The following is a 54,733-nucleotide window of genomic DNA, read 5'->3' on the forward strand; positions in this document are numbered from 1 at the left end:
GGTTCGGCACGTTGTCGTAGACGGCATCCGCCCTCGCCTGATCACCCGCAAACCGTACGAGACTGAACTCGTCGGTCTTCACCATGCCCGGGGCGATCTCGATCACGCGAATGGGTTCACCCGCGAGTTCAAGGCGCAGCACGCCCATGAGCGCGTGCGCGGCGAACTTCGACGCGTTGTACCCGCCGCCGCCCTCATAGGGAACGTGACCGGCGATCGAGGTGATGGTCAGGATGTCAGCTACCCCGGCATCCGCTGCCCCCTCGCGCAACAACGGAAGCAGCGCGCTGGTGACCCGCTTCACCGCGACGACGTTGACGTCGAGCATCCGCAGCCAGTCGTCCGCGTCGCTGTCTTCGACCGACGCCATCCCGAACGCGCCGCCGGCATTGTTGACCAGGGCATGCACAGGCCCGCCCGCGGCCAGATGCGCGCGCAACGCCTCCACGTCGTCTGCCCGCGTCACGTCGCCGACGAATATCTCCGCGCCGGTCTCGGCCGCGACCTGCTCGAGCCGATCGGCCCGCCGGGCGACACCCACGACAGCCCAGCCGTGCGCGCGGAACAGCCGCACCGTCGCCGCACCGATCCCGGAGCTCGCCCCGGTCACCACCACTCGCCGTGTAGCCACGAATCCTCCTCTGCCGATGCCTCCACCGTACTGTGCCCAAAGCACGTGACTTAGGCTGTCAGCGATATGACGAAGACGGAAACGGCCCACCACAGCGACCCGTCCGGGCTCTCGCGCCCGAAGGCACCGCGGCGGCGGGTGCCGGTCTGGGACAACGCACGCTTCGCCTGCGTCACGCTCGTCGTGATCGGGCACGGGATCCAGCGACTCACCACCGACTCCGACAACGCGCTCGCCCTCTACCTGTTCATCTACGCGTTCCACATGCCCGCGTTCGCCATCATCAGCGGGTACTTTTCCAAGACCGGCCCGCCGACGATGGGCGGCCTGAAGAAGGTCATCACCGACATCCTGCTGCCGTACTTCATCATGGAGTCGATCTGGACTCTCGTGAAGTTCCTCGTCGAGGGCTACGCGGAGTTCAACCCGTCCCAACCGTCGTGGACGCTCTGGTTCCTTCTTGCGCTGGGCATCTTCCGGGTGATCCTTCCCTACCTGTCGCTGGTGCGCTGGCCGCTGTTCTGGGCCCTGCTGTTCTCGTTCGGGGTCGGCTACCTGGCCAACGTCGACAGCACATTCTCGCTGTCGCGGGCGATCGGCATCCTGCCCTTCTTCGTTCTCGGCTGGAAACTGCGGGAGTGGGGCCTCATCGACCGCTGGAACGTCGTCACGACGACGACGTGGTGGATCCGCGGCGTCGCAATCGCCGTGTTCGCCGCCTGGCTCGCCGTCATCGTCGCGTTCATCGACGTCTGGCGCAGCATGGACCTGAGATTCTGGTTCTTCTACGACGACTCCTACACGGGGCTCGGCGAGGACCAGTGGTGGGCCGGGCTGTTCCGGCTCGCGCTCATCGTGCTCGCGGTCATCTTGAGCGGCGCGTTCTTCGTGCTGATTCCCCGCTCGGAGACCTGGTTCACGGGCTTCGGCCAGTCGACGATGTACATCTACCTGCTGCACAGCTTCGTTCTCTACCCGATTCGCGAGACCGGGGTGCTGCGCGGCGACCACTCCTCGGCCATGTGGCTCCTTGGCATGGTCTTCGCCGGCATCGCGATCTCGATCGTGCTCGCAAGCCCCTTCATCCGCTGGCTCTTCCGCCCGATCATCGAGCCCAAGCCGCGCTGGCTGTTCCTGGACCGGGATCCCGGGGTGCAACCGCGGCCACGGCGGAAGCCGCGCCGCCCATCCCGGGTGGACCCGACCGGCTCCCGCCGCGACCGCTGAGCCGCCAACATTACGGTGCATGTCACCGACGATTGACGCGAGCCCGGCGGCCTTCCTAGGCTGATCCGATCACCCGACGAAGGAGACACCCGTGAGCGACACCAGCGCCTGGAAATTCGAAACGAAGCAGATCCACGCGGGCGCGGCGCCCGACCCGGTGACGAACGCGCGGGCCACCCCGATCTACCAGACGACGTCCTATGTCTTCAACGACGCCGAGCACGCGAAGAACCTGTTCGCCCTTGCCGAATTCGGCAACATCTACACGCGCATCCAGAACCCCACCCAGGCAGTCGTCGAGGAGCGCGTCGCCGCGCTCGAGGGTGGCACCGCCGCGCTGCTGCTCGCCTCCGGCCAGTCCGCGACGACATTCGCCGTACTCAACATCGCCCAGGCGGGCGATCACATCGTCTCGTCGTCGTCGATCTACGGCGGCACCTACAACCTCTTCAAGTACACCCTCGCGAAGCTCGGCATCGAGACGACCTTCGTCGAGAACCAGGACGACCCCGCCGAGTGGGAGCGCGCGGTGCGACCGAACACGAAGCTCTTCTTCGCCGAGACCATCGGCAACCCGCGCATCAACATCCTCGACATCGCCACGGTCGCCGCCGTCGCGCACGGGGCCGGTGTCCCTCTCATCGTCGACAACACGATCGCGACGCCGTACCTCATCCGCCCCTTCGAGCACGGGGCCGACATCGTCGTGCACTCCGCCACGAAGTTCCTCGGCGGCCACGGCACCGTGATCGGCGGCATCATCGTCGACGGCGGCAAGTTCGAGTGGAGCAAGAATGTCGAGAAGTTCCCCGGGCTCACCGAGCCCGACCCGAGCTACCACGGCGCCAGCTACACGACCGTGCTCGGCGACGGCATCGCGTACATCATCAAGGCTCGCGTGCAGCTGCTGCGCGACCTCGGCGCCTCCATCGCGCCCGCGAGCGCCTGGCAGCTCATCCAGGGCATCGAGACCCTGAGCCTGCGCATCGAGCGCCACGTGCAGAACGCCCAAGCGGTCGCCGAGTGGCTCGACAGCCACGACGACGTCGCCACCGTCTACTACGCCGGGCTCCCGTCCAGCCCCTGGTACGCCGCCGCGAACACCTACGCGCCGCTCGGCGTCGGTGCTGTGCTGTCGTTCGAGCTCAAGGGCGGGGTGGATGCCGGGCGTGCGCTCGTCAACAACGCCGGCCTGTTCAGCCACCTCGCCAACATCGGCGACGTGCGCAGCCTCATCATCCACCCGGCGTCCACGACCCACTCCCAGCTCACGCCCGAACAGCAGCTCACCTCGGGGGTCACCCCCGGCCTGGTGCGGCTCTCGATCGGGCTGGAGAACATCGACGACATCCTCGCCGACCTCTCCGCCGGCCTCGAGGCCGCTCGCTCCGCCGCCGCGTCCAACGCGGCCTGATCGCCCGAACGCGGGCGGAAGCGTAACAAACAGCTTCCGCCCCGCGCGGTCGGTGATACTGGAGTGGACATGGACTGGCAGACACCCGAAGACACCGTGCCCTCGTTCTTCGTCACCGAGGCGAACACCCGATCCATGATCGGCGGACCGCCCGCGACCGGCGCCTGGCGCGAGGGCGACAATCCCGGCGACCGCCTGTTCGTAGGAATCGGCGCGATGGTGCTCGAGGCGGGCGGGCACCTTCCCTCCGTGCGCGTCGCCTATGAGACGTGGGGCACACTCAACGCGGACCGTTCCAATGCGGTGCTCGTGCCGCACGCCCTGACGGGCGACAGCCACGTGATCGGGGCACCGGGACGCGGCCACCCCACTGCGGGCTGGTGGGGCGACCTGGTCGGACCGGGCAAGGCGGTCGACACCGACCGGTGGTTCGTGGTCGCGCCGAACATGCTGGGAGGATGCCAGGGCACTACCGGGCCCGCCTCGCTCGCCCCTGACGGACGGGAATGGGGGGCACGGTTCCCGTTCCTCACGATCCGTGACCAGGTACAGGCGCAGGCGGCGTTCTCGGATGCGATCGGCATCGATGTGTGGGCCGCGATCATCGGCGGCTCGATGGGTGGAATGCACGCCCTCGAGTGGGCCATCGAGTATCCCGCCCGCGTCGCCCGGGTGGCCGTGCTCGCCGCTCCCGCCCTCAGTAGCGCCGACCAGATCGCGCTCAACTCCGTGCAGCTCGAGGCGATCCGCATGGATCCGGCATTCGCGGCGGGCGACTACTACGACGCCGCCGACGGTGACGGGCCGTATCGTGGCCTCGCCCTCGCCCGACGGATGGCGCTGCTCAACTACCGCTCCCCGGGCGAGCTCAACGACCGGTTCGAGCGAAGCTGGCAGAGCAGCCTCAATCCGCTGGGCGGTGACGGCAAGTTCGCCGTCGAGAGCTACCTCGACTTCCACGGCAACAAGTTCACCCGCCGGTTCGACGCCAACAGCTACCTGACTCTCGTGAGCGCAATGAGCGCGCACGACGTCGGTCGCGACCGGGGCGGGGTGGACGCCGCCCTCGACCGGGTGACCGCGACGAGTCTCGTGCTCGGGATCGACAGCGACCGGCTGTTCCCCGTCGCCGACCAGCACGCCATCGCCCGTCGGCTTCAATCCGGGATCTCCGGCCGCGACCCGGTGGTCATCGACTCGCCCTTCGGACACGACGGATTCCTCATCGAGAGCGCCCTCGTTGCGCCGTGGGTCGAGCGGCTCCTCGCGACCTGATCGGGCCCGGTAAGCGAGTTCCTTTCACTGTCGTTATGCTGGGTTTCTCTCGGCACCGTAGTTGGGGTCACGCCGGGACGATAGCCCGGAGGTGACACCGCGTGGTCGAACGCACACCGCGCTCACGCCAGCCGTTCACCCGCGTCGCCATCGTCGACGACCACCGGATGGTCCTCGACGGGGTGATGGCGCACGTGAAGGCCCGCCGGGTCGACATCGAGATCGTCATCCACGAGACGACCTGGCTCGGCCTGCTCGCCCACGCGGACTTCCCGGTCGACGTCGTCGTGCTCGACCTCAACCTCAGCGACGGCATCCCGATCGGCGCGAAGATCCGCACCCTCACGGCCGCCGGCGTTTCCACCGTCGTGATCAGCCGGCATGCGGATGCGGGCTCAATCAGTAGTTCGCTCACAGCCGGCGCGCTCGCGTTCGTACCCAAGACCGATTCCGCCGACGAGCTCATCACCGCCGTGCGCGCCGTCGCGGCCGGGCGCCGCTACCTGAGCCCGCTCACGTCGGCGGCTCTCGACGGCCAGCGACTCAACCGCGATCCCGGGCTCGGCCAGCAGGAGAAACGGGCGATCGTGCTCTACGCGACCGGCCGATCGATCAAGGAGGTCGCAGAGCACATGGGGACGACCGAAGAGACCGTGAAGTCGTACATCAAGAGGGCTCGCCGCAAGTACCTGCAGATCGGTGTCGACGTGGGCACCAAAATTCTCCTCCGACGGCGTGGCATTCACGAAGGTTGGCTCACTCCCGAGTAGCTCTGCCCTAGGATTGGCCCCGTCGGAGTGAGGTGCTCTGTCGGGCGCCGCCTCCCGGAATCCGAAAGCAAACAGGATCACTGTGGAACAATTCGCACACGAACGGGACCGCCTGCTGAGGAGCACCGCGCGCGGACTGGGCCTTGCCAGTCTCGTCGTCTCCCTCCTCTGCCTCGCGGTCCCCGGGGTCGTGCCGCTCGGCACGCTCCTGACGGCGATTCCCCTCTTCGCGGTATTCGCCTTCTGTCTGGTCCGGCTCGGTTCGAGCGGCTCCGTGATCTGGCCGATCCTGAGCATGGTTGCGGGTCTGTCGATCCTCGTCCTCGTGCAGGTGCCGTTCGACGGCGACACGACCGTCGCGGCGGGGACCTCGCTCGTCACACTCGCCGGCGGCGGCATAGCGGCCCTGGCAATCGTGCTGACAGGCAGTCTCCCGCGCATCCTCATCCTCGCAACGGGCCTCGTCGCGAGCACCGTGCTCGTCGAGCTCGCGGTTCCCGGTGCCCGCCTGATCTCCTCCCAGAGTGCGACGGTGCTGCTCGGCTGGGCGCTCTGCGCGACCTTCGCCTACTGGTTGAGCGCGACGGTGCCCCGCGCGGCCCGGCAGATCTACAGCATCGGTCGCGCCCACAGGGCGGAGCGGCAGGCGAGCGAGACCGAGGCTCAGCGCCGACAGGGCGCCCGACTGCTGCACGACACCGTGCTGGCCACCCTGACCCTCCTCGCCCACTCCGGCGTGGGGGTCGCGCCCGCGGCGCTGCAGCAGCAGGCCGGCGACGACGCGAGGCTGTTACGCCAGCTCCGCCTCGGCGGCACTCCTGTTCCGCAGCCGTCCGAGCACTTCAACGTCGAGCCCGTCGAGGAGTCTGCTCTCGGGCACACCCTCGAATCGGTCAAGCAGCGATTCGGGCGGATGGGCCTCGAGGTGAGCTGGCACGGCACCGGCCAGGTGCTGCTGCCGAGCGACGTGCTCGACGCCTTCCTCCTCGCCCTCGCCGAGTGCCTCGAGAACGTGCGCCGGCACGCCGGGGTGACGGATGCCCACGTGACGATCACCGACGACGAGACGACCGTGCGTGCGATGGTGACGGATGCGGGCATCGGCTTCAGCCTCGATGACATCGACTCCGCTCGCCTCGGGTTCAAGGACTCGGTCGTCGGTCGACTCAAGGAGGTCGGCGGGAACGCACGCCTGTTCTCCTCCCCCGGCGCCGGAACGACCGTCGTGCTCGAGGTGCCCCGGTGAGCGGCATGCCCCGTTCCGCGGAGAACACCCTCGGCGTCGCACGCGGACGGCGTCGTCTCGCGGGGGTCCCTGCCTCGTCGACTGCCGCGCGCGCCGTCGTGCATGCCAACGCCCAGGGTTCCTCGCTCGGCAGCGCGCACCTCGCGCTGGGGGCCGGAGTGCTCTGCGCCATCCAGGCCATCTACGGCCTCGTCGCCTTCGCGACGAACATCGGTTCCTACCCGAGTGCACTGCCTGCCGTTCTCGCCTGGCTCCTGTTCATCGCGGCATTCGCGACCATGAGCCTGTCGATCGCCACCCGCGGCGAACGGCTCCCCACCTGGCTCTTCGCCTCCTACCTCGCGGCACTCGCGGCCGTCGTCGCACTCGATTTCGTCGCGATCGCGCCGTTGGGCGACGTCGGTGCCTACGCCACGGCATCCGTCACGGCCGGCTTCGGCCTCATGACGGCGGTCGTGCACCGCCCGGCGCGCGAACTCATTGTGGCTGTCGCGGCGCTCTTCATCGCCTTCGTCACCGCGATTGTGCTCACCACGCCGCTCACCGCCGAAACGATCCCCGGGCAGATCACCACGGTCGCGATCGCTGTGTTCCCCCCGCTCGTGGCGGTGTTCGCTGTGCGGCAGTTCCGGCGCATGGTGCAGCTCGAACTGGACCGCGTGCTCGTGCAGAGCACCGTCTCGGCGCCGCGGTTCGCCGTCGGGATGCTTGCCTCCGAGGAGCTTGCCCGGCTTGACCTTGCTGCCGAGGAACTGCTCGACTCGGTCGCGAGCGGGCGCACCGCGCTCCCCCTCCGCCCCAAGCTCGCGTCCACCGCGGCATCCCTCGCCACCGAGCTGCGCCTGCACCTCATCGAGGGCCGACGGGAGACCTGGCTCTACCACGCGATCACCGAATCCAACCAGCTCGGAAAGTCGGCGACGCTCAAGGACGCCGGAAGCCTCGCCGGGCTACTCGACCCACAGCAGCGCGACGGGCTGCTCTCGGCCGTGTGGCTGCTCGTCGCGGAGAAGAAGAAGAGCTCCCCCGCCACCGCGCAGCTGGTCATCGGACCGGTGCTTCCACGCATCGACCCCGGTTCCAAGCGCACCATCACCATTCCGATCGTCATCACCACCACCGGCGTTCACCGCAACCGCGTCGACCCGTCGGCGTGGGCGGCGATCGCGAAGGTCGGCCGGTTCGTCGACTCCACGGAGCATTCGAGCCTGCGTGTCGACATTGAGTGCATCGTCCCGAACCCCGCCGACCAATAGCATTCGACAAAGAGAACAGGAACACCACGCGATGACTGAAAACCGGATCCGCCTTGCCTTGGTCGATGACCACCGGATGCTGCTCGGCGCACTGACCGAATGGATCCGAGGCGCTGCGAGCGACATCGACATGGTTGCCGCGTGCGCGTCCTGGCCAGAGCTTTTGACACACCCGCAGTTTCCCGTCGACGTTGTGCTGCTCGACCTCGACCTCAAGGACAACCTCCCGATTTCACTGAAGATCTCGACCCTGAAGACGGCCGGAGTGAAGACGGTGCTCATGAGCACCTACTCGGAGCCCAACGTCGTGCGCGAGGCTCTCGCGGCGGGCGCCCTCGGCTACCTCGTCAAGAGCGAGGACGCCGAGATGATCGTCGAGGCGATTCGCTCGGCGGCCAAGGGCGAGTCGTACATCTCAGCGGAGCTCGACCTCGCACTCAATGCGGGCGACGTGGGCGGGGCGCCGAAGCTCAGCGCCCAGGAGCGCCGCGTCATGGCGCTCTACGGTGGCGGTGAGCCCGTGAAGACGGTCGCGTACCAGCTCGATATCTCTGAGGAGACGGCGAAGTCCTATCTCAAGCGGATCCGGGAGAAGTACCGTGTCGCGGGCATCGACGTCGGCACGAAGGTGGCGCTGCGGAAGCGAGCGATCCAGGACGGCATCCTGCTTCAGACTGATATGCCCGGCGCCTACTAACTGCTTTCATCATTCAGGAGTCTGGGGCTGAACTGACTTTCATCATTCAGGAGTCTGGGCTGCCAGCATCCGCCTGATGGACGAATTCTGGGTCTGGCGCGCGGTGCGCGGGGCGGCAACGGACCCCGCGGCCACCGCGGCGACGGCCCGATCCTGAATAATGAAACACCCACCGACCGCCTGCTCCTGAATAATGAAACACCCACCGACCGCCTGCTCCTGAATAGTGAAAGCAGGCGGATGCGCCCGGCTACACCGGCGCCAGCACCGGCTCTGTCACGCGGCGGCGCTGCAGCAGCAGCGCGGTCACAGCCAGCGCGATGCCAGGGGCGCAGAGGATGAGGCCGACCCAGGTGGGCGAGACGTAGCCGAACCCGGCAGCGATGGTCACCCCGCCGAGCAGGGCGCCCAGCGCGTTGCCGAGGTTCAGCGAGGCGTGGTTCGCGGCCGCAGCGAGCGTCTGGCTGTCGCCGGCGACGTCCATGAGCCGGGTCTGGATGGCGGGCGAGAGGGCGGATGCGGCGAAGCCGATCAGGAACACGAACACCAGCAGTCCCGCCGTGGTCTGCGAGGTGAGGGCGAGCCCGGTGAGCGCGATGACGAATAGCCCGAAGTAGGTGAAGATCGACCCCATCACGTTGCGATCGGCGGTCCAGCCGCCGAGGAAGTTGCCGAGGGTCATGCCGACCCCGACGACGACCAGCACGACGGGCACGAATCCCGTGCCGAGCCGGGTGACCTCGGTGACGAGCGGGGAGATGTACGTGTACACGGCGAAGAACCCGCCGAAGCCAACCGCGCCGATGAGCAGGGCGAGCCAAACCTGAATGCGCCCGAAGGCGCGCAGCTCACGCCCCATGGTCGCGTCGGGATCCCCGGGCTGGAATGGAACGAGGTACGCGATCGCCACGAACGTCGCCGCGAAAATGGCCGCGACAGCGAGGTAGGCGATTCGCCAGCTCGTCATCTGCCCGAGGTAGGTGATCGTCGGCACACCGATCACGTTCGCGATCGTGAGACCGGAGAGCACGAGGGCGACGCCCTGCCCCCGCTTGCCAGGCCCCATGATCGAGGCCGCGACGAGCGCGGCCACACCGAAGTAGGCGCCGTGCGGCAGCCCAGCGGCGAACCGCGCGGCGAGCACGAGGCCGAAGCTCGGCAGGAGCGCGGAGGCCACCGTACCGATCGTGAAGGCGGCGACGAGCACGAGAAGGAGCTGCTTGCGCGGGAAGCGGGCGGCGAGCGCCGCGATCGTCGGCGCACCGACGACGACGCCGAGGGCGTAAGCGGAGACGAGCGATCCCGCTCGCGCGTTTGCGACCGCGGGCGAGTCGGCGTACAGGCCCGGGAGGAGATCCTGGGCGAGGTTCGGCAGCAGCCCCATCGCGACGAATTCGGTCGCGCCGATGCCGAAACCGCCCAGAGCGAGCGCGAGCAGCGCGAGTCGGGCGCGGGCGGGTGTGAGTGTGGTCACGAAGGTGCGAACCATTCTGGTCACGAAAACGGGGAACGGCTCGCCGTCGAGCATCCAGCAGAGCTCGCCGCGGCGAACTTCCCCCTACTGTACGGCAGTGGCTCGCCGCGCCTGGATCCGACCTCCTCGGGTGGGATAATCGGCGGATGCTCGTATCCTTTTCAGTCGCCCCATCCGGAACCGGCAACGACGACGGATCGGTGCACGACGCCGTCGCCGCGGCCGTGCGCATCGTGCGCGAATCGGGCCTACCCAACCACACCGACGCGATGTTCACGACCATCGAGGGCGACTGGGACAGCGTCTTCGATGTGATCAAGCGCGCGACGGAAGCGGTCGGCGCTTACGGCTCTCGCGTGTCCCTCGTGCTCAAGGCAGATATCCGACCGGGCTGGTCGGGAGAGCTCACCGGAAAGCTCGAGCGCCTCGAGGCCGCTCTCGAGGGCCAGGATCCGCCGGCACCCCAGATCTAGGCGCGCTCGACACGATGGCGAGGACAGCCCAGCCCAGCACCACGAACACCAGCAGGTTGCGCAGGGTGAGCACGACCAGCATCGCCGGGAACACCCCGAGCAGGTACCCGTACAAGTAGGGATAGATCACGTGGGTGAGGCCCGCGATCACCAGCACGAGCGCGGGGGGGACCACGAAGCTCGCTCCCCGCCGCTCGGCACGCGTCACCAGCCCGAGAATCACGGGCACGGCGAGCCACGAGATGAACTGCGGCGAGCCGACCTTCTGGAACGCGATCATCCCCGCAAGCAGTGCGAGCACGAGCGGCGGCAGCAGCGCCGCCGCATCCGCCCCCCGGCGCAGCGCGACCAGCGCGACGGCGGTGATGGCCGCGACGGCGAGCAGCAGAACCGGAGTCATGAGTGAGCCGACCAGATCGGTGCCCTCGCCGCGCACCTGCCAGGTGAGGATCCTGTCGTCGTAGTAGACGCTCGCGCCGGCCACGCCCGCCCAGGCGAGCCACATCCAGGCCGTCGTGACCGGCGCCTCGACCTGCAGCCCGCGCCCGGTCTGCTCGGTCACAAAGCTGAAGACGTTGGCGCCACTTCCGAACGAGAGCGTCACGGCCACCACCGCGATGCTCACGCCGACAGCCGTCGCGAGCACACGCCAGCGGTCGCGGCTCACGGCGACGATCGCGATGACGATCGCGCCCGGCCACACCTTGATCCACGCGGCAATCGTGAGCAGCAGCGCCGCGACGCGCGGCCTGGACGCGATCAGGCTCACAGCAATCACGGACAGCGACACGGTAACCGAGTCGATGCGGCCGAGTGCGATCGGCCCGAGCGCGAGCAGGAACAGGAGCCACCACCAGCCGGCGGCGGTGCGACCCGGGCGCGTGCCTCGGCCGGTGAGCACGCCGAACGCCAGCGCGTTGAGCAGTGTCACCGTCACGAGCCAACCGGCCACGTAGGCGCCCGGGCCGACCGTGGCGAGCGACAAAGCCGGGATTGCGTCGGCGATCTCTGTGCCCAGCTGCGCGGCGAGCATCGGCACCAGGGCGAGGATCGGATAGACCCACGGCGCGTCGATGCCGACCCAGTAGTCGGCACCGGTGGCCTGATCCGTCCAGAAGCGGTAGACGGTGACGTCGCCGAGCGGCCAGCCGTAGCCGAAGACGTTGAGGGCGATGAGCACGGCGTGCACGAGCAGGAAGCCCGCCCACAGCACGCGCGGGTCTCGGGCGGCGCGGCGCCAGGGGATATCCGCGGTCGCACCCGCCGGCGGCGCCTGCTCCCCGCCAGAACCGACGGACACCGGCAGCACCCGGCTCACGCGAGCGGGGCAGCGAGCAGACGGGCGACGACCCCGGACAGCTCGGCGGCGAGGTCGAGAACGGTCAACGGGCCGCCCGCGCTCGCCCGCTCGGCGGCGAGGGAGTGCAGCACGCACGCCGTCGCCGCGAGCGGCGCGAGCGCACCGCGGGTCGCCGCGATCTCGGCGGAGTGGGTGGCGAGGAGTGAGCCGAGGATGCCGCCGAGGGCGTCGCCGGTGCCGGCGGTCGCCGTCCACGACGTCGCGGAGGTCACGAGCAGCCGGGTCCCGTAGGGGTCGGCGACGTGCGTACGGAACCCCTTGAGGAGCACCGTGACGCCGAGGTCGTCGGCGGCACGCGCCGCCCAGGCGGCGGGATCCCGCGTGATCTCCGACCGGTCGATGCCCAGCATCCGCGAAAGTTCGCCGTGGTGCGGGGTAATGACCGTCGGTCCTGCGGCGGAGCCGAGGAGTTCGAGGGCACCGGCGTCGAGGACGGTTGGCAGCTCCTGCGTGATGGCGGTTGTGAGGCGGCTTACGGTGGCGGCGTCGCGGGCTCCGGCCGCGATTCCCGACCCGAGCAGCCAGGCCTGCACCCGCCCCTGCCGGGTGACGATCTCAGGTCGGCGCGCGAGCGCGAGTCTCCTCGGCACCTCAGGCCCGAGGTAGCGCACCATGCCGACCCCGGTACGAAGCGCGGCCTCGACTCCGATGACGGCGGCTCCCGGATAGTCCGTCGACCCGGTGACGATTCCCAGCACACCGCGCGAGTACTTGTCGTCGCTCGCCGTGGGAACCTTGATCTGCCGGGCGGCGTCCGCCAGCGTCCACTCGGAGTAGGTCACTGTTCGACCCTAGTTCGCTTGCGGGCGGATCGGATGCCGGAAGCGGGCATAGATTCGCGCGGTGCTCGGTTGTAGGTCGAGATGTCTGAACCCACGCTCTTCTCCTCGCACACCATCCGCTCCGTCACCGTGCGCAACCGCATCTGGGTCGCGCCGCTCTGCCAGTACTCGGTGGACAGGGAGGACGGCGTGCCCACCGACTGGCACCTCGTGCACCTCGGTTCGTTCGCGCGCGGCGGCGCCGGCCTCGTGATGACCGAGGCGACCGCCGTGAATGCGGTCGGCCGCATCTCGGCAGAGGACACCGGCATCTACACTGACGAGCAGCGCGACGCATGGTCACGCATCGTCGACTTCGTCCACGGCCAGGGCGCCTCCGCCGGCATCCAGCTCGCCCACGCGGGCCGCAAGGCGTCGGTCTTCCGGGAGTGGGGGCCCGACTCGGGCACCCGCCCGGTCGGTGCCGGCGGCTGGTCCACCGTTGCGCCCTCCGCCGTCGCCTTCGATGGCTACGACGAGCCGGGCGCGCTCGACCGTGCCGGCATCGACGACATCGTGGCCGACTTCGCGCGGGGCGCGCGCCGATCCGTGGAGGCCGGGTTCGACATCCTCGAGATCCACGCCGCCCACGGCTATCTGGTGCACCAGTTCCTGTCGCCGCTGTCGAACCGGCGCACTGACGAGTACGGCGGCAGCCTGAAGAACCGTGCCCGGCTGCTGCTCGAGATCGTTGCCGCGGTGCGCGCCGAGGTCGGCGAGCTCGTGCCGATCTTCGTGCGCTTCTCGGCGACCGACTACACCGACGGCGGCTGGGATGTCGCCCAGACGACCGCCGTCGCGGAGTGGGCGCGGGATGCCGGCGCCGACCTGTTCGACATCTCGTCCGGCGGCCTCGTGGCCGGTGCGAAGATCCCGATCGGCCCCGGCTATCAGGTGCCGTTCGCCGCGGAGGTACGCCGCGACGCCGGGGTTGCGGTGAGCGCCGTCGGCCTGATCACCGAGGCCGCGCAGGCCGACGAGATCATCCGCTCCGGTCGGGCCGACGTGGTCATGATGGGGCGCGAGATCATGCGGGACCCGCACTTCCCTCTGCGCGCCGCCCACGAGCTCGGGGTGCCGATCGACTACTGGCCGGCCCAGTACCACCGCGCGCGTCCTCGCTAGCGGCATACTGGCGGCATGAGCCCGAGCATCCGCCCCCTCTCCCCCGCCGACCAGCCCGAGTGGAGCGCGCTCTACGCCGGCTACCGCGAGTTCTATCGCGAGCCTGCCGACCCGGCCAAGGTGCAGGCGGCGTGGCGGATGCTGTTCGACCCGGCCACCCGCCTCGAGGGTCTCGTGGCGGTGGACGACGGCGTGGTCGTCGGGCTCGCGAACTGGCGGGAGTTCCCCGACCAGCTGTCGGCGTCGACCGGGATCTTCCTCGATGACCTGTTCGTTTCGCCCGAGGCCAGGGGCAAGGGTGTCGGCGAGCAGCTTCTCGAGGCGCTCGCACAGGTCGCGCGGGATCGCGGGATCGGCGTCGTGCGCTGGATCACCGCACCGGACAATGCCACCGCGAGGCGACTCTACGATCGTGTCGCCGAGCTCGCCCCGTGGGTGACCTACGACCTGAGCCCGTGACCCTATCCGACCTCCGTGCTCACGCACGACCGCTCACCGCACCGCACGTCACCCCACCCCACCCCACCCCACCCCACCTCACGTCACCTTCGTCGAGCGTGCCTCTCCCGGCCGAGTGTGCCCATTTCAGCAGACACGCTCGGTGCGATCAGGCACACTCGGCGGAATCAGTGACCTCCGCGGCGGCGCATCCCCTCCGCGAGGAGGTGAGGCGGTGAGGAGGGGGCTAGCTAGATCCGCCGCGTCGCGTCCTGGACCTCGCCGACGAGCTCCTCGATGATGTCCTCAAGGAAGAGCACCCCCTGCGTGGTGCCCGTCCCGTCGAACACGCTCGCGAGGTGGGTGCCGGACCGGCGCATCGACGCCAGGGCGTCCTCGAGGTCCATCTCGCGGTCGATCGCGATGAGCTGGCGGATGCGCTTGGGCGGGACGGGCTCCTCGAACTCCTCGGCGTCCTCGAGGTCGATGACGTCCTTGAGGTGAAGGTACCCGGTGGGGAGGCCTGCGTCGTCGACGAGCACGTAGCGGGAGAACCCGTGCCGCGCGACCGCGCGCTCGACCTGCTTGGGCGTCGCCGCCTCCGAGAGCGACACGAGGTCGGGCATGGCGACGAAGATGTCCTTGACCTTCTTCTCGGTGAACTCGAACGCCGCCGAGAGGGCGCCGATGCTGTCGTTGAGCACACCCTCCTTGGTAGAGGTCGCCACGATCGTCGCGACCTCGTCGAAGGTGAACGCGCTCGTCGCCTCGTTCTTGGGCTCCACCTTGAACAGGCGCAGCACGCCGTTCGCGATCGCATTGAGCGACACGATCACCGGCCGGAAGATCGTCGACACGAACACGAGCGGCGGCGCGAGGATGAGCACCGCACGGTCGGGAACGGAGAACGACAGGTTCTTCGGCACCATCTCGCCCAGGACGACGTGCAGGAACGTCACGATGGCCAGCGCCGAGACGAATCCGATGGTACCGATCACCTCTGCCGACAGACCCGTGAGCTCGAGCGGGATCTCGAGAAGGTGAGCTATCGCCGGTTCCGACACGTTCAAGATGAGCAGCGACGCGACCGTGATGCCGAGCTGGCTTGTCGCGAGCATCAGCGTCGCGTGCTCCATCGCGTACAGGGCGGCCTTGGCGGCCGGATTGCCTGCCTCGGCCTTGTGCTCGATCTGGGATCGCTTGGCCGAGATGACGGCGAACTCGGCGCCGACGAAGAAGGCGTTCGCGGCGAGCAGGATCACGAGCCACGCGAGTCCCCACCAGTCTGTGTCGGTCATTTCTCGCTCTTCACTGGGATCGTCTCGCTGGGCACGGGGGTGGGGGTGAATCTCATGCGGTCGATCCTGCGCCCGTCGAGCCGCTCGACCCGGAAGATGCCTGCCTCGACGCTCACTATGTCGCCGACGACCGGCAGTCGGCCCAGCTCACTCATGATGAAACCGCCGACGGTCTCGTAGGGGCCGTCCTCCGGCACGGCGACATCCGCCCGCTCGAGCAGCTCGTCCGGACGCAGGATGCCGGGGAAGGTCAGCCAGTCGCGCGATCGGACGACGCCGGCCCTGGCCCGGTCGTGCTCGTCAGCGACCTCGCCCACGAGCTCCTCGACGAGGTCCTCGAGGGTCGCAACGCCCGCGGTTCCGCCGTACTCGTCGACGACGACGGCCATCTGGTAACCGTCCAGGCGAAGTTCGCCGATGAGAGTGTCGAGCTTCATCGTCTCGGGCACGCGCAACGCGTCGGTCTGCAGCGCCGACACGGGAACCTTGGACCTCTTTGCGCGCGGCACCGCGACCGCCTGCTTGATGTGGACGAGGCCGACAACGTCGTCGATGCTGTCGTCGATCACCGGAAAGCGGGAGAACCCGGTTTGCCGGGCGAGGTCGATGACGGTCTGGGCCGACTCCGTGCGATCGACGCTCGTGACGCGCGGCCTCGGCGTCATGACGTCGGAGGCGACGTGCTCGCTGAACGCGATCGTGCGGGCGAGCAGCGTTGCCGTGTCACGGTCGAGGCTGCCCTCGCGGGCGGACCGGCGCAATAGCGACGTGAGCTCCTCCGCTGTTCGCGCGGATGACAGCTCCTCCTTCGGCTCGATTCCGATCGAGCGGAGGATCGAGTTGGCTGTGTTGTTGAGGAAGCGCACGAAGGGTTTGAACACGAACGTGAACCCCGCCTGGAACGGGATGACGACCTTCGCGGTCGCCCTTGGCAGGGCAAGCGCGAAGTTCTTCGGTACGAGTTCGCCGATGATCATCGACAGCAGGGTCGCCACCGTGATTGCCACGATGCTCGCGATCACCGTGAGTATCCCGCCGGTGAGGCCGACGGCGGCGAGCGGTGCGCGGAGCATCGCGCTGAAGGCCGGCTCGAGGGTGTACCCGGTGAGCAGGGTCGTCAGGGTGATGCCGAGCTGCGCACTCGAGAGATGCGTCGAGGTGATCTTGAGAGCGGCGATCGTGATGGTGAGGTTCTTCTCGCCGCGGGCCTGGCGAGCCTCGAGCTCGGAGCGGTCGAGGTTGACAAGGGCGAACTCGGAGGCGACGAAGAATCCGGTACCGACTGTGAGCGTGAGCCCGATGGCGAGCAGAACGAATTCACTCATGGCGGCCACCGGACAAGTAACTAGAGGGGGGGTCATCCATTATTCGACTAATTCTACTGTGATCCCCGCTGGGAGCCAGCCACCGAAGCACGATTGCCACCCGGTCACCAGTTGCCACCCGGTCACCAACTGACCGGGAGCGCCTTGCCCTCCTCGTACCCCGCGGCAGACTGGATGCCGACGAGCGCGCGCTCAGAGAACTCGCCCAGCGTCGTCGCCCCCGCGTAGGTGAGCGACGAGCGCAGGCCGGAGGTGATCATGTCGAGCAGGTCCTCAACCGATGGCCGCAGCGGGTCGAGGTAGATCCTCGACGACGAGATTCCCTCCGCGAAGAGAGTCTTCCGCGCCAGCTCGTACGCCTCGAGCCTGTCGAACCGGTCATGCACGGCCTTCGTGGAGGCCATCCCCCAGCTCTCCTTGAAAAGCCGTCCCGCGGCATCCGTCTCCAGCTCGCCCGGCGCCTCGACGGTGCCGGCGAACCAAGAGCCGATCATGACCGAGGAGGCGCCGGCGGCGAGAGCGAGGGCGACATCGCGCGGGTAGCGCACCCCGCCGTCGGCCCAGACGTGGGCTCCGAGCTCACGGGCGGCAGCGGCGGTCTCGAGCACCGCAGAGAACTGCGGGCGTCCGACGGCAGTCATCATTCGCGTGGTGCACATCGCGCCGGGCCCGACGCCGACCTTCACAATGTTCGCGCCAGCGCGCACGAGGTCGCCGACGCCGTCGGAGGAGACGACGTTGCCGGCGACGAGCGGAATTCCGAGGCCCAGGGCGGCAACGGTCTCAACGGCGGCGATCATGCCGTCCTGGTGGCCGTGCGCGGTGTCGATCACCAGAACGTCGACGCCCGCCGAGGCGAGCGCCTTCGCCTTGCGGGCGACGTCGCCGTTGATACCGATCGCCGCGGCGACCCTGAGCCGGCCGGATGCGTCGAGGGCCGGCGTATAGATCGTCGACCGCAGGGCGCTGGTGCGGCTGAGCGTGCCGATCACGTGGCCGTGGCGGAGCACCGGGGCGAACTGCAGGTCGGCGGCGACCATGAGGTCGAACGCTTCCCGCGCGGTCGGCACGTCGTCGGCGTCGATCGAGGCGAGCTGGCCGTGCAGCAGGTCGCCCAACCGGGCGTCGGGCAGCGCGGTCTGCAGCCGGGCCGCCGAGATACCGCCGAGGTACCGGTCGCGGTCGTCGTGCAGCACGATTCCGTGCCCCTCGACGGCGGGCAGTCGGCGCAGCGCGTCGGCGACCGTGTTCTCCGGCCGGAGCGACAACGGCGAGTCGAACGCGACGGGCTGGTCCTTGACCCAGCGGATCGCCGCGTCGAGGTCTTGCAGGTGCATGTCCTGCGGGAGCACCCCGAGGCCGCCGCGGCGCGCGAGGGTCGCCGAAAGCCGGGGCCCGGTCACCGAACTCATGTTCGCCGAGACAATCGGAATCGACGTTCCCGTTCCGTCGCTCGGGGCGATCGACACGTCGAGCCTGCTCCTGATGCCCGACCTGCTTGGCACGAGAAACACGTCCGAGTAGGTCAGGTCGTGCTGCGGCACTGCATCGTAGAACTTCATATCTTCACGCTATTGCCTCACGCGCCGGTCGTACCCTTCCGGGAATGCGATTAAGCTTGGGTCTCGTGCCTCCAACGTCGGCGGACACCCTGTCTGAGGCAGTACGCCAACAGCGACAAACCATGCAGAGACTCAAGGAAAGTGGGCGGTCGGCCGTGTCTAGCCAAGTAACCGGACTCGTGCCAGAGGATTCCTCCTCAGGCGAATTCGGGGCCAACGAATGGCTCGTGGATGAGATGTACGAGAGGTACATCGCAGACAAGAACTCGGTTGACGAATCGTGGTGGCCGATTCTGGAGAGCTACCACCGCACCGAGGTGACCACCCCTGCCCACACCGGCGCCGCCGAAACCGCCGGAGCCGAGCCGTCGGTAGAGAAGGTCGAGGCGGCCGTGGCCGAGCCGACCCAGGAGCCTCAGATTCCCGAGGAGGTGCTGCCGGCAGCGGCAGCCGAAGCGCCCGCGGATGCCGCGCAGCAGGCGGCGCCCGCCGCACCGGCAAGCGGCAGCCAGCCGGTCGCCCGGACCACGTCGGTCGTGGCGAAGAGCCAGCCGATCCCGGCGGATGCCCCCCGGTCGACCCAGCCCGGCCCGAAGGCCGAGGTCGCCACACCGGTCGAAGACCAAAACGTCGTTCAGACTCTGCGCGGCATGGCCAAGAGCCTCGCGACGAACATGGACGCGAGCCTGAGCGTGCCGACGGCGACGAGCGTGCGGACGATCCCCGCGAAGCTCATGATCGACAACCGCATCGTCATCAACAACCACCTCAAGCGCGCCCGCGGCGGCAAGGTGTCGTTCACCCACATCATTGGCTGGGCGATCATTCAGGTGATCAAGGAATTCCCGAGCCAGAACGTCTTCTATGACGAGGTCGACGACAAGCCCTCGCTCGTCTCCCCCGCGCACATCAACCTCGGCCTCGCCATCGACATGCCCAAGCCCGACGGCACTCGCGCCCTGCTCGTTCCCGGCATCAAGAAGACCGAGGCGATGGGGTTCGCGGACTTCGTTGCCGAGTACGAGGCCATCGTGCGTAGGGCACGCGACAACAAGCTCACCGCCGGCGACTTCGCCGGAACCACCATCTCACTCACGAACCCGGGCGGCATCGGCACCGAGCACTCCGTCCCGCGGCTCATGCGCGGGCAGGGGTGCATCGTCGGCGCGGGCGCCCTCGAGTACCCGGCCGAGTTCCAGGGCATGTCGCAGACCACCCTCGCCGAGCTCGGTATCGGCAAGACCATCACCCTCACCTCGACCTACGACCACCGCGTCATCCAGGGCGCCGGCTCGGGCGAGTTCCTCAAGAAGGTACACGAGCTGCTCATCGGGCAGCGCGGATTCTACGAGGGCATCTTCGCCGCCCTCCGCATCCCGTACGAGCCGATCCACTGGGCCGCCGACATCCACGTCGACCTCGCCGACGCCGTCAACAAGACCGCCCGCGTGCAGGAACTCATCAACTCCTACCGGGTGCGCGGCCACCTCATGGCCGACATCGACCCGCTCGAGTACCAGCAGCGCTCGCACCCCGATCTCGACGTCACGAGCCACGGCCTGACCTTCTGGGATCTCGACCGTGAGTTCGTCACGGGAGGCTTCGGCGGGCGCCGCTCGGCGCTCCTGCGCGAGATCCTCGGCGTGCTGCGCGACTCGTACTGCCGCACGATCGGCGTCGAGTACATGCACATCCAGGATCCTGTGCAGCGCAAGTGGATGCAGGATCACCTCGAGAAGCCGTACTCGAAGCCGACCCACGACGCGCAGATGCGCGTGCTGGGCAAGCTCAACGAGGCGGAGGCCTTCGAGACTTTCTTGCAGACGAAGTATGTCGGCCAGAAGCGCTTCAGCCTCGAGGGCGGCGAGTCGACGATCGCGCTGCTCGATGCGCTCCTGCAGGGCGCCGCCGAATCGCACCTCGACGAGGTTGCGATCGGCATGGCCCACCGCGGCCGCCTCAACGTTCTCACCAACATCGCCGGCAAGACATACGGCCAGATCTTCCGCGAGTTCGAGGGAACCCAGGACCCGCGCACCGTGCAGGGATCCGGCGACGTGAAATACCACCTCGGAACCGAGGGAACCTTCACGGGCGCGACCGGGGACCAGATCCCCGTCTACCTCGCCGCGAACCCCTCCCACCTCGAGGCCGTCGACGGCGTGCTCGAGGGAATCGTGCGCGCCAAGCAGGACCGCAAGCCCGTCGGCACCTTCAACGTGCTGCCGGTCATGATCCACGGCGACGCGGCGATGGCCGGGCAGGGAATCGTCGTCGAGATCCTGCAGATGTCGCAGCTGCGCGGCTATCGCACGGGCGGCACGATCCACCTCGTCGTCAACAACCAGGTCGGCTTCACGACGCCTCCGGGAGAGGGCAGAACGTCGATCTACTCGACGGATGTCGCCAAGACGATCCAGGCTCCAATCCTGCACGTGAACGGCGACGACCCCGAGGCGGTTGTGCGCGTCGCTCAGCTCGCGTTCGCGTACCGCCAGGAGTTCCACCGAGATGTCGTGATCGACCTGGTCTGCTACCGACGCCGCGGCCACAACGAGGGCGACGACCCCTCGATGACCCAGCCGCTGATGTACAACCTGATCGAGGCGAAGCGCTCGGTCAGGAGCCTCTACTCCGACGCTCTCGTCGGGCGTGGCGACATCACCCAGGAGGAGTACGCCGGCGCGCACGCCGACTTCCAGGACCGCCTCGAACGGGCCTTCGCCGAGACCCACGCGGCGCAGACCGCGTCGATGCCCATCATCGTGCAGGACCCGCACGGGATCTCCGACCTCGAGCGGCCAGACTCCCAGCAGGATGACACGACCGGCGAGCCGGCGACCACGGGGGTGTCCGACTCGGTCATCAGCCTGATCGGCGACGCCTTCGACAACCCGCCCACCGACTTCACGGTGCATCCGAAGCTGCAGGCCCTGCTGCGCAAACGCGTCGACATGAGCCGCAACGGATCCATCGACTGGGCGTTCGGCGAGCTCCTGTCGCTCGGATCACTGCTGCTCGAGGGGACCCCCGTGCGCATGGCCGGCCAGGACACTCGGCGCGGAACGTTCGTGCAGCGCCACGCGGTACTGCACGATCGGGAGAACGGCCAGGAGTGGCTGCCGCTCGCGAACCTGAGCGACAACCAGGCCCGGTTCTGGATCTACGACTCGCTGCTCAGCGAGTACGCGGCCCTCGGATTCGAATACGGCTACTCGGTCGAGCGCGCCGACGCACTGGTGCTGTGGGAGGCGCAGTTCGGCGACTTCAGCAACGGAGCGCAGACCGTCATCGACGAGTTCATCTCGAGCGCCGAGCAGAAGTGGGGCCAGCGCTCGAGCGTGGTCATGCTGCTGCCGCACGGCTACGAGGGGCAGGGGCCGGACCACTCCTCCGCCCGCATCGAGCGTTACCTGCAGTTGTGCGCCGAAAACAACATGACCGTCGCGAGGCCGTCGACGCCGGCGTCGTACTTCCACCTGCTGCGACGCCAGGCCTACGCGAGGCCGCGTCGTCCGCTCATCGTGTTCACCCCGAAGGCGATGCTGCGCCTGCGCGGCGCGACGAGCTCGGTCGAGGATTTCACCTCGGGCAAGTTCGAGCCGGTGCTGGATGACGCGCGCGTCGCCGACAAGGCGGCCGTGACGCGCGTCGTGCTGCACGCGGGGAAGATCCACTACGACCTCGCGACCGAGGTCGACAAGCGCGGCCTGACCGACGTCGCCCTCGTGCGCCTTGAGCAGTACTACCCGCTGCCGCTCCGCCAGCTGCACGCCGTGCTCGAGGAGTACCCGAATGCCAAGCTCGTCTGGGCACAGGAGGAGCCGGAGAACCAGGGTGCCTGGCCGTTCATCTCCCTCGAGCTCGCACCGGAGCTTCGCGGGCGGACGATCACCGTCGCCTCACGCCTGGCCGCGGCGTCGCCAGCGACGGGCTCGACCAAGCGCAGCGCGCAGGAGCAGGTGGACCTCATCGAGCGCGCACTCATGAGCGACTGAGCTGACGCCCGACTGACCGACGGCGACGGCCCGGTCCCTGTGCGGGGGCCGGGCCGTCGCACACTCAGGCCAGGTCCGCGAGCACCTGGCCGATCGCGAATCGGGCGTCGGCGGACAAATCGGGATTGCTGTCGGCGTAGTACGCGACGGCCGGGATCGCTTTGCACAACACCCTCGCCCGTCCCGCGCCCACGTCGCTTCGTCGCACGCGACCGCGTCGCGGAATCCCGACGGGACAAAGCCGGCAGTAGCCACCATGCCACGATCAGGACGTGGGAGACATCGCCGACTCCCGCGGTCCCCCAATCGATGATCGCCGTCAGCCGGTCTCCCGCGACAGGGCCCCGAACGCGGCAGCGAGCGAACCGGCGAGCCCATCGACATCCAGCGTTTCGCCGTCGCGGGCGGGGGTCAGTGCGCCTGCATCTCGCGGATGCGGGCGAGCACCTGGTCGCGCAGGTCCTCCGGCGCGATCTCCTGGCAGGCGCGCTGCACGGCCTGGGTCAGGACGAGGCCGACCCGGCGCTCGCCGTCGCAGTCCCCGCAGTTGGCGAGGTGCTCGGCGATGTCGGTCGCGTCGTCGGTCAGCAACTCGTTGTGCAGGTATTCCTCGAGTTCGGCCTTGGCCTTCTCGCAGCCACAGTCGGTCATTTGTTTTGTCCCTTCACAGAAACACTCAGGCCGCGTTCGTTCGCGTATCCGGAGAGGAGGCCGCGGAGGAGCCGTCTGCCTCGGTGCAGCCGGCTCATCACGGTTCCGACGGGGGTCTTCATGATGTCGGCGATCTCCTGATAGGAGAAGCCTTCGACGTCGGCGAAGTACACCGCAAGACGGAAGTCTTCCGGAATCGCCTGGAGCGCATCCTTCACCGCACTGTCGGGCAGGTGGTCGATGGCCTCGACCTCCGCAGACCGGGTGGCACGCCCCTGGGTCACCGACTCGGCACCACCGATCTGCCAGTCCTCGAGGTCGTCGATGGTGCCCTGGTAGGGGTCGCGCTGCTTCTTGCGGTAGGTGTTGATGAATGTGTTGGTGAGGATCCGGTAGAGCCACGCCTTGAGGTTGGTGCCCTGCTGGAACTGCCCGAACGCGGCGAAGGCCTTCACGAAGGTCTCCTGCACGAGATCGGCGGCGTCGGACGGATTGCGCGTCATCCGCAGCGCCGCGCCGTACAGCTGATCCATGAACGGGATGGCTTGCTCCTCGAACAGGTCGCGCACATCGGGCACGGCAACCTCGGCCTCGGCGGCGGGTGTCTCGTTCGCGGGGTTGTCAGGCGCGGAGGCCAACTGGTTTTCACTCGGCGTGTTCATCGCGGTCGAGTCTAGTTTGCGGCAGCGTGCGCCGCCCTTCGGCGTTCCGGGGGCGGCAACGCGGTGCACCCGTCGTTCGGGTGCAATGCTGATGCCCGCTGCGGTGCTGATGCTCACGCGTGACCTCCGGTTCGTGGGGCGAATCCTCGATAGCCTGTAACCGATGCAGGTATTCAACTATTCCGGGCCCGAGTTCAGCCCCTACGACGACGCGCGCGAGACATCCGACCATGAGCCCGGCCCCTGGGCCGCTCCGGTCGCCTCCGGCGCGCTCTCGGCGACCGTGCGTCTACCCGGCTCGAAGTCGCTCACCAACCGGGAGCTCGTGCTCTCGGCCCTCGCCGACTCCCCGTCCACTCTGCGTGCTCCCCTGCGCTCACGCGACTCCGCCCTCATGATCGAGGCCCTTCGCTCGCTCGGCACCCGCATCGACGAGCTCAGCGCAGGCGAGTACGGCCCCGACCTCCGGATCATGCCCGGCGAACTCGCGGGCGGCACCTCCATTGACTGCGGGCTGGCCGGCACCGTCATGCGCTTCCTCCCGCCCGTCGCCGCGCTCGCGCTCGGACCGGTTGCCTTCGACGGCGACGAGGGCGCCCGCCGCCGACCGATGCGCACGACGATCGAGTCGCTTCGCGCGCTCGGCGTGGATGTGTCGGACGATGGCCGCAGCGCCCTGCCGTTCAGCCTCTACGGCACCGGTGCCGTGGCCGGCGGCGAACTCGAGATCGACGCGTCCGCCTCGAGCCAGTTCGTGTCGGGCCTGCTGCTTGCCGCGCCGCGCTTCACGGACGGCTTGAGCCTGCGCCACGTCGGCGACTCGCTGCCGAGCATGCCGCACATCGAGATGACTATCCAGACCCTCCGCGCCAGGGGCGTGACGGTGCACACCCCCTCCCCCGGCCACTGGGTCGTCGAGCCGGGCCCCATCGCCGGGCTCGAGATCGCGATCGAACCCGACCTCTCCAACGCCGCGCCCTTCCTCGCCTCGGCGATCGTCGCGGGCGGCACCGTCACAATCACCGGGTGGCCCGCCACGACGACGCAGGTCGGCGCGCACCTCGAGGCAATCCTGCCGCTCTGGGGTGCGACGGTGTCGATGTCTGAGGGCGGGCTCGTCATCGACGGCGGTGCGGGAGTCGTCGGTGGAGTGCGCCTTCCCGGCATCGACCTCGACCTCAGCGAAGGTGGCGAGCTCGCGCCCGCGCTCGTCGCGCTCGCCGCGCTCGCCCACGGGCCCAGCCGGATCACGGGCATCGGGCACCTCCGCGGGCACGAGACCGATCGCCTCGCGGCGCTCGCCGCCAATATCAACGCGCTCGGCGGCGCCGTCACCGAGCTCGACGACGGACTAGCGATCGAGCCGCGAAGGCTTGTCGGCGGGCCGTGGAAAGCGTGGGACGATCACCGGATGGCGCATGCCGGCGCGGTCATCGGACTGGCCGTCGACGGCATCCGCATCGACGACATCGGTTCGACAGCGAAGACCATGCCCGAGTTCCCCGAACTGTGGCAGCGTACCGTCGGCGCCGCAACCTCGTCCCGCATCGATCCGCTGAACCTCTTCTGACGATGAGCTGGCTGAGCGAGGACGACGACGAGGACGACGACAAGTACGCCGACTACGAGGCGAAGTCGCGGCCGAACCCCAAGGGCAACCGGGCGCGAACCAAGATCCGTCCGGAGCACAAGGACGCCGTCACCGGGCGGGTGCTCACGGTCGACCGTGGCCGCTACCTCGTGCTCGTCGGCGAGGGCACCCCTGAGGAGCACGAGGCGATCGCGTCGCGGGCGAGTGAACTGCGCAAGCAGCCCGTCGTCACGGGAGACCGCGTCGACCTCGTCGGCGACACGAGCGGGATCGACGGCAGCCTCTCCCGCATCGTGAGGATCCAGGAGCGGAAGACCCTCTTGCGGCGCAGTGCCGACGACAGCGACGAGGTCGAACGCATCATCGTCGCCAACGCCGACCAGATGCTCATCGTCGTGTCCGCCGCCAATCCCGAGCCGAGGCCTCGGCTCGTCGACCGCTACCTCGTCGCGGCCTTCGACGCCGGAATCACGCCGATCCTGTGCATCACGAAGACCGACCTCGCCGACCCCACCGAGTTTCTGAAGAACTTCGTCGGGCTCGACATCATCGTCGTGCAGAGCGCCGAGGACAAGTGGCCGATCGAGACGCTCCGTGCGCTGCTCAGCGCACACTCGACTGTCGCTGTCGGCCATTCCGGCGTCGGCAAGTCGACCCTGGTCAACGCCCTCGTCCCCGACGCGAAGCGGGCCATCGGTCGCGTCAACACTGTCACGGGCCGCGGCCGCCACACCTCGTCGTCGACGATCTCGCTGCGGGTCGGCGACGGCTGGATCATCGACACCCCGGGGGTGCGCAGCTTCGGGCTGGGGCATGTGAACCCCGACAGCATCCTGCGGTCGTTCACCGACCTTGCCGAGATCGCCCTCGAGTGCCCCCGCGGCTGCACCCACCTGCCCGGCTCCCCTGACTGCGCGATGATCGAGCAGATCGAGGCCGGTCGGCTCGGCGACATCGGCCGGTACCGCCTCGACTCGCTGCAGCGACTGCTGTCGACGCTTGCCTGACCCCGACGGCGCCCCGCCGACACCACCTCGTCGGGACGGCTCGCACCGCTGCCCTAACCTTGTGACGTGACCGACTACACACTCCAGTCCGACCTTCAGCTCGCTCGCCAGCTGGCGGACATGGCCGACTCCATCTCGATCGAACGGTTTCGCGCCAACGACCTTCTCGTGACTATGAAGCCTGACATGACCCATGTGACGGATGCCGACAAGGCGGTCGAGGCCGCGATCCGCGGCGGGCTCGCCGACTCCCGCCCTAACGACGCGATCCTCGGCGAGGAGTTCGGCAGCGAGACCGGCACCGACGAGGGCGCCCGGCGCCAGTGGATCATCGACCCGATCGACGGTACCGCCAACTATGTGCGCGGAATTCCGGTGTGGGCCACCCTGATCTCGCTCGCGATCGACGACGTGCCGGTGCTCGGCGTGGTGAGCGCCCCGGCGCTCGGCCAACGCTGGTGGGCGGCCCACGGCCAGGGCGCCTGGACGAGCGAGCGAGCCTCGGAGAACGAGCACCGCGAACGGCGCATCTTCGTCTCCGGCGTCACCGAGCTCGCCGACGCGTCGCTGAGCTACAACAGCCTCAAGGGGTGGGACGACTACGGCAAACTGGATCGCCTCGTCGAGCTCTCCCGCGAGGTGTGGCGCACGCGCGCCTACGGCGACATGTGGTCGTACATGATGGTCGCGGAGGGCATGATCGACATCGCGGGCGAGTTCGACCTCAAGCCGTGGGACATGGCGGCCATCGCCCCCATCGTCGAGGAGGCGGGCGGCGCGTTCACTTCGGCGAGCGGCATTCCCGGCCCGTGGCACGGGTCCGCGATCGCAACCAACGGCCACCTACACGATGCCGTGCTGCGCCTGCTGAACTAGGCGGCAGCCGACCCGAGCTCGGATGCGTCGGCCCGCGCGGCGCTCGTCGCGGCCATGCGCCGCGAGCGCAGGTCGAGGAGCGCGAAGGTGAGTGCGACGACCACGAGACCGAGCGACACGAGCGCGCCATTGCGGAAGCCGTCGTGGTAGATCGCGAGCGAGCTGGCCTGGCCCTCCTCGCGGTAGAGCGTCGCGAAGAATGTCGACGACCCGGCCGCGACGCCGATCGCCGTTCCGACCCGCTGGCCGACCTGGCTCATCGAGCCGGCGACGCCCGCCATCGCGACCGGCACCTGGGCGAGTGTGAGGGTCTGGTTGGGCGAGATCACGAAACCTCCGCCGGCACCCGCGACCGTCATCGCCGCCGCCATGTACCAGGGCGACAGGTCGGGCGGCAGCAGGATCGCGGCGCAGATCACCAGCGCGAAGCCCACGACCACGCTCATCAGGCCTGCCACGACCAGCAGGCGACCGTAGCGGTCGACGAGACGACCGCCGAGCCACGACGTGAACGCCGCGGCGAGGGCGAAGGTGATGCCGACCATGCCTGCGAAGACCGGCTCGATGCCCAGGCCCTGTTGCAAGTAGAGGGTCGCGATGAGGAACAGTGCCGGAAGAGCGCCGAAGTACGCGGTCGCCACGAGAAGCCCGTTGCGGTACGAGCTCTCCCGGAACAGCGAGAACTGCACCACGGGCGACTTGCCGAGCCGTCGATAGCGGCGCTCCCAGGCGATGAACCCTGCCGTCGCCGCCGCGAAGGAGACGAGCCAGAGCCAGCGCAGCGGGTTGTCGCCCGGGCCGCCGGTGGTCAGCACGAACGGGAGCATGAGGCTGAACGTCGCCGCCCCGAGCAGCAGGATGCCGATGAGGTCGAGTTCTGTCCGGGCCCCGCGCTTCTTCGCCGTCGCGGGCAGCAGCCTGATCGCGAATGCGAGGGCGAGGATCCCGAGTGGCACGTTCATCCAGAACAGCAGCCGCCAGCCATCCGTCGGTCCGCCGATGGCGATGAGCAAACCGCCGAGGGTCGGGCCGATTGCGGTGGACACGCCGATGGTGGCCCCGAAGATGCCGAACACGCGCCCGCGCTCCTTGCCGACGAACAGCTGCTGGAGCAGCCCGAGCACTTGCGGCATCTGGATCCCCGCGGCGATCCCCTGAAGGGTGCGCGCGACGAGCAGCGAGGTGATGTCGGGCGCGATCGCGCAGAGCACGCTCGCGATGGTGAATGTGCTCAGCCCGATGATGAACATGAGCTTGCGGGAATGGATGTCGCCCAGCCGGCCTGCCGGGACGAGCGCGAGCCCGAAGGCGAGCGCGTAACCGGCGACGATCAGCTGCAGCTCGCTCGACGCCGCACCGAGCGACTCCTCTATCGACGGCAGCCCGACGTTCACCTTCGACAGGTCGAGGATTGTAAGGCTGGCCACGGCGACGCAGACAGCGAAGATCTGCCAGCGGACGCGGTCGGTCGGAGGCGCGGTGGAATAGCGTGAATCAGACATGGGAATAACCCCAGTTATATACCGCGTTCCGGGGCGTTGGCTGGCTGCCGTCTCTCCCCGCCGGGCTCAGTCTCCGGCGTCCTGCCGCACCACGATCGTCGGCGACACGATGTTGAGCACGACGGTGTGACTCACCGAGCCGAGCAGGAACCGGGAGACTCCACTGAGCCCGTGGTTGCCGACGACGAGCAGACCCGCCTCCTTCGCCGCATCCAACAGCGCCCACGCCGGCGTGCCGTGCACGAGCTGAGGATCGATGGTCAGATCGGGGTAGCGCACGGCGACCGTGAGCAGCGAGTCCTCGAGGAGTTCGCGGTGCGATTGTTCGAGGGACGACAGAAACTCGTCCTCCGGTGCATAGGCATCCTGCCAGGCGAGAGGCTCCTGCCACGCATGGACGGCCCGGAGCACGCCGCCCGCGTGGGCCGCCTCGGCCGACGCGAACTGCACCGCCGCGATGGACCCCACCGACCCGTCCACCCCGACGACCACATCGGCAGACGCGCCGAGGTCGCCCTCCGGGATGATCGCGACGGGTCCCTTCGCCTTCGTGGCGAGTCTCGTCCCGACGGACCAGGCATAGCGGAGCCGGGAGCCGCTGCGCTTGCGGGTGCCGACGACGATCATCGACGTCGACTCGGTGAACCGGGCGAGCTCGGTGCTCGGGTCGCCCTGCAGGAGTTCGCTGCCGATCGTGAGCCCCGGATGCCGGCGCCGCACATCCTCGAGCTGGGAGGCGAGGGCATCCCGCGCCGCATCGATCGTGCGTTCGGTCACGAGGTAGTCCCCGGACATGATCGTGTCATCAACGATCCGCACGAGCACGATGCTCCCGCGACGGAAGGCCTCCCTGCCCAGAGCCCACTCGAGGGCGGCGTTGGACTTCGCGGAGCCGTCGACGCCCACTATCGTTCTCTCGATCATCGCTCTTCCGCCCTCTGCTCGCGGGCTCGACTCGCGTCGCGCACCGTCACCCCACGGTGCCGAAGAGTTGCGAACCGCTCAAGTGCCGAAGGTCCTACCCGTGCCGTGGCGGGTGCGGGGCGCGGGTCTCGAGCTGCACGGCGACGGCCTGGGTGCGCCGCTGCAGGCCGAGCTTGCTCAGCATGCTCGAGACGTAGTTCTTCACGGTCTTCTCCGCGAGCGAGAGCCGCTCTCCGATCTGCCGGTTGGTGAGCCCGTCCGCAATGAGGGCGAGCACCTCTCGCTCACGCTCGCTGAGCGTCGCGAGCCGTGGATCCTCGTTGCCCTCATCCCGCATCCGGTCGACCACCCTGCGCTTGAGCGACGGGTCCATGAGGGTGTGGCCGGCGGCGACCTTGCGCACCGATTCGATGAGCCCGCCGCCGCGGATGTCCTTGATGATGTAGCCGGATGCCCCTGCCATCACCGCGGCGTAGATCGCCTCGTCGTCGTCGTAGGCGGTGAGCATGATGCACCGGATGCCGGGATCGGCCGAGAGCAGATCCCGGCACACGTCAATTCCGCTGCCATCCGGGAGCCGCACATCAAGGAGTGCGACGTCTGGCTGAATCGCGCCGACCCTCGACCGCGCTTGGGCCGCGGTCGCTGCCTCGCCGACGACCTCGATGTCCGGCTCCGCCGACAGCAGGTCCCCGACACCGCGGCGCACGATCTCGTGGTCGTCGACCAGAAACACCCGAATCGTCTCGCCATTCATGCGGTGACCTCCTTGTCGGCCCCGAAGGGCGCGCTCCACGAGGCGACGGTGTGCCCCTCGTCCGAATCGATCGTGAAGCTTCCCCCACGCCCGGCCGCGCGCTCGTGCAGGTTAGCGAGCCCGCTGCGGTGCTGTGGCTCCGTCATACCGACTCCGTCGTCGGTGACCTCGACCCGGACGACGCCGTCGGAGACCTGAACGGCGACGGTGACGTGCTTGGCGTCCGCGTGCCGCGCGACATTGCTCAGCGCCTCGCGGACGACCGCTACGACGTCTTCAGCGAGCGAACCGGTGATGACGAGGTCGACCGGGCCGGAGAAGCTCAGCCGCGGCATCTCCACCAGTCCGACGGACACCTCGTTGGCGACGTCGATGAGGCGATGCCTGATCGTGTCAGCCCGATGCCCCCGGGTACCGGACAACGCGAATATGGCGGTGCGGATCTGCGAGATCGATTTGTCGAGGTTCGAGACGGCGGTGTCGATGCGTTCCGCACTCACCCCGGGGGGCAGGGTGCCGACGACGCTCTGCAGCTCGAGCCCGGTCGCGAAGAGCTGCTGGATGACGTGGTCGTGGAGATCCCGCGCAATGCGGCTGCGGTCCTCGAGGATCATGATCAGCTGCCGGTCCGCCCTCGCCGTCGCAAGCTCCATCGCGACACTCGCCTGCCCGGCGAAGTCCGCTGCCATCCCGAGGTCCGCCTCCGAGAAGGAATGGGCGCCGAGTTGGCGGGTGACCGTCAGCACCCCGAGCGCACGCCCGGAGGCGAGGAGCGGCACTGCCATCGTTGGACCGAACCGATAGTTCTCGTGCACGACCGAGACGGTCTCATCGCCCTCCTCGACCAGTCGCGGCTGGCGACCGTCCATCACCCGCCCGGCGATGGAGCCCGCAACGGGCACGCGCGCACCCTCCCAGCGCTCGGCATCCTGTCCTCGCGCCGTGCCGACAATGAGGTGCGCGGGGTCGGAGGTCGGCACCATCACACACACCAGGGCGGCCCCGGACAGGGTCAGCACGCGGGTCGCCAGGAGTGCGATCGAGTCGCCGGATTCGTCCGACAGCAGCGCGGAGGTGATCTCCGCCGAGGCAGCCGCCCACGCCTGCCGACGCTTGGTCTCGGCGAACAGTCGCGCGTTGTCGATCGCGAACCCGGCGGTCGCGGCCAGGGCGACGACGAGCTCCTCATCCTCGGGTGTGAATACCGCCCCGGTGCGGTTCGTGAGGTAGAGGTTGCCGTACACCTCGTCGCGCACGCGCACCGGCACCCCGAGGAAGCTGTCCATGGGCGGATGCCCGGGCGGGAAACCAACTGACCGCGGGTCGCCGTTGATGTGGTGGAGGCGTATCGGGTGCGGGTCGTCGATGAGGGCGCCGAGCAACCCGCGCCCCTCCGGGAGGTGACCGATCCGCTCGACGGTCTCCGGCGGCATACCGGTGTGGATGAATTGCTCCAACCCGCCGTGCGGGGCGATGACGCCGAGCGCGCCGTATTTGGCGCCGACCAGCTCGACGGCCACCTCGACGATGCGTTGCAGCACGATCGGAAGCTCGAGTTGCTGCACGACGAGCTGATTGGCACGCAGCAGCGCGCGAAGCCGACCCTGCGTCGTCAGCACGTCGTTGGCGAGTTCGACGAGCTCGCCCAGCACGCGGTCGAGGCCGTCGCGAGGGGCATCGGGGAAGCTCAGGAAACCGTCCTGCTCCATCACACCCCTCCAGCCGGTTCGGGTGGTCCCGAACGCACGCGCGAGGTCCGGCCCCTCAGAGCCTGAGCCTATTCGGTTCTGCGGAGCGGGGACAGCCCAGGGCGGTCGGCGCAAGGGTGTGCTATCAACCTCGATAACCGCCGATCCGGCTGGGTTTCCGGCATGCAGCCCACTCAGCGTCCCGTCGGGACTTGGGGGCACCCCAGACGGGCGGATGCCCGCGTCCCGCGCGCAAGTGAGGACTTTGGTGCCTGTCGGACCTTGCGCGGCGGTGCCACTGTGGTGACACGGGTCGGACGGAGATACGCATGGGCACCATCGTGGTCGGGGTGGATGGGTCGACGCCCAGCCGCCGCGCCGTCGAGTGGGGCGTGCGGCGCGCCGCCTCCACCGGGTCCGACGTTCTCCTCGTGCATGTCATGGACGATGACCCGAATGCGATCCGGTCGATTGGGGGCGGCCGGTCCGACGCGTGGCGCTTCGTCGAGCGCGAGATCGAGCACGCCGGTTCCCTCGAACCCGGAGTCGCCGTGCGCGGCGAGGTGCGGGTGGGCAGCCCGATGCGCGAGTTGTCGGCCGCGTCGGCCGGAGCCGAACTCGTCGTGGTGGGAACCCACAAGACCGGCTTCGTGCACGGCAAGGTGTTCGGCTCGCGAAGCCTGCAGCTCGCGGGAGGTTCGAGCGTGCCCGTCGCGGTCATTCCGGAATCCCCCATGAACACGCGGCACGGAATCGTCGCGGGAGTCGACGAGTCTCCCGCCTCCGCCGCCGCGATCGGATTCGCGGCCGCCGAGGCGCGCCACACGAGGCAGCCGCTCACCCTCGTACGTGCATGGGGCTGGGCCGAGGGCATCCGAAACGAGCACAACGCGCGGCAGCGGTGCCACGACGAGCGGTCCGACGCGGTCGCCGAAGAGCTTCTCGCGACGGCGGCCCTCACCGCGGGCGACGACACGGTCGCGTACCGTCGCGTGATGCACCGGCCGCCCGCCGAGGCACTCACCGCCGCCGCCGCATCCGCCGCGCTGCTCGTGCTCGGAAGCTCCCGCCGGTCCGGGCCGGAGCGGATGATGCTGGGTTCGGTCAGCCATGACGTGCTCATCAACATCGCCGGGCCCACGATCATCGTGCACGCCGACGACCAGCCAGCACCACTCGAGAGGAACCGACGTGAAGACAGTGATCGTGTACGAGTCGATGTTCGGCAATACCCGCAGGATCGCGGGCGCAATCGCTGAGGGAATGGGCCAGGGGGCGAGCGTTGAGGTCGTCGGGGTCAACAGTGAGAAAATGGACGCGGTCGGCGACGCCGACCTCGTGATCATCGGGGCTCCGACGCACGCGCACAGCCTGAGCACCACGTCATCGAGAAAAGAGGCCGAGGAGTGGGCCGCCGACCCCGAGCGGAACCTGGAGCTCGACCCGCAGGCACGCGGGCGCGGGGTGCGGGAGTGGCTGGACTCCCAGCCGCCGCTTCCCCACCTCTACGCGGCGTTCGACACCAGGGCAGACATGATCCGCCTGTTCACCGGGGCGGCGTCGACGCCGATCGCGCGCATGCTCGGCAGGCGGCGCATGGAGGCGATCGTTCCCGCCGAGAGCTTCGCCGTCTCGATGCACAACGAACTCGCCCGCGGGGAGGAGGATCGCGCGCGCGAGTGGGGGCAGCGCATTGCGGAGGTCGTGGCGGATCGCCATATCGGCCGTGAGAACACGGGCGCTGAGACTCATTAGCGCGTGACTGCTCCGTTGGTGGAGATGGGGGGAATTGAACCCCCGTCCACTGCTGTGTTTCTGTGCCTTCTACGGGTGTATCCAGTGAAATCGTTCTACTCGGCTCCGGAATTTGCCACTGGCACCTAATCCGACAAGCCCAGCCTTGGTTTAAGTCTCCCGGCGCCCCAAGGCGGAACGACGGAACAAGCTCTCTAAGATTGCGCCGGTGACCGGGTAGAGAGCATTCCCGGACCGACGGACTTCTTTAGTGCGCTCGCTTATGCAGCGAGGGCGAAGTCAGTGCGCTTTGAATTGGCACTTATATTTTGCAGAGATCGTTAACGAGATAACCCTGCATCCTCGACCCGCTTCTCACAGTTGCTCAGGCAATGTCGAAACCGATCATCCCCAAGGTGGTTACAGTCACGCGCTATTGAGTTGTCAATCGTGCCGCACCAAAAACGGTGCAGCCCTCTATCCTAAGCCCCACTCGCCGAGTTCGCCAGCGTTCAGGAAGGTGAGAGGATGCTGGAGCAACACCGGCAACCCAGGAAGGGTCGACCACCTATGAGCGAGACCGTCATCACCGTGCAGGGCCGATTCTCTGCCTACTACCCGCCGGAGCGGGCGACGCTGTTCCTGGGTGTGCACCTCGAGGGCAGCAACCGCGACGGAGTCTTCTCAGCCACGAACGAGTCGGCCGACCTCGTCCGCGGCCGCATCACCGGCGCCCACGACCGCGCCAGCGGGCCGATCACCTGGTTCTCAAGCGACAACGTGCAGATCTGGACAGAGAAGCCGTGGAACGCGAACGGCCTGCAGCTCGACCCCGTGTTCCACGCCCAGATCAGTTTCACCGTGAAGTTCAGCGACTTCGTGCATCTCGCCCGCTTCGTCGAAGACGTCGTGCCGATACCCGGCGTCACGGTCGACCACATCGAGTGGATCCTCACCGAGACCAGTCGCCTCGGCGCTCTGGTCGAGGTGCGCTCGCGCGCGGTCAAGGACTCCGTCGCGAAGGCGACCGTCTACGCGCAGAGCATCGGCTTGGGCACGGTGCGGGCGATCGCCCTCGCCGACGAGGGGATGCTGAGCGACCTCTCGCCACGTGCCGGTCAGGGTGCCTCAGCGACCAGCCTTCGCCTGGGCACCGCCCCCGGATCGGCCGGCCCCGAGCTCTCGCTCAAGCCGGAGGATATCGAGATCGCGGCCGTCATCGACGCGAGGTTCCTCGCGACCTGATCGTCCCGCCCCACCGTCCTGCTGTCAGTCGCCGAGATGGCGGCGCGCGCCCATCGCACGATCGGCCTCGCGCTTGTCCTGGCGTTCGCGCAGCGTCTGGCGCTTGTCGTACTCGCGCTTGCCCTTGGCGACGGCGATTTCGACCTTGGCCCGACCATCGCTGAAGTAGATCGAGAGCGGCACGATCGTGTACCCGCCCTCTTTGATCTTGTTGTGGATCTTCACGATCTGGGCCTTGTGCAGCAGGAGCTTGCGCTTGCGCCGCGGCGGATGGTTGTTCCAGGTGCCCTCGTTGTACTCCGGGATGTGCACGGCATCCAGCCACGCCTCCCCGTACTCGACGAAGGCGTAGCCGTCGACGAGCGACGCCCGCCCGGCGCGCAGCGACTTCACCTCGGTGCCCGTGAGCACGAGCCCCGCCTCATAGGTGTCTTCGATCGTGTAGTCGTGGCGGGCCTTGCGATTGCTCGCCACTACCTTCTGGCCGCGCTCCCTGGGCACAATTGCCTCCGTTGTCGTGGTTCGGCTTCGCCCGAACAGCCCACCAGTCTAGCTGTCGAACCTTCGGCAATCAGACCTTGAGGTAACGGTTGATCGCGACTCCCGCGGATGCCGCCGCGAGCACGACACCCAGCGCGATCAGCACCGGCGCGACGATGAGAGCGTCGGTCATGCCGACCACGGCTGTGGTGGTCTCGAGCGTCGACCCCAGATAGCCCTGCACGAAGTACCGCACGATCGCGAGCACCGCGCCCGCCGCGAGGAGGGATCCGACCAGCGCCGCGATCACCCCCTCGAGGATGAACGGGGTCTGGATGAAGCGGTTGGAGGCGCCCACGAGGCGCATGATGCCGAGCTCGCGCCGCCGGGAGAAGGCAGAGAGCCGAATCGTCGTGGCGATGAGCAGCACGGCCGCGATGAGCATGAGCCCGGCGATGCTGATCGCGGTGAAGCTTGCGGCGTTGAGCGCCGAAAAGATCGGGTCGAGGTATTTGCGCTGGTCCTTGACCTCCTCTACCCCGGCGAGGGTCGAGAGGCTCTCGACAAGGGCATCCGACTGGGTCGGGTCCTTCAGGTTCACCCAGTACGCCTCATTGAGGAACTCGGGGGTGACGAAGTCGGCGAACTCGCTGTCGGAGAACTGCTCCTGGTACCGCTGGTAGGCCTGCTCGCGGCTCTCGAACTCGTAGCGGTCGATGAGCGAGGCAAGCGACGGCGACGCTAGCTGGGCCTCGACGAGCGCCTTCTGCTCGTCCGTCGCCTCGGCGAGGCCGCAATTGCCGTTCTCGGACGACGCGGTGCAGAAGTACACCGCGACCTGCGCCCGATCGTACCAGTACCCCTTCATCTGGCCGATCTGGGACTGAAGCAGGATCGCAGCACCGACGAATGTCAGCGAGATGAAGGTGACGAGGATCACCGAGATGACCATCGAGACGTTGCGCCGGAGGCCGTTTCCGACCTCCGACATGACGAGGCCGAATCTCATTCCGGGAACCCCCTGGTGACGGTGATCCCCTGCGTCTGATAGCCGCCCTCGCGCTCGTCGCGCACAACCTGCCCACTCACGAGCTCGATCACGCGACGCTGCATCTGGTCGACGATGCCGGCCTCGTGGGTTGCCATGATCACGGTGGTGCCGCTCGTCGAGATTCGCTCGAGCAGGGTCATGATGCCCGCGCTCGTCGACGGGTCGAGGTTTCCCGTCGGCTCGTCGGCGAGCAGGATCGCCGGACGGTTGACGATGGCCCTCGCGATTGCAACGCGCTGCTGCTCTCCACCGGAGAGCTCGTGCGGAAGCCTCGAGGCCTTTCCGGCGAGCCCAACCATCCTGAGCACGTCAGGCACAGCCTCCTGGATGAAGCCCTTGCTCTTGCCGATCACCTGAAGCGAGAAGGCGACATTGGCGAACACCGTCTTCTGCGGGAGCAGGCGGAAGTCTTGGAAGACGACTCCGAGGTTGCGCCGGAAGTACGGCACCTTGCGACTCGTGAGCCGGCTGAGGTCTTGGCCGAGCACATGGATGCGCCCCTTGCTCGGGTTCTCCTCCTTGAGGACGAGCCGGAGGAAGCTCGACTTGCCCGAGCCGGATGCGCCAACGAGGAAGACGAACTCGCCCTTGAGAATCTCGAGTGACACCGAGTTCAGGGCGGGTCGTGCGTTCCCGGAGTAGAGCTTGGATACCTGGTCTAAGAGAATCATGACCTCCCAAGCGTAGGCACGGATGCTGGCTATCGGGTCAGCGACAGGCCAATCGCCCGGTTCAAGCTTGGGCGGCGGCCCCGCTACCAGCAAACGCACCCGCCCAACCAAATCTATCGATTCCCACAGGATTGGTCAGAGGAAGTCACAAAAACTCACGAAATCGGGGTAGACAACTTTGTATAGGCGCAGGATCAACCCATACTGCCGGCGATTCGGGCCCGGCAGATACTGCAGAAACTGGAGCGAAGTCGATGAGCAGAACCACATTCAGGTCCGGCGCCCTCGCGGCGCTGTCCATCGGAGCGCTCGTCATCACGGGTGGGCTCCTCACGGGCGGAGCCGTGGCCTCCCCGCAGGTCGACAGCTGGGTGGTGCCCCAGACCCAGCAGGCAGGCGAGTACTGGACGGCTGAACGGATGAGGGCCGCGCGTCCGGGCGATGCGCTCGTCGCCGGCAAGACGCCATCAGGCGCATCCGGCCCCGTCACAGCGGGCCGCGAACGCGCCGTGCCACAGCAGAAGGCGCGGCCAGCCAAGCCGGGGGCGGCCCAGTCGCCAGTCCCCCACATCGGCAAGGTGTTCTTCACCCTCGGCGGCAGCAACTACGTCTGCTCCGCCAACGCCGTGTCCTCGGCCAACGAGAGCACCGTGTCGACGGCGGGCCACTGCCTGAACGAGGGTCCGGGCGCCTTCGCCACGCGCTTCACCTTCGTGCCGGCCTACCAGAACGGGTCAGCGCCCTACGGCCAGTGGACCGCGATAGAGCTCCACGCGCCGACGAACTGGACCTCGGGCGGCGACATCACCTACGACACCGGGTTCGCCGTGGTCTCCTCCCCCACCGGCGTCTCGCTGAGCGACACCGTCGGCGCATCCGGTGTCGCGTTCAACGACAGCCGGGGCCTCACCTACTCGGCATTCGGCTATCCGGCGGCCGCACCGTTCACCGGTGAGACCCTGCAGTCGTGCTACGGCGTCGCGACAGACGACCCGTACGGCCAGTCGGAGTCGCAGGGCATCCCGTGCGACATGACCGGCGGATCGTCGGGCGGGCCGTGGTTCATCGGCAGCAGCTCCGCCGGCTTCCAGAACTCGCTGAACAGCTTCGGCTACGGCAATGTGAAGAACACGATGTTCGGCCCATACTGGGGCTCGGTCATCGCGAGCGTCTATGACGTCGCATCCTCGTGATCCCGACTGGGACGGCACTCCCGACCCAGCCGTGATCGCGCACCAGGTCCTGACCGGTGAGGCGGCGAAAGCCGGCGGACCCGACGACGAGAAGTCGACGACGGGCGGCCACCCCGTATAGCGGCTCCCACGGACCGTCGGACGCTCGCCGTCCGGCGGTCCCGCCCACCGGTCACCGCCCACCCCGGATGCTGCCAGACACCGCCCGTAGGCTGGCCGGATGACTGCGCGCCAGGCGAACGGCTCCCCCGACGGCCCCACTATTCTCTGGTTCCGCGACGACCTCCGCGTCTCCGACAACCCCGCGCTGCAGGCCGCACTGGAGCGCGGCGAGCCGATCGTCGCCGTGTACGTGCTGGACGGGGAGAGCAGCGGCATCCGCCCGCTCGGGGCCGCCTCGAAGTGGTGGCTGCACGGCAGCCTCCTCGCGCTCTCCGCCTCGCTCGAGGCGCTCGGTGGTGGGCTCGTGCTGCGGCGCGGGCCAGCCGCCGCCGTACTCGGGAGCCTCATCGCCGAGACGGGCGCGTCGGCCGTGGTCTGGAACCGGCGCTACGGCGCCGCCGAGCGCGCCGTCGACACCGAGATCAAGCAGGACGCGACGGATGCCGGCATCGACGCCCGCAGCTTCCAGGGGTCACTGCTGCACGAGCCGTGGACCGTGACGACCCAGCAGGGCGGCACCTACTCCGTCTTCACCCCGTTCTGGCGCGCCTGCGTGGCGAAGGGCGAGCCGCGGCATCCGCTCCCCGCCCCCGACGCCATCACGCCGTTCGAGGATGCGGTGCCGAGCGACGAATTGGCCTCGTGGGCGCTGCGGCCGACGAGCCCGGACTGGGCCGACGGCCTGCGCGACGCCTGGGAACCGGGAGAGCGCGGAGCGACCGAGCGGCTCGCATTCTTTATCGAGCAGACCCTCGACGACTACGCCGAACACCGCGACGAGCCCGCCGTGCTCGCCACCAGCAACCTCTCCCCCCACCTGCGCTTCGGCGAGGTGAGCCCGTTCACGGTGTACCACGCCGCCGAGCAGGCACGCCGCGGTGCCTCCGCCCGGCGGGCGACGAGCGCCACGAAGTTTCTCGCCGAGCTCGGCTGGCGCGAGTTCAGCTACCACCTGCTGTTCCATCACCCCGAGCTCGCGACCCGTAATTTCCGCCCGGAGTTCGACGCGTTCCCGTGGCCGGAGCCGGATGCGCGGACCCTGCGCGCCTGGCAGCGGGGCGAGACCGGGTTCCCGCTCGTCGACGCCGGCTTGCGCCAACTCTGGAAGACCGGCTACATGCACAACCGGGTGCGCATGATCGCCGCGTCGTTCCTCATCAAGAACCTCCTGATCGACTGGCGGATCGGCGAGGAGTGGTTCTGGGACACCCTCGTCGACGCCGACCCCGCGAGCAACGCGGCGAGCTGGCAGTGGGTGGCCGGTTCCGGCGCCGACGCCGCGCCCTACTTCCGGGTGTTCAACCCGGAGCTGCAGCAGAAGAAGTTCGATCCGACTCTCGCCTATGCGCGCGAGTTCATCCCCGAGCTGGGCACGCCCGCCTACCCGGCGCCGATCGTCGACCTCGGCGAGACCCGGCAGGCCGCCCTCGCCGCCTTCGAGGCGGTCAAGCGCGGCAAGGCGGCATCCGCCCCACCTGCCGGTTAGTCCTGGTCGCGCTTGCGCCAGCGGATGCCCGCCGAGATGAAGCCGTCGAGGTCCCCGTCGAACACGTTGGTGGGGTTGTTGACCTCATAGTTCGTGCGCAGGTCCTTGACCATCTGGTAGGGCGCGAGAACGTAGGAGCGCATCTGGTCGCCCCAACTCGCGGTGATATTGCCGGCGAGCTCCTTCTTCTGAGCCGCCTCCTCCTCGCGTTGCAACATCATCAGGCGGGACTGCAGCACCCGCAGCGCGGCCGCCCGGTTCTGGATCTGGCTCTTCTCGTTCTGGCAGCTCACGACGATCCCCGTCGGGAGGTGCGTGATCCGCACGGCCGAGTCGGTCGTGTTGACCGACTGCCCGCCGGGACCGCTCGAGCGGAAGACATCCACCCGCATGTCGCCCTCCGGAATCTCGATCGACTCCATCTGCTCGATCAGCGGCACGACCTCGACTGCAGCGAAGCTCGTCTGGCGCTTGCCGGCCGAGTTGAACGGGCTCATCCGCACGAGGCGGTGCGTGCCCGCCTCGACGCTCAGGGTGCCGAACGCGTACGGCGCATCCACCTCGATGGTCGTCGACTTGATGCCCGCCTCCTCGGCGTAGCTCGTATCGAGTACCGTCACGGGGTAGTTGTGCTGCTCCGCCCAGCGCAGGTACATGCGCTGCAGCATCTCGGCGAAGTCGGCCGCGTCGACACCGCCGGCGCCCGCGCGGATCGTGATGACCGCGGCTCGGGCATCCCACTCGCCGTTGAGCAGCGTCTGCACCTCCAGGTCGCCGAGCACCTTCTGGATGCTCGCGAGCTCCTGCTGGGCCTCGGCCACCGAGTCGGCGTCGTCGGCCTCGTTGGCCATCTCGACAAGCACCTCGAGGTCGTCGAGCCGCGACTCGATGCTCGTGATCTTCGCGAGGTCAGACTGTCGGTGACTCAGGGCGCTGGTGATCTTCTGGGCGGCGGCAGGGTCGTCCCAGAGATCGGGCTCGCCGGCCTGCTCGCTCAGCTCCCGGATGTCGGACTCGAGTTGTTCGACGTCGACGACGGAACGGATGTCCGCAAACGTCGATCGAAGGGCGGCAATCTGGTCGGATATATCGAGCTCGCTCATGTCGGCCCCAGCCTACCCGTGCTCGGGCGTGGTGATCCCTGAGGGTAATATCGGGCAGGCCATGACCACTGCCGCGCCGCCCTTCGACTGGCGCAAGATGGCCCTCCCCGTGTACCTCCCGACGCTGCTGTTCGCGATCGGCGAGGGCGCGATCATCCCCATCATCCCGATAGTCGCTGACGGTCTGGGCGCCACGCTCGCAATCGCCGGGCTCATCGCCGCGATGATCATGCTCGGCCATCTGCTCGGCGACATCCCGAGCGGCTGGCTGGTCTCCCGCATCGGCGAGCGCCCGGCGATGATCGGTGCCGCCCTCGTCGCCATCGTCGGCCTGGGCACGGCGACCCTCGCCCCGAATCCGGCCGTGCTCGGCCTCGGCATCCTGCTCGTCGGAATCGCGACGGCCGTGTTCGCCCTCGCCCGGCACGCCTTCATGACCACCTTCGTGCCGCAGCCCTACCGCGCCCGCGCCCTCTCAACCCTCGGCGGCACCTTCCGGCTCGGCTACTTCATCGGGCCGTTCCTCGCGGCCGGCGTCATCGCGCTCACCGGGTCGACCTCAGCGGTGTTCCTCATCCACATCGTCGGATGCCTCGGTGCCGCGGCCGTGCTGCTCCTGCTGCGGGACCCCGCAGCGACCTTCGGTGCGGGGCGGGCGGCCCGCGGCACCCCGACTCCCGGCGAGGCGTTCGTGGCCGAGGAGGTGCGCGGGCTGTTCCGCACGATCTGGGAGTCTCGACAGGTTCTCGCGCGACTCGGCACGGGCGCCGCGCTCATCGGCGCCCTCCGGGCCAGCCGTGCGGTGATCCTGCCGCTGTGGGCGGTGAGCATCGGCATCAGCGACACCGGAACCGCCATCATCATCGGCATCGCCGGCGGAATCGACTTCGCCCTGTTCTACGTGAGCGGCCAGGTGATGGACAGGTTCGGGCGGCTGTGGGCCGCGGTGCCCTCGATGCTCGGCCTCGGAGCCGGTCACCTCGTACTCGCCGGCAGCGGGGCCCTGCCCGGCAATCTCGTCTGGTTCATCGCCGTCGCGATGTTCCTCGCACTCGCCAACGGCCTCGGCAGTGGACTGTTGATGACGCTCGGCTCCGACCTCGCCGACACGAGAAACCCGGCGCCGTTCCTCGGGGCCTGGCGGTTCACCGGGGACATCGGCGGGGCCGCGGCGCCTCTTGTGATCGCGGCGGCGACGGCCGCGTTCTCGCTCGCCGTCGCCAGCAGCGTGATGGGCGTGCTCGGCCTGCTCGGCGCGGGCGTGCTGCTGCGCTACGTACCGCGGTTCGTACCCCGCGGGAGACGCTGACCGGCGGGCAGTCACTCTCCCGCGATGGCGCGTGCCCAACACAGGAGATCCGGCGACACGCCGCGGTGTTTGTCCACCCGATTCGGCGTGGCGCCGAATCTCCTGTGTCACACACGGCCGACAGCGACTCAACCTCAGCCGGGGACCCGAGACACCCTAGGCAGCGGTGCCCGCGCAGAGGAGAATTCCCGCATGGAGGAGCGACCCGGCACGGATCCGGACAATCGGGCGCAACTGCTCGCGACGGAGCACTCGAGCGTGCTGGCCTCGCGGGGCACCACCCAGAGCGAAGTACTCACTCGAATCAACATGTTCCTCACCTTCGCGTCGGCCGGGCTCGTCAGCCTCGCCCTCGTGGGCCAGGCCACGGACTTCGCGGGGGACTTCGCCGTGTACTCGATCGTGATTCTCGGCGTTGTCACCCTCGTCGGCGCACTCACCCAGGTGCGCGTCACCAACGTCAGCATGGAAGACCTGATGTACGTGGTCGCCATGAACCGGCTTCGTGCGTCCTATCTTGAGCTCGAGCCGACCATCGCGCCGTTTCTGATGAGCTCCCCGCACGACGACCTCGCCGGCGTCGTGCGGACGTACTACTTCCTCGGTCCGTCCCGCGGGTTCAGCCAGATTGCCGGCAGCAGCGTGGTCTTCATTGCCGCGGTGAACTCGGCCGTGATCGGCCTCCTCGCCGCCGCGGCCGCGAGCTCGTCCGGCGCTCCAACCGAGCTGCGCGTCATCGTTGGCGCCGCGCTCGGCATCGCCTACTTTGCGGCATCGTTCGCGTGGGGTGCCTCGGTCTACTTCCGTTTCTGGCGCGCGTACACCCCGCAGCATCCGACCCCGGAGCATCCGGCTCCGCACCACGGCGGCCATTGAGGCGTCACGCGCCGATCTTCCCGAAGGAATTCCTGCTGCTGATCTTGCCGCGCTCGTCGAACTCGCCCAGGTCGAGGCCGCGCACCTCAATCCGCTCGCCCGAGAGTGACGTGCCGGTCAGCATCCACTCCGAGACACCGACGCCGTCAGCGCAGACCCGGTATTGATCACCCACGATGACGGGCGGGCGGTCACTCTCACGCGATGACGCGTGCCCAACGAAGGAGATTCGGCGACACGCCGCGCCATCCGTCCACCCGATTCGGCAGGGCGCCGAATCTCCTGCCAAACGCGCGCACAAGCCGCCTTCGCTCCGACGCTGAGCACCCTCCACTACGCGCACAGGACACACGATTCTCTGCATCCGCGCTGTCGACCGATGGCCCGCCGAATCGGTACCCTGAGCCATGGTTTCTCCCGAGGCGATGCTCGCCTTCGCCCTCGTCTCGATCCCACTGATCCTGCTCCCGGGGCCAAGCGTGCTGTTCGTGATCGGCCGGGCGCTGTCGCTTGGCAGGATCGGCGCCCTGCTGAGCGTGGTCGGCAACGCGCTCGGCTCGCTCGTCGCCGGCCTTGCCGTCGCCTTCGGCGTCGGGGTGGTCGTTCAGCAGTCGGTGGTGCTCTTCACGGTACTCAAGGTCGCCGGCGGCCTCTACATCATCTACCTCGGGGTGCAGGCGATCCGCCACCGCAACCCGGTGGCGGATGCCGACACCCGCCGCATCGTCGTCCGCAGCAAACTGCGCCTGCTGCGCGAGGGCTTCGTCGTGGGAGTCACCAACCCCAAGACCATCGTGTTCCTGATCGCTGTGCTCCCCCAGTTCGTCGACCACTCGGCCGGCGGGGTGCCCGCCCAGATGGCGTCGCTCGCGGCCGTATTCATCGCGGTCGCGGTCGTGCTCGACAGCGGCTGGGCACTCGCCGCCGGCGCCGCGCGTGACTGGTTCGCCCGCTCACCCCAGCGGCTGAGCCGGCTCGGCGCGACCGGCGGCGTGCTGATGGTCGGCATCGGCGCGGCGACCCTCTTTGTGGGTAACGGCAAGGACTGACACATACCTAGCCGAACACCGACCGCCCCACCGCAGTGACCTCAAGGCGCAGCCCCTCCGGCACGAGCAGGCTCAACAATGGCGGGCGCCACCAGGCCGACAGGGTGACCGTGGCGCTGCGGCCGTCGAGGGTCTCGGCCTGCTCGACGCTCAGCGATTCGAAGCGCGTCGTCGGCGCGACCGCGAGGTACTCGCCGACCGCCGCCGCGACCTCCGCCGAGTCGAGGGACGGGCGGAATCCGGATGCCGTCGGCGTCACGTCCTCGAGCGCGAACGATTCGGCGCCGGCGAGCGCTGCGCCATCGGCGAGGCTGAACAGTCGGGACCGCTCGAGGTAGAGCGAGGTAGCCGAGGCGCCGAGCAGCACGACGACGAGGCACAGGAACCCGTAGAAGATCGTCAGCAGCATTATCGAGCCCTCGTCCGCGTCGGTGCCCGGGCGCGAGCTCACGGCGCCTGGTCCGCTGTGAACCGCGAGACCTGCTGCGTCGCCGTCGCCTCGAGCTGGATGCCGAGTGGGGCGTTCAGGTCGAGAACCGACGGCACGAGTGGGAGGGTGACAACGACACCGACCGTCACCGTGACCGAGCCGAGCCGTTCCAGGCACTCCCCCGGCGTCGGGCTGCAGAGCACAGCCAGCTCGTACTCCGCCGCCAGCCCGTGGTCAGCGAGCGCAACCTCGACGGCTCGGCGGGCCGCAGCATCGGCGGCACCCTCGTCGACAGCCTGCACGTAGACGCGGGCCGCCTGCCGCGCCGCGCCCTCGACGGCGAGCGCCCCGCCCTGCACCGCGGCGATCGCGAGCGTCAGGTAGATCAGCGGCACGAGCAGGATCATCCCCGTCGTTATGAACTCGAGCGCCGCCGAGCCCTCGTCACGCGGCATCCGCACCGCCCGGATCTCAATCGAGCGTCTCGACGGCCCCATGCCCGGTCACCTCCAGCATCCGGTCGGGTCCGAGCAGGCCCAGCAGCGGCAGCGGCGCCCGCACTGTGACGCTCGCGGCCGGATGCCCGAGGAAGTCGCCGTAGGCCGCCGTCACATCGCCGGCGTAGGCGTCGCCGAGGGCCACCGAGAGCAGGTCAGTGGTGCGCCGTACCCCGTCGCCGAGTCCATTGTCGGCGAGCGCCGCCACCCTGGCACCCTCCCCGGCGGCGTCGATGACGGTGTTGCGCACGTGCAGGGCAAGGCCGAACTGCATCACCGACAGCGTCAGCACGGTCAGCAGGGCGCCGACGAGCACGAATTCCGCGGCCGCGGAGCCGTCATCACCGCCACACCGGGGGCGCATGTCGGTCAGAAGCTCGTGACGCGCTCGATCGCCTGCTCGAACACCCCGCTGAGCGCGGGGCCGGCGAGCGCCCAGATGAGGATCACGAGGCCGGCGGTCATGAGAGTGATCAGCACCCAGCCGGGCACGTCCCCCCGGTCATCGTGCAGGCGGCGGATCAGTGGTTCGCGGAGCCTGTTCATGGAGTCCCTTTCGGTTGCGGCGGTCAGAATCCCAGCTGGAGTACGAAGATTCCCGGGTAGATGGCGAAGACGATGGTGATCGGCAGGATCAGGAAGACCAGCGGCACGAGCATCGCGACCTCCTTCTTTCCGGCAGTCTCGAGCAGATCCCGCTTGGCCTCGTCGCGAGCATCCTGCGCCTGAGCGCGCAGCACCTCGGCGAGCGGGGTGCCACGCTCGAGTGCGCCGACGACCTGCTCGACGGCCCGCGAAAGCGCCGGGAGCCGGATGCCGTCGGCGAGCTCCTGCAGCGATTGGGCGAACGGCAGCCCGGTGTTCACCGCGGCGACGGTCGAGGCGAGCTCGGTGGCCAGCTCCCCGCGGCTGATGCGCGCCACCCGGCGGATCGCGTCGAGGATCCCCTCGCCGGCGGAGAGGCTGAGCGTCAGAAACTCCAGCACGGTCGGTAGCTCCTCGGTCATCCTCGTCAGGCGCGCTGTCGCAGCGCGCTGCAGCAGGTGGTCCCGCAGGAAGATACCCGCGACGCCGCAGAACACCACGATCGCAAGCTGAAGCCCGAGTGGAATCGACCTCACCGCGACGAACAGCGCCGCGACACCGGTGCCGATGCCGAGCCCGCCGAGCGCCCAGGCCAGTTGTTGCGAGCGGAAGGCCTCCGGACCGATCGTCGCCCCGGACTGGCGCAACCGGAGGCGGATGCTGCCCGGACCGCCGAGCGCGGTGCCGAGAAGCGCCCGAAGGCGGTCGAGCGCGGGGCTGAATAGCGTGCCGACGATGGGGAGCGGGTTGACGGTACGCCGGGCGAGGAGCGCCCGGGCGCCGGGCGACACATCGACAAGGTACGGCGCAACCCGGTAGAGCAGGCGCGGGCGGTTGAGTCTCGGCACGACACCGAGTAGCGACCACAGCCCGAAGCCGAGCGCGAGTCCGCAGACGACTGCCCACGCCACCACCGGCGTCAACGGAACCATCGCTGCTCCCGCGGCATCCGTCCGATCCCCACCATCACCCGGTAGGCGACGACCGTGATGCCGAGCCCTCCGACGATGATCGCCATGCCGGCCGCCGTGTTGTAGGCCGCGGCGGCCTCCGGCCTCGTCGCGAGCAGGATCAGGATGATCCACGGCGCGGCAACGCCGAGCCTGGCGGCGTTCATCACCCAGGACTGCCGTGCCTCGACCTCGGAGCGCAGCGCCGCCTCCTGGCGCAGATACGCGGCGAGGTTGCGCAGCACGGTCGTGAGCTCCGACCCGCCGACCTCGCGGGACATCCGAAGTGTCTCGAGCACACGGTCCGCGACGGGGTCGGCGAGGCGGTTCTTCAGCTCGTCGACACTGAGGCCGAAGTTGCCTGTTGCCCGGTAGCCGCGCTCGAACTCCGCGAACGACTCCCGCACGGCGGGCGGCCCGGTGTGCGCGAGCGACACGACGCTGTCGGGCAGGGCGAGGCCCGATCGCACGGCCGATACGAGGTGGTCGACGATGTCCGGCCAGACCGCGCGGCTGGCCGTGATGCGCGCCCGCGCACGGGAGGCGATGACGACCCCGGGAAGGGCAAGCGCGACGAGGCCGACGACGACGGCGAGCGCGAGCACGGGCACGATCGCGAAGGTCAGCGCCGCGCCCGCGATGCCGAGCATCACCGACACCGCCGCGAGCGCCGACAGCGTGACATCGTGCAGCCCGGCCTGCTCGAGACTGTCGCGCACGCGCTGGACCTGACGTGGCGGTGGACGCCGCTGGGCGACCCCCGCCGGCCAGAGGAACGGCGACGCGGCGAGCAGCAGGCCGAGACCGAGGGCCACGCCGAGCAGGATGGTCATCCGCGCACCCCCGACAGCACCGCGGCGAGGTCGAAGCCCCCGGCGGTGAAGCCCGCGGTCTTCGCGGGGTAGCTTCCCGTCGCCGCGAGCACGTGGTGCTCGAGCCGGAAGATCGTGCTGGCCTCGATGACCGTTCCCGTCACGACACCGCTCGGCGCGACGATCTCGGTGATCCGCCGCCGGCCAGACCGCTCAAGCTCGCAGTGCACGACGATGTCGATGACGCTCGCCACGGTCGGCACCACGAATGATGAGTCGATGTTGCGGCCGGCGAGCAGCGGCAGCGTCGCGAGCTTCGCGAGGGCGTCCCGTGCGCCGTTCGCGTGAATCGAGCACATTCCGGGTAAGCCGGAGTTCAGGGCGATGAGCAGGTCGAGGGCCTCCGCCTCGCGCACCTCGCCGACGACCAGCCGGTCGGGGCGCATCCGCAGGGCCTCCTTGATGAGGCGACGCAGCGTGATCTCGCCGGTGCCCTCAAGGCTCGGCTGGCGGCACTGCATCGCGACGGTGTCGCGGGCGGCCAGGTCGAGCTCGAAGGTCTCCTCCACCGTGACGATGCGCTCGGAGGGACGCGCGACCGACAGCAGGGCGTTCAGCAGCGTGGTCTTGCCGCTCTGGGTAGCCCCGGAGACGAGGATGTTCTGCCCCGCGAGCACGCACATGCGCCGGAACTCAGCCGACTGGTGGGTGAGCGAACCGAGTGCGACGAGGCGGTTCAGGTCGCGGATGCGGGCGGTGAACTTGCGGATGTTGACGGCCCAGTGCTTCTGCGTGACATCCGGGATCACCACGTGCAGTCGCGACCCGTCGGCGAGCGACGCGTCGACGAAGGGCGAGCTGAGGTCGACTCGGCGGCCGGAGGACTGCAGCATCCGCTCGACAAGATCTCGCACTTCGGTGCCGGTCAGGCGGATGCTGGTCAGCTCGGGCACCCCGTGCCGCGCGATGAACACCCGCTCTGGGCCGTTGATCCAGATCTCCTCGACCTCCGGATCGTCGAAGTGCGGCTGCAGCACCCCGAAGCCCGTGATCGTCGCGACGATCTGCCGCGCCGCGAGCTCCTCGTCGGCGAGCATCGGGAGGGAGCCGCCGAGGGCACGCTCGCTGTAGCGTTCCACCGCGTCGCGGACGTAGCGGCCCGCGAGCTCCCTGTCGCTGCCGAGGTCGACCCCGTCGAGGCGCACACGCTCGCGCACCTGGTCGGTGATGAGACTCAGCGCGGACGGCATTGGGCCATCATGGGCGCGCGGACGGATCCGCGAGCCGGGTTATCCACAGGACGGAGGCGAGGGCTTTCCACGAGTCCCGGGGAACGACAGTCAGGGGAGGTGTCCCCGCGGGCGATCCACCGGCGGTGTCTACTATCGCGACATGACCTCGCTCGAACTTGCCCGGCTCACCGACGTGGCCACTGACGACCTCGTCGCACTGATGACCCATCCGCTGATGCGGCGTCATATGCCGCTCCTGGGCGACCGCTTCACCGAGTCCGACGCTCGCGCGTTCGTCGCTTGCAAGGAGCGGTTGTGGGCGGAGCACGGCTACGGGCCGTGGGCGATCTACCCTGACGGGCGCTTTGCCGGGTGGGGCGGACTGCAACCCGAGGCGGGCGACGCGGACCTTGCGCGCGTGCTGCATCCGCATTTCTGGGGACGAGGACGCCAGATCTACGACGAGTTCATCCGACGCGCGTTCGGGGAGATGGGGTTTGTCCGGGTGACGGCCCTGCTGCCGTCCAGCCGCGTGGCGCCACGGGCGCTCGAGCGCCTCGGCTTTCGGCGAGATGGAGAGGTCGACCTGAACGGCGAGCGGTTCGCACGCTACGTGCTTGAGAACCCGACGCCACAGCAGTAGCCGGAGCCGGAGCCACTTGAGCGAAGCCGCACGGCGCCGACATCGCATACGCCTCGAGCGGCTCCGGCCATCCGCTCTCCGGGAGCAGGTCGCGCAGGCTCGCGTCACGGTCCAAGCCCAGCACGACGCGAGTGTCGATGTTGGCCGGGTCGATCTGGCGGATGAACTCCCGGCAGCGGCCGCACGGCGGCAATGCGTGACCCGGTGGCGTCCGTCGCCCGCGCGACTGACCCGAGGAACCCGTGACCGCCCCCACCGGTACACTTGAGCCGCTCGCGGGAGTGGTGAAATTGGTATACACGCAGGTTTTAGGTACCTGTGCCGAAAGGCGTGAGGGTTCGAGTCCCTTCTCCCGCACTGGTGGTGCCGCATTGCTGCGTGCGCGGCCGCGTCAGGCGAGGCGTGTTGTGGTGCCAGCCCAAGGTGGCGGGCGACAAAGTGCCGGGCGACAAGACGGCGCTGCGGGTCAGAAGGCGGTGCTGGGCAGGTCCTTCTCGCCGTCGGCGATCGCCGTGACGATGCGCTGCGCGACGGCATCCGGGTCCAGGCCGGTCGGGAACGCGGGCGCTGTGCCCGCGATGGCCCGGGTCGCCAGCCCCGTCTCGGTGTGCCCCGGGCGGGCATCGACGATGCGGATGCCGGCGCGGCGCAGTTCCCTCGACGCCGCCTTGGTGAACGCAGCGAGCGCAGACTTCGAGGCCGAGTAGGCGGCCAGTCCCGCGGTCGGCGCCTCGGAGACGACCCCACTGAGGGTGACGATGAAGGGCTCCCGGCCCGCGGCTCCGGATTCGACCAGATGTGGCATCGCCTCACGGATGAGCCGGATCGGGGCGAGCGTGTTGATGTCGAACAGCTCGCGCAGGGCAGCATCCGTCACCTCGCCGACCGGTCCGAACGCCACCGCGCCGGCAGCGATGACGACCCCGTCCAGACGTCCGTGAGCGCCAATTGCGGCGGCGACGACAGCGGCAGCGGCAGCCTCATCCCGCAGGTCGGCCACGAAAGCGTCGGGTCCGCTGATCGTCGCGGGATTGCGGGCGGCACGCACAACGGTCGCGCCGGCGTCGGCGAGGAGGCCGGCAATGCGGGTGCCGAGGCCGCCGGATGCGCCGACGACGAGCACGACGGATTCTTCAAGGTTGGTCATGTCTTCACCCTAGGTCGGCGCTGTCAATCCGGGGCGGGCTCGCAGCAGACACCCGCTACTCTGACAGGAAGACAACCGTGATGGCCGGAGCCGCATCGCGGTCAACGACTGGAGATTCGTGCTTGACCTTCTCGCGCTTCTTCCTGCGGCCCTGATCCCGTGGTTGGACCCCAAGACCCTCATTGAGGGGTTCGGGGCCTTTGCGCTGATCGGCGTCTGCTTCATCGTGTTCGCCGAGACAGGTCTCCTCGTCGGATTTCTGCTCCCCGGTGACACTCTGCTCGTCATCACGGGGCTGCTCACGTTCTCGCGGGTCATCGACTTCGATATCTGGTGGGTATGCCTGGCGATCGGCTTGTCGGCGTTCGTGGGCGGCGAGGTCGGCTACTTCATCGGGCACAAGCTCGGGCCACGGGTCTTCGAACGGAAAGAGAGCGGCGTGTTCAGCCGCAAGAACGTCGAGCGTACGAACGCGTTCTTCAAGAAGTACGGCGGGCTGAGCGTGATCCTCGCCCGGTTCGTGCCGATCCTGCGCACCTTCGTGCCCGTCGCGGCCGGGATCGGCCACATGGACTACCGCAAGTACACCCTCTACAACTTCATCGGCGCGATGGTCTGGGGAGCTGGCCTCACCTTTGCGGGATTCCTGCTCGGTCTCATCCCGCCCGTGGCGCGGTTCGTGACCGACTACATCGACCTCATTTTGATCGCGGCCGTCGTCCTCACGCTCATCCCGACGATCTACCACTACGTTCAGTCGACGCGCGAGGCGAAGAAGGCTCGCCTGGAGGGAGTCGCGCGCCTCACGGACGACGAGGTCGTACTGAACCAGCAGTACTTCGACCAGAAGCCGGACGCGCAGTAACGACGCGATTCAGTCGGTCGAGCCTGTCGGGGTGCCGAGGCGGGCGGCGAGGGCGTCCCTCGACTGCTGCGCCGCTCGCCGAACTTCTTTCTCCGGATCACGGAGCAACGCCGCTATCGTCTCGACGTTGTCGACGGTGCCGACCGCCGCGAGCGCGTGCGCGGCCGCGGCGCGGACCCGGGGCACGTCGTCAGCGGTGAGCTCGACCATCTTCGTGGCGACGTGCAGTTCGCGGGCCAGCGCCACCCTCGCGCACATCTCGCGCACCCGCCAGGCCTGATTATCGAGTCCGGCGATCACCGCGGACACCGCGGACGGGTTCCAGACATGGAGCAGCGCCCGGGCACCCCAGAGTTCCGGCCAATAGAGCGGCGGCGCTCCGTCGAGCAGCCCCTGCGCGTGTCGGCCTCCGACATAGAGGAGGAAGTCCTCGCCGGCGTTGGCACCGCCCATGAGGGCGATCGAGCGGACAACGACGTCGTCCTCGCCGTATCGGGCGACGGCCGCGGCGAGGCGGTCGGCGACGGGAAGGTCGAGGGGCACGGACGAATCTGACGAGGCTTTGTTCTGCATTTGTCGTCAACGCTACCGCGCCGAAAGGTCAGTCGGTCGAGATCCAGATGGATGCTGCCGCTTCCGCGCCGAGATCGAGTTCGCGCGCAGCTCCGTCGGCACCATCCAGGCGGACCGCGAGGGAACCGCCGAACGGGCGCCGGCCGACCACTGTGATGTGGGCATCCAGCGTGATCCCCTCGGCAGTAAGGTATCTCAGGAGCGCGGGATCGCGGTCGCTGATGCGCACGACCGCGCCGGCCGAGCCGTCCGACGCGTCGAGCAGCCGGAGAGCCGCCGGGCGGACGATCGAGCCGTCGGCCGCAGGAATGGGATCGCCGTGCGGGTCGCGGATCGGCTGACCGAGCCGGTCGGCGATCGCCCCGAGCAACCGGTCGCTCAGCGCATGCTCGAGCACCTCGGCTTCGTCGTGAACCTCGTCCCAGTCGTAGCCGAAGTGCTCGACGAGCCAGGTCTCGATGAGGCGGTGGCGGCGCACCATGCGCAGGGCGAGCACCGTGCCCGCAGCGGTGAGGGTCACCGCTCCGTAGGGCACGTGTACGACAAGTCCCGACCTGCCGAGCTTCTTGACCATCTCGGTGACCGATGAGGCGGCGAGGCCGAGCCTCGACGCGAGCTCCGACGGAGTGATCGCGTCCGGCTGCCACTCAGTGTGCGAGTAGATCGCCTTGACGTAGTCCTCGACGGCGACGCCATCCACTGTCTGCGGGCTCATCTGTTCGTCCTATCCGCTGAAAATGGTCAGGAAGATGAGCGCGACATTGAGCGACACGACCAGCAGGACGATGATACCCAGCACCCACCGCACGGGGGCTCCGTTGACCTGCTCGTGCATGAGCGCACGATCGTTGGTGAGCCGCAGTAGCGGGATGAGCGCGAAGGGAATGCCGAAGCTCAGCACCACTTGGCTGACGACGAGCGCCCCGGTCGGGTCGACACCCGCGCCGAGCAGAGCGAGCGCGGGGATCAGCGTGACGAATCGGCGCACCAGGAGCGGGATCCGCTTGTGCAGCAGGCCCTCCATGATCGTGGCACCCGCGTACGACCCCACGGAAGTCGACGCGAGGCCCGAGGCCAGCAGCCCGACAGCGAACACGAGCGCGATCCCGGGCCCGAGTGCCCCCGCGATGGCCGCATGCGCGCCCTCGATCGTGTCGGTCCCCCGGGCGCCCTGCAGGTTGGCGGCGGCGAGCAGCAGCATCCCGAGGTTGACGATCCCGGCGATCCCGAGCGCGAGGCCGACATCCCAGCGGGTGGCGCGGAGGATGCGGATGCGCGCCGGCACGCTCGTCGCGTGGCCGTGGCGGTCCCGGGCGAGCGCGGAGTGCACGTAGATCGCGTGCGGCATGACCGTCGCGCCGAGCATGCTCGCGGCGAGGAGCACGGAGTCCGTCCCCTCGAAGCGTGGCACCAGCCCGGACACGATGCCCCCGGCGTCCGGTGGGTTCACCACGAGTCCAGCGAGGAATCCGATCCCGATGATCGCGAGCAGGCCGATGATGATGGACTCGAACGGGCGCTGGCCGTAGCGGTTCTGGGTCGCGAGCAACACCATCGACACGATTCCGACGATGAGCCCACCGAGGAACAGCGGAATGTCGAACAGCAGGTAGAGGGCGATGGCACCGCCGATCACCTCCGCCAGGTCGGTGGCCACCGCGATGAGCTCCGCCTGCACCCAGAAGGCGCGACGGGAGCGGGTGCCCAGGCGCTGGCCGAGTAGCTGCGGGAGTGTGCGGCCGGTCACGATTCCGAGCTTCGCGGATTGGTACTGCACGACCGCGGCCATGACGTTCGCAGTCACGATCACCCAGACCAGGAGGTAGCCGTAGCGCGCACCGCCCGTGAGGTTCGCCGCAACGTTGCCGGGATCCACATAGGCGATCGCGGCGACGAACGCCGGTCCGAGCAGGAGGACGCCCCTCAGGCTTTTTCGGTCGTCCACTAGTTCTGTTTTCGGCATCCCGAAACTCTAGCCGAGCAGCTGCTCCCGCACCACCACGATGAGGCGCTCGAAGGCGATCGCCCGATGGCTGATCGCGTTCTTCTCGTCCGGGGTCAGCTCGGCGGACGAGACCGAGTAGCCGACCGGCGAGAAGATCGGGTCGTAACCGAAGCCGTGGGTTCCGACCTCCTCGCGCAGCACCGTACCGGGCCAGATTCCCGTCTCTACGTGCTCGAAGCTGGCGGCGAGTTCCGGCGGGCCGTCGGGGCCGACCGAGCCGACCGCCGGTGGAACGACGAGGGCGGCTGCGCACTCGAAGTGCGCGCTGCGCGACGACTCTTCGGCGAGGTTCTCGAGCAGCATTCGGCGGTTGTCTCCGTCGTCACGGGTGCCCGCGTACCGGGCGGAGTGGATGCCAGGGGCTCCGCCGAGCGCGTCGACGCAGATGCCCGAGTCGTCGGCAATAGCGGGAAGACCTGTGTGCAGTGCCGCGGCGCGGGCCTTGATCAAGGCGTTCTCGGCGAACGTGTCGCCGTCTTCAACCGGCTCCGGGCCGTCGTAGCCGATGAGTTCGATGCCCTCGAGCTGTGGACCGAGGATGCGGCGCAGCTCCTCGACCTTGTGTGCGTTGTGGGTCGCGAGCACGA

The 54,733-nt window shown here is 68.6% G+C and carries 56 protein-coding genes, 1 tRNA gene and 1 other RNA gene (2 of these 58 cut by a window edge); 26 read left to right on the forward strand and 32 right to left on the reverse strand.

What is annotated here, in order from left to right; genetic code table 11:
- Positions 1-631: the 5' portion of an SDR family oxidoreductase gene (locus tag ABIB15_RS06010; protein WP_354476091.1), read on the reverse strand. It extends 170 nt beyond the left edge of the window; 631 of the gene's 801 nt are visible here — the first part of the coding sequence; it begins with the start codon at positions 629-631; its stop codon lies beyond the left edge, outside the window.
- A 66-nt stretch (positions 632-697) separates the two neighbouring features.
- Here ABIB15_RS06010 and ABIB15_RS06015 point away from each other — a divergent pair, with 66 nt between their 5' ends.
- The 7 genes from ABIB15_RS06015 to ABIB15_RS06045 all read left to right on the forward strand — a co-directional run bounded on the left by ABIB15_RS06015 (position 698) and on the right by ABIB15_RS06045 (position 8,516).
- Entirely contained in the window at positions 698-1,858 is a 1,161-nt protein-coding gene (locus tag ABIB15_RS06015; protein ID WP_354476092.1) for an acyltransferase family protein, read from the forward strand.
- Between the two features lie 91 nt (positions 1,859-1,949).
- Entirely contained in the window at positions 1,950-3,272 is a 1,323-nt protein-coding gene (locus ABIB15_RS06020; RefSeq protein ID WP_354476093.1) for a bifunctional o-acetylhomoserine/o-acetylserine sulfhydrylase, read from the forward strand.
- A 69-nt stretch (positions 3,273-3,341) separates the two neighbouring features.
- The gene (gene metX / locus ABIB15_RS06025) at positions 3,342-4,547 is read left to right on the forward strand and encodes a homoserine O-acetyltransferase MetX (protein WP_354476094.1); all 1,206 of its coding nucleotides are present in this window, start codon (positions 3,342-3,344) and stop codon (positions 4,545-4,547) included.
- Positions 4,548-4,648: 101 nt separating this feature from the next.
- The gene (locus tag ABIB15_RS06030; protein WP_354476095.1) at positions 4,649-5,317 is read left to right on the forward strand and encodes a response regulator; all 669 of its coding nucleotides are present in this window, start codon (positions 4,649-4,651) and stop codon (positions 5,315-5,317) included.
- Positions 5,318-5,399: 82 nt separating this feature from the next.
- Positions 5,400-6,563, forward strand: coding sequence for a sensor histidine kinase (locus ABIB15_RS06035; protein WP_354476096.1), 1,164 nt, complete (start codon positions 5,400-5,402; stop codon positions 6,561-6,563).
- A 5-nt stretch (positions 6,564-6,568) separates the two neighbouring features.
- A complete protein-coding gene (locus ABIB15_RS06040; protein WP_502908916.1) occupies positions 6,569-7,819 on the forward strand; it encodes a hypothetical protein in 1,251 nt (416 codons plus the stop codon).
- Positions 7,820-7,850: 31 nt separating this feature from the next.
- The gene (locus ABIB15_RS06045; protein WP_354476098.1) at positions 7,851-8,516 is read left to right on the forward strand and encodes a response regulator; all 666 of its coding nucleotides are present in this window, start codon (positions 7,851-7,853) and stop codon (positions 8,514-8,516) included.
- 250 nt (positions 8,517-8,766) lie between these two features.
- On the opposite strand, the gene ABIB15_RS06050 is transcribed toward ABIB15_RS06045, so the two are convergent.
- On the reverse strand, positions 8,767-10,005 hold the full coding sequence (locus ABIB15_RS06050) for an MFS transporter (protein WP_502908913.1): 1,239 nt from the start codon (positions 10,003-10,005) through the stop codon (positions 8,767-8,769).
- Positions 10,006-10,136: 131 nt separating this feature from the next.
- Here ABIB15_RS06050 and ABIB15_RS06055 point away from each other — a divergent pair, with 131 nt between their 5' ends.
- Entirely contained in the window at positions 10,137-10,463 is a 327-nt protein-coding gene (locus ABIB15_RS06055; RefSeq protein WP_354476100.1) for a thiamine-binding protein, read from the forward strand.
- On the opposite strand, the gene ABIB15_RS06060 is transcribed toward ABIB15_RS06055, so the two are convergent.
- Positions 10,396-11,772: a glycosyltransferase 87 family protein gene (locus ABIB15_RS06060; RefSeq protein ID WP_354476101.1), complete on the reverse strand. Its 1,377-nt coding sequence runs from the start codon at positions 11,770-11,772 to the stop codon at positions 10,396-10,398. The two genes, ABIB15_RS06055 and ABIB15_RS06060, sit on opposite strands and share 68 nt — an antisense overlap.
- A 5-nt stretch (positions 11,773-11,777) precedes the next feature.
- A complete protein-coding gene (locus ABIB15_RS06065) occupies positions 11,778-12,605 on the reverse strand; it encodes an ADP-dependent NAD(P)H-hydrate dehydratase (RefSeq protein ID WP_354476102.1) in 828 nt (275 codons plus the stop codon).
- 81 nt (positions 12,606-12,686) lie between these two features.
- Here ABIB15_RS06065 and ABIB15_RS06070 point away from each other — a divergent pair, with 81 nt between their 5' ends.
- Both ABIB15_RS06070 and ABIB15_RS06075 read left to right on the forward strand, forming a co-directional pair.
- The gene (locus tag ABIB15_RS06070; protein ID WP_354476103.1) at positions 12,687-13,769 is read left to right on the forward strand and encodes an NADH:flavin oxidoreductase/NADH oxidase; all 1,083 of its coding nucleotides are present in this window, start codon (positions 12,687-12,689) and stop codon (positions 13,767-13,769) included.
- Positions 13,770-13,784: 15 nt separating this feature from the next.
- Entirely contained in the window at positions 13,785-14,228 is a 444-nt protein-coding gene (locus ABIB15_RS06075; RefSeq protein WP_354476104.1) for a GNAT family N-acetyltransferase, read from the forward strand.
- 230 nt (positions 14,229-14,458) lie between these two features.
- Here ABIB15_RS06075 and ABIB15_RS06080 read toward each other — a convergent pair whose 3' ends face one another.
- The 3 genes from ABIB15_RS06080 to guaB1 all read right to left on the reverse strand — a co-directional run bounded on the left by ABIB15_RS06080 (position 14,459) and on the right by guaB1 (position 18,392).
- A complete protein-coding gene (locus ABIB15_RS06080; protein ID WP_354476105.1) occupies positions 14,459-15,505 on the reverse strand; it encodes a hemolysin family protein in 1,047 nt (348 codons plus the stop codon).
- Positions 15,502-16,830 (reverse strand): hemolysin family protein, encoded by a 1,329-nt coding sequence (locus ABIB15_RS06085; RefSeq protein WP_354476106.1) that lies wholly within the window; start codon positions 16,828-16,830, stop codon positions 15,502-15,504. Before ABIB15_RS06085 ends, ABIB15_RS06080 begins: the two co-directional genes overlap by 4 nt.
- A gap of 122 nt (positions 16,831-16,952) precedes the next feature.
- Complete coding sequence (gene guaB1 / locus ABIB15_RS06090; RefSeq protein WP_354476107.1) at positions 16,953-18,392, reverse strand: GMP reductase; 1,440 nt, start codon at positions 18,390-18,392, stop codon at positions 16,953-16,955.
- Positions 18,393-18,547: 155 nt separating this feature from the next.
- Here guaB1 and ABIB15_RS06095 point away from each other — a divergent pair, with 155 nt between their 5' ends.
- Positions 18,548-22,390, forward strand: coding sequence for a multifunctional oxoglutarate decarboxylase/oxoglutarate dehydrogenase thiamine pyrophosphate-binding subunit/dihydrolipoyllysine-residue succinyltransferase subunit (locus ABIB15_RS06095; RefSeq protein WP_354476108.1), 3,843 nt, complete (start codon positions 18,548-18,550; stop codon positions 22,388-22,390).
- Positions 22,391-22,454: 64 nt separating this feature from the next.
- On the opposite strand, the gene ABIB15_RS06100 is transcribed toward ABIB15_RS06095, so the two are convergent.
- The 3 genes from ABIB15_RS06100 to ABIB15_RS06110 form a co-directional block, all read right to left on the reverse strand.
- Positions 22,455-22,583, reverse strand: coding sequence for a hypothetical protein (locus ABIB15_RS06100; protein WP_354476109.1), 129 nt, complete (start codon positions 22,581-22,583; stop codon positions 22,455-22,457).
- A gap of 218 nt (positions 22,584-22,801) precedes the next feature.
- Positions 22,802-23,041, reverse strand: a complete 240-nt coding sequence (locus ABIB15_RS06105; RefSeq protein WP_354476110.1) for a zf-HC2 domain-containing protein — start codon at positions 23,039-23,041, stop codon at positions 22,802-22,804.
- Positions 23,038-23,703: a sigma-70 family RNA polymerase sigma factor gene (locus ABIB15_RS06110; RefSeq protein WP_502908917.1), complete on the reverse strand. Its 666-nt coding sequence runs from the start codon at positions 23,701-23,703 to the stop codon at positions 23,038-23,040. The genes ABIB15_RS06105 and ABIB15_RS06110 overlap by 4 nt, the downstream gene beginning before the upstream one ends.
- A 163-nt stretch (positions 23,704-23,866) precedes the next feature.
- On the opposite strand from ABIB15_RS06110, the gene aroA reads away from it, so the two are divergent.
- From aroA to ABIB15_RS06125, 3 genes are all read left to right on the forward strand, one after another.
- Entirely contained in the window at positions 23,867-25,273 is a 1,407-nt protein-coding gene (aroA, locus tag ABIB15_RS06115) for a 3-phosphoshikimate 1-carboxyvinyltransferase (protein WP_354476112.1), read from the forward strand.
- A 2-nt stretch (positions 25,274-25,275) separates the two neighbouring features.
- Positions 25,276-26,301 carry a ribosome small subunit-dependent GTPase A gene (gene rsgA, locus ABIB15_RS06120; RefSeq protein WP_354476113.1) on the forward strand — a complete coding sequence of 342 codons (1,026 nt, stop codon included), beginning with the start codon at positions 25,276-25,278 and terminating at the stop codon, positions 26,299-26,301.
- 120 nt (positions 26,302-26,421) lie between these two features.
- The gene (locus ABIB15_RS06125) at positions 26,422-27,177 is read left to right on the forward strand and encodes an inositol monophosphatase family protein (RefSeq protein WP_502908918.1); all 756 of its coding nucleotides are present in this window, start codon (positions 26,422-26,424) and stop codon (positions 27,175-27,177) included.
- Here the strand turns inward: ABIB15_RS06125 and ABIB15_RS06130 are convergent.
- The 4 genes from ABIB15_RS06130 to ABIB15_RS06145 form a co-directional block, all read right to left on the reverse strand.
- On the reverse strand, positions 27,174-28,679 hold the full coding sequence (locus ABIB15_RS06130) for an MFS transporter (protein ID WP_354476115.1): 1,506 nt from the start codon (positions 28,677-28,679) through the stop codon (positions 27,174-27,176). The two genes, ABIB15_RS06125 and ABIB15_RS06130, sit on opposite strands and share 4 nt — an antisense overlap.
- 66 nt (positions 28,680-28,745) lie before the next feature.
- A complete protein-coding gene (locus ABIB15_RS06135; RefSeq protein ID WP_354476116.1) occupies positions 28,746-29,603 on the reverse strand; it encodes a universal stress protein in 858 nt (285 codons plus the stop codon).
- A 94-nt stretch (positions 29,604-29,697) separates the two neighbouring features.
- Positions 29,698-30,360, reverse strand: a complete 663-nt coding sequence (locus tag ABIB15_RS06140) for a response regulator (protein ID WP_354476117.1) — start codon at positions 30,358-30,360, stop codon at positions 29,698-29,700.
- Entirely contained in the window at positions 30,357-32,069 is a 1,713-nt protein-coding gene (locus ABIB15_RS06145) for a GAF domain-containing sensor histidine kinase (RefSeq protein WP_354476118.1), read from the reverse strand. Before ABIB15_RS06145 ends, ABIB15_RS06140 begins: the two co-directional genes overlap by 4 nt.
- 308 nt (positions 32,070-32,377) lie before the next feature.
- Here ABIB15_RS06145 and ABIB15_RS06150 point away from each other — a divergent pair, with 308 nt between their 5' ends.
- Together ABIB15_RS06150 and ABIB15_RS06155 are read left to right on the forward strand one after the other, a co-directional pair.
- Positions 32,378-33,307 (forward strand): universal stress protein, encoded by a 930-nt coding sequence (locus ABIB15_RS06150; RefSeq protein ID WP_354476119.1) that lies wholly within the window; start codon positions 32,378-32,380, stop codon positions 33,305-33,307.
- Positions 33,240-33,803, forward strand: a complete 564-nt coding sequence (locus ABIB15_RS06155; protein ID WP_354476120.1) for a flavodoxin family protein — start codon at positions 33,240-33,242, stop codon at positions 33,801-33,803. The genes ABIB15_RS06150 and ABIB15_RS06155 overlap by 68 nt, the downstream gene beginning before the upstream one ends.
- 16 nt (positions 33,804-33,819) lie before the next feature.
- Here ABIB15_RS06155 and ssrA read toward each other — a convergent pair.
- Positions 33,820-34,195: a transfer-messenger RNA gene (gene ssrA, locus ABIB15_RS06160) on the reverse strand.
- Positions 34,196-34,352: 157 nt separating this feature from the next.
- Here ssrA and ABIB15_RS06165 point away from each other — a divergent pair.
- Positions 34,353-35,027 carry an SIMPL domain-containing protein gene (locus ABIB15_RS06165; protein WP_354476121.1) on the forward strand — a complete coding sequence of 225 codons (675 nt, stop codon included), beginning with the start codon at positions 34,353-34,355 and terminating at the stop codon, positions 35,025-35,027.
- Positions 35,028-35,051: 24 nt separating this feature from the next.
- Here ABIB15_RS06165 and smpB read toward each other — a convergent pair whose 3' ends face one another.
- The 3 genes from smpB to ftsE form a co-directional block, all read right to left on the reverse strand.
- Complete coding sequence (gene smpB / locus ABIB15_RS06170) at positions 35,052-35,528, reverse strand: SsrA-binding protein SmpB (RefSeq protein ID WP_354476122.1); 477 nt, start codon at positions 35,526-35,528, stop codon at positions 35,052-35,054.
- A gap of 70 nt (positions 35,529-35,598) precedes the next feature.
- On the reverse strand, positions 35,599-36,516 hold the full coding sequence (gene ftsX / locus ABIB15_RS06175; RefSeq protein ID WP_354476123.1) for a permease-like cell division protein FtsX: 918 nt from the start codon (positions 36,514-36,516) through the stop codon (positions 35,599-35,601).
- Complete coding sequence (gene ftsE, locus ABIB15_RS06180; protein ID WP_354476124.1) at positions 36,513-37,229, reverse strand: cell division ATP-binding protein FtsE; 717 nt, start codon at positions 37,227-37,229, stop codon at positions 36,513-36,515. Before ftsE ends, ftsX begins: the two co-directional genes overlap by 4 nt.
- A gap of 254 nt (positions 37,230-37,483) precedes the next feature.
- Here ftsE and ABIB15_RS06185 point away from each other — a divergent pair, with 254 nt between their 5' ends.
- The 3 genes from ABIB15_RS06185 (at position 37,484) to ABIB15_RS06195 (ending at position 40,070) form a co-directional block, all read left to right on the forward strand.
- On the forward strand, positions 37,484-38,422 hold the full coding sequence (locus ABIB15_RS06185; RefSeq protein WP_354476125.1) for a trypsin-like serine peptidase: 939 nt from the start codon (positions 37,484-37,486) through the stop codon (positions 38,420-38,422).
- Positions 38,403-38,543, forward strand: coding sequence for a hypothetical protein (locus tag ABIB15_RS06190; RefSeq protein ID WP_354476126.1), 141 nt, complete (start codon positions 38,403-38,405; stop codon positions 38,541-38,543). Before ABIB15_RS06185 ends, ABIB15_RS06190 begins: the two co-directional genes overlap by 20 nt.
- 99 nt (positions 38,544-38,642) lie before the next feature.
- Entirely contained in the window at positions 38,643-40,070 is a 1,428-nt protein-coding gene (locus ABIB15_RS06195) for a cryptochrome/photolyase family protein (RefSeq protein WP_354476127.1), read from the forward strand.
- Here ABIB15_RS06195 and prfB read toward each other — a convergent pair.
- Positions 40,067-41,173 (reverse strand): peptide chain release factor 2, encoded by a 1,107-nt coding sequence (gene prfB, locus ABIB15_RS06200; RefSeq protein WP_354476128.1) that lies wholly within the window; start codon positions 41,171-41,173, stop codon positions 40,067-40,069. The two genes, ABIB15_RS06195 and prfB, sit on opposite strands and share 4 nt — an antisense overlap.
- A 61-nt stretch (positions 41,174-41,234) precedes the next feature.
- Here prfB and ABIB15_RS06205 point away from each other — a divergent pair, with 61 nt between their 5' ends.
- Together ABIB15_RS06205 and ABIB15_RS06210 are read left to right on the forward strand one after the other, a co-directional pair.
- Positions 41,235-42,482: an MFS transporter gene (locus tag ABIB15_RS06205; RefSeq protein ID WP_354476129.1), complete on the forward strand. Its 1,248-nt coding sequence runs from the start codon at positions 41,235-41,237 to the stop codon at positions 42,480-42,482.
- Positions 42,483-42,674: 192 nt separating this feature from the next.
- The gene (locus ABIB15_RS06210; RefSeq protein ID WP_354476130.1) at positions 42,675-43,358 is read left to right on the forward strand and encodes a hypothetical protein; all 684 of its coding nucleotides are present in this window, start codon (positions 42,675-42,677) and stop codon (positions 43,356-43,358) included.
- Between the two features lie 4 nt (positions 43,359-43,362).
- On the opposite strand, the gene ABIB15_RS06215 is transcribed toward ABIB15_RS06210, so the two are convergent.
- On the reverse strand, positions 43,363-43,533 hold the full coding sequence (locus ABIB15_RS06215; RefSeq protein WP_354476131.1) for a hypothetical protein: 171 nt from the start codon (positions 43,531-43,533) through the stop codon (positions 43,363-43,365).
- A 232-nt stretch (positions 43,534-43,765) separates the two neighbouring features.
- Between ABIB15_RS06215 and ABIB15_RS06220 the strand changes: the two genes are divergently transcribed.
- The gene (locus tag ABIB15_RS06220) at positions 43,766-44,407 is read left to right on the forward strand and encodes a LysE family translocator (RefSeq protein ID WP_354476132.1); all 642 of its coding nucleotides are present in this window, start codon (positions 43,766-43,768) and stop codon (positions 44,405-44,407) included.
- A gap of 7 nt (positions 44,408-44,414) precedes the next feature.
- Here the strand turns inward: ABIB15_RS06220 and ABIB15_RS06225 are convergent, their stop codons facing one another.
- Genes ABIB15_RS06225 through ABIB15_RS06255 form a run of 7 tightly spaced genes read right to left on the reverse strand, consistent with a single transcriptional unit; the run spans position 44,415 to position 48,931 of the window.
- Positions 44,415-44,858 carry a pilus assembly protein TadG-related protein gene (locus ABIB15_RS06225; protein WP_354476133.1) on the reverse strand — a complete coding sequence of 148 codons (444 nt, stop codon included), beginning with the start codon at positions 44,856-44,858 and terminating at the stop codon, positions 44,415-44,417.
- The gene (locus tag ABIB15_RS06230; RefSeq protein WP_354476134.1) at positions 44,855-45,334 is read right to left on the reverse strand and encodes a hypothetical protein; all 480 of its coding nucleotides are present in this window, start codon (positions 45,332-45,334) and stop codon (positions 44,855-44,857) included. The genes ABIB15_RS06225 and ABIB15_RS06230 overlap by 4 nt, the downstream gene beginning before the upstream one ends.
- Positions 45,309-45,698, reverse strand: a complete 390-nt coding sequence (locus tag ABIB15_RS06235) for a TadE family protein (protein WP_354476135.1) — start codon at positions 45,696-45,698, stop codon at positions 45,309-45,311. Before ABIB15_RS06235 ends, ABIB15_RS06230 begins: the two co-directional genes overlap by 26 nt.
- A gap of 5 nt (positions 45,699-45,703) precedes the next feature.
- Entirely contained in the window at positions 45,704-45,880 is a 177-nt protein-coding gene (locus ABIB15_RS06240; RefSeq protein WP_354476136.1) for a hypothetical protein, read from the reverse strand.
- 23 nt (positions 45,881-45,903) lie between these two features.
- Positions 45,904-46,851: a type II secretion system F family protein gene (locus ABIB15_RS06245; protein ID WP_354476137.1), complete on the reverse strand. Its 948-nt coding sequence runs from the start codon at positions 46,849-46,851 to the stop codon at positions 45,904-45,906.
- Positions 46,839-47,702, reverse strand: a complete 864-nt coding sequence (locus tag ABIB15_RS06250) for a type II secretion system F family protein (RefSeq protein ID WP_354476138.1) — start codon at positions 47,700-47,702, stop codon at positions 46,839-46,841. The genes ABIB15_RS06245 and ABIB15_RS06250 overlap by 13 nt, the downstream gene beginning before the upstream one ends.
- Positions 47,699-48,931: a TadA family conjugal transfer-associated ATPase gene (locus tag ABIB15_RS06255; RefSeq protein ID WP_354476139.1), complete on the reverse strand. Its 1,233-nt coding sequence runs from the start codon at positions 48,929-48,931 to the stop codon at positions 47,699-47,701. Before ABIB15_RS06255 ends, ABIB15_RS06250 begins: the two co-directional genes overlap by 4 nt.
- Before the next feature lie 142 nt (positions 48,932-49,073).
- Between ABIB15_RS06255 and ABIB15_RS06260 the strand changes: the two genes are divergently transcribed.
- Entirely contained in the window at positions 49,074-49,556 is a 483-nt protein-coding gene (locus tag ABIB15_RS06260) for a GNAT family N-acetyltransferase (RefSeq protein ID WP_354476140.1), read from the forward strand.
- Between the two features lie 275 nt (positions 49,557-49,831).
- Positions 49,832-49,913: transfer RNA gene (locus tag ABIB15_RS06265), tRNA-Leu, on the forward strand.
- A 109-nt stretch (positions 49,914-50,022) separates the two neighbouring features.
- On the opposite strand, the gene ABIB15_RS06270 is transcribed toward ABIB15_RS06265, so the two are convergent.
- The gene (locus tag ABIB15_RS06270) at positions 50,023-50,703 is read right to left on the reverse strand and encodes an SDR family NAD(P)-dependent oxidoreductase (RefSeq protein ID WP_354476141.1); all 681 of its coding nucleotides are present in this window, start codon (positions 50,701-50,703) and stop codon (positions 50,023-50,025) included.
- Positions 50,704-50,821: 118 nt separating this feature from the next.
- On the opposite strand from ABIB15_RS06270, the gene ABIB15_RS06275 reads away from it, so the two are divergent.
- Positions 50,822-51,568, forward strand: a complete 747-nt coding sequence (locus ABIB15_RS06275; protein WP_354476142.1) for a DedA family protein — start codon at positions 50,822-50,824, stop codon at positions 51,566-51,568.
- Between the two features lie 9 nt (positions 51,569-51,577).
- Here the strand turns inward: ABIB15_RS06275 and ABIB15_RS06280 are convergent, their stop codons facing one another.
- The 4 genes in view from ABIB15_RS06280 to rdgB are tightly spaced (at most 28 nt apart) and all read right to left on the reverse strand, a layout consistent with a single transcriptional unit that may run on beyond the window.
- Positions 51,578-52,141: a HEAT repeat domain-containing protein gene (locus tag ABIB15_RS06280; protein WP_354476143.1), complete on the reverse strand. Its 564-nt coding sequence runs from the start codon at positions 52,139-52,141 to the stop codon at positions 51,578-51,580.
- 28 nt (positions 52,142-52,169) lie between these two features.
- Entirely contained in the window at positions 52,170-52,856 is a 687-nt protein-coding gene (locus ABIB15_RS06285) for a metal-dependent transcriptional regulator (RefSeq protein ID WP_354476144.1), read from the reverse strand.
- 9 nt (positions 52,857-52,865) lie between these two features.
- Positions 52,866-54,104: an Nramp family divalent metal transporter gene (locus ABIB15_RS06290; protein WP_354476145.1), complete on the reverse strand. Its 1,239-nt coding sequence runs from the start codon at positions 54,102-54,104 to the stop codon at positions 52,866-52,868.
- A gap of 9 nt (positions 54,105-54,113) precedes the next feature.
- Positions 54,114-54,733: the 3' portion of an RdgB/HAM1 family non-canonical purine NTP pyrophosphatase gene (gene rdgB, locus ABIB15_RS06295; protein WP_354476146.1), read on the reverse strand. 7 nt of this gene lie beyond the right edge of the window; 620 of the gene's 627 nt are visible here — the last part of the coding sequence; the start codon falls outside the window, past its right edge — the gene reads right to left on this strand; its stop codon occupies positions 54,114-54,116.

It is taken from the genome of Marisediminicola sp. UYEF4 (assembly GCF_040546025.1).
Lineage (GTDB): Bacteria > Actinomycetota > Actinomycetes > Actinomycetales > Microbacteriaceae > Marisediminicola.

What these genes read in the sequence shown, in the direction of transcription:
- ABIB15_RS06195 (WP_354476127.1), top strand. Translation starts at nt 38,643, where the DNA reads ATGACTGCGCGCCAGGCGAACGGCTCCCCCGACGGCCCCACTATTCTC.
- ABIB15_RS06245 (WP_354476137.1), bottom strand. Translation starts at nt 46,851, where the DNA reads ATGGTTCCGTTGACGCCGGTGGTGGCGTGGGCAGTCGTCTGCGGACTC.
- ABIB15_RS06270 (WP_354476141.1), bottom strand. Translation starts at nt 50,703, where the DNA reads ATGACCAACCTTGAAGAATCCGTCGTGCTCGTCGTCGGCGCATCCGGC.
- prfB (WP_354476128.1), bottom strand. Translation starts at nt 41,173, where the DNA reads ATGAGCGAGCTCGATATATCCGACCAGATTGCCGCCCTTCGATCGACG.
- ABIB15_RS06235 (WP_354476135.1), bottom strand. Translation starts at nt 45,698, where the DNA reads ATGCGCCCCCGGTGTGGCGGTGATGACGGCTCCGCGGCCGCGGAATTC.
- metX (WP_354476094.1), top strand. Translation starts at nt 3,342, where the DNA reads ATGGACTGGCAGACACCCGAAGACACCGTGCCCTCGTTCTTCGTCACC.
- ABIB15_RS06280 (WP_354476143.1), bottom strand. Translation starts at nt 52,141, where the DNA reads ATGCAGAACAAAGCCTCGTCAGATTCGTCCGTGCCCCTCGACCTTCCC.
- rsgA (WP_354476113.1), top strand. Translation starts at nt 25,276, where the DNA reads ATGAGCTGGCTGAGCGAGGACGACGACGAGGACGACGACAAGTACGCC.
- ABIB15_RS06135 (WP_354476116.1), bottom strand. Translation starts at nt 29,603, where the DNA reads ATGATCGAGAGAACGATAGTGGGCGTCGACGGCTCCGCGAAGTCCAAC.
- ABIB15_RS06125 (WP_502908918.1), top strand. Translation starts at nt 26,422, where the DNA reads ATGGCCGACTCCATCTCGATCGAACGGTTTCGCGCCAACGACCTTCTC.
- ABIB15_RS06210 (WP_354476130.1), top strand. Translation starts at nt 42,675, where the DNA reads ATGGAGGAGCGACCCGGCACGGATCCGGACAATCGGGCGCAACTGCTC.
- ABIB15_RS06260 (WP_354476140.1), top strand. Translation starts at nt 49,074, where the DNA reads ATGACCTCGCTCGAACTTGCCCGGCTCACCGACGTGGCCACTGACGAC.
- ABIB15_RS06185 (WP_354476125.1), top strand. Translation starts at nt 37,484, where the DNA reads ATGAGCAGAACCACATTCAGGTCCGGCGCCCTCGCGGCGCTGTCCATC.
- ABIB15_RS06070 (WP_354476103.1), top strand. Translation starts at nt 12,687, where the DNA reads ATGTCTGAACCCACGCTCTTCTCCTCGCACACCATCCGCTCCGTCACC.
- ABIB15_RS06040 (WP_502908916.1), top strand. Translation starts at nt 6,569, where the DNA reads ATGCCCCGTTCCGCGGAGAACACCCTCGGCGTCGCACGCGGACGGCGT.
- ABIB15_RS06145 (WP_354476118.1), bottom strand. Translation starts at nt 32,069, where the DNA reads ATGGAGCAGGACGGTTTCCTGAGCTTCCCCGATGCCCCTCGCGACGGC.
- ABIB15_RS06150 (WP_354476119.1), top strand. Translation starts at nt 32,378, where the DNA reads ATGGGCACCATCGTGGTCGGGGTGGATGGGTCGACGCCCAGCCGCCGC.
- ABIB15_RS06045 (WP_354476098.1), top strand. Translation starts at nt 7,851, where the DNA reads ATGACTGAAAACCGGATCCGCCTTGCCTTGGTCGATGACCACCGGATG.
- ABIB15_RS06105 (WP_354476110.1), bottom strand. Translation starts at nt 23,041, where the DNA reads ATGACCGACTGTGGCTGCGAGAAGGCCAAGGCCGAACTCGAGGAATAC.
- ABIB15_RS06055 (WP_354476100.1), top strand. Translation starts at nt 10,137, where the DNA reads ATGCTCGTATCCTTTTCAGTCGCCCCATCCGGAACCGGCAACGACGAC.
- ABIB15_RS06130 (WP_354476115.1), bottom strand. Translation starts at nt 28,679, where the DNA reads ATGTCTGATTCACGCTATTCCACCGCGCCTCCGACCGACCGCGTCCGC.
- ABIB15_RS06050 (WP_502908913.1), bottom strand. Translation starts at nt 10,005, where the DNA reads ATGGTTCGCACCTTCGTGACCACACTCACACCCGCCCGCGCCCGACTC.
- ABIB15_RS06230 (WP_354476134.1), bottom strand. Translation starts at nt 45,334, where the DNA reads ATGGGGCCGTCGAGACGCTCGATTGAGATCCGGGCGGTGCGGATGCCG.
- ABIB15_RS06240 (WP_354476136.1), bottom strand. Translation starts at nt 45,880, where the DNA reads ATGAACAGGCTCCGCGAACCACTGATCCGCCGCCTGCACGATGACCGG.
- ftsX (WP_354476123.1), bottom strand. Translation starts at nt 36,516, where the DNA reads ATGAGATTCGGCCTCGTCATGTCGGAGGTCGGAAACGGCCTCCGGCGC.
- ABIB15_RS06190 (WP_354476126.1), top strand. Translation starts at nt 38,403, where the DNA reads ATGACGTCGCATCCTCGTGATCCCGACTGGGACGGCACTCCCGACCCA.
- aroA (WP_354476112.1), top strand. Translation starts at nt 23,867, where the DNA reads ATGCAGGTATTCAACTATTCCGGGCCCGAGTTCAGCCCCTACGACGAC.
- ftsE (WP_354476124.1), bottom strand. Translation starts at nt 37,229, where the DNA reads ATGATTCTCTTAGACCAGGTATCCAAGCTCTACTCCGGGAACGCACGA.
- ABIB15_RS06140 (WP_354476117.1), bottom strand. Translation starts at nt 30,360, where the DNA reads ATGAATGGCGAGACGATTCGGGTGTTTCTGGTCGACGACCACGAGATC.
- ABIB15_RS06080 (WP_354476105.1), bottom strand. Translation starts at nt 15,505, where the DNA reads ATGACCGACACAGACTGGTGGGGACTCGCGTGGCTCGTGATCCTGCTC.
- ABIB15_RS06015 (WP_354476092.1), top strand. Translation starts at nt 698, where the DNA reads ATGACGAAGACGGAAACGGCCCACCACAGCGACCCGTCCGGGCTCTCG.
- ABIB15_RS06285 (WP_354476144.1), bottom strand. Translation starts at nt 52,856, where the DNA reads ATGAGCCCGCAGACAGTGGATGGCGTCGCCGTCGAGGACTACGTCAAG.
- ABIB15_RS06205 (WP_354476129.1), top strand. Translation starts at nt 41,235, where the DNA reads ATGACCACTGCCGCGCCGCCCTTCGACTGGCGCAAGATGGCCCTCCCC.
- guaB1 (WP_354476107.1), bottom strand. Translation starts at nt 18,392, where the DNA reads ATGAAGTTCTACGATGCAGTGCCGCAGCACGACCTGACCTACTCGGAC.
- ABIB15_RS06075 (WP_354476104.1), top strand. Translation starts at nt 13,785, where the DNA reads ATGAGCCCGAGCATCCGCCCCCTCTCCCCCGCCGACCAGCCCGAGTGG.
- ABIB15_RS06220 (WP_354476132.1), top strand. Translation starts at nt 43,766, where the DNA reads ATGGTTTCTCCCGAGGCGATGCTCGCCTTCGCCCTCGTCTCGATCCCA.
- ABIB15_RS06110 (WP_502908917.1), bottom strand. Translation starts at nt 23,703, where the DNA reads ATGAACACGCCGAGTGAAAACCAGTTGGCCTCCGCGCCTGACAACCCC.
- ABIB15_RS06290 (WP_354476145.1), bottom strand. Translation starts at nt 54,104, where the DNA reads ATGCCGAAAACAGAACTAGTGGACGACCGAAAAAGCCTGAGGGGCGTC.
- ABIB15_RS06165 (WP_354476121.1), top strand. Translation starts at nt 34,353, where the DNA reads ATGAGCGAGACCGTCATCACCGTGCAGGGCCGATTCTCTGCCTACTAC.
- ABIB15_RS06085 (WP_354476106.1), bottom strand. Translation starts at nt 16,830, where the DNA reads ATGAGTGAATTCGTTCTGCTCGCCATCGGGCTCACGCTCACAGTCGGT.
- ABIB15_RS06255 (WP_354476139.1), bottom strand. Translation starts at nt 48,931, where the DNA reads ATGCCGTCCGCGCTGAGTCTCATCACCGACCAGGTGCGCGAGCGTGTG.
- ABIB15_RS06250 (WP_354476138.1), bottom strand. Translation starts at nt 47,702, where the DNA reads ATGACCATCCTGCTCGGCGTGGCCCTCGGTCTCGGCCTGCTGCTCGCC.